This window comes from Mangrovibacterium lignilyticum, from assembly GCF_010882175.1.
In the GTDB taxonomy this organism is placed as follows: Bacteria; Bacteroidota; Bacteroidia; order Bacteroidales; family Prolixibacteraceae; genus Mangrovibacterium; species Mangrovibacterium lignilyticum.
The window spans coordinates 1,267,521-1,325,191 of the sequence record NZ_WKLH01000001.1; the positions used below are offsets into that span (position 1 = coordinate 1,267,521).

Annotated in this window: 49 protein-coding genes and 1 tRNA gene (2 of these 50 cut by a window edge); 16 read left to right on the forward strand and 34 right to left on the reverse strand. The window is 43.9% G+C overall.

Going from position 1 to position 57,671, the window contains the following annotated elements:
* Positions 1-696, reverse strand: partial view of an adenosylhomocysteinase gene (ahcY, locus tag GJV22_RS05200; RefSeq protein WP_163709678.1) — the 5' portion only. The gene continues 723 nt to the left of window position 1, outside the view; only the first 696 of its 1,419 coding nucleotides appear in the window; its start codon is at positions 694-696; its stop codon lies beyond the left edge, outside the window.
* Positions 697-803: 107 nt separating this feature from the next.
* A complete protein-coding gene (locus tag GJV22_RS05205; protein WP_163709681.1) occupies positions 804-1,733 on the reverse strand; it encodes a bifunctional riboflavin kinase/FAD synthetase in 930 nt (309 codons plus the stop codon).
* Between the two features lie 155 nt (positions 1,734-1,888).
* Here GJV22_RS05205 and GJV22_RS05210 point away from each other — a divergent pair, with 155 nt between their 5' ends.
* From GJV22_RS05210 to GJV22_RS05220, 3 genes are all read left to right on the forward strand, one after another.
* Complete coding sequence (locus tag GJV22_RS05210; RefSeq protein WP_163709684.1) at positions 1,889-3,037, forward strand: TlpA disulfide reductase family protein; 1,149 nt, start codon at positions 1,889-1,891, stop codon at positions 3,035-3,037.
* A 94-nt stretch (positions 3,038-3,131) separates the two neighbouring features.
* Positions 3,132-3,884, forward strand: a complete 753-nt coding sequence (locus GJV22_RS05215) for a UDP-2,3-diacylglucosamine diphosphatase (protein WP_238480284.1) — start codon at positions 3,132-3,134, stop codon at positions 3,882-3,884.
* A gap of 33 nt (positions 3,885-3,917) precedes the next feature.
* Complete coding sequence (locus GJV22_RS05220) at positions 3,918-4,994, forward strand: 3-oxoacyl-ACP synthase III family protein (protein WP_163709687.1); 1,077 nt, start codon at positions 3,918-3,920, stop codon at positions 4,992-4,994.
* Positions 4,995-5,111: 117 nt separating this feature from the next.
* Here the strand turns inward: GJV22_RS05220 and GJV22_RS05225 are convergent, their stop codons facing one another.
* From GJV22_RS05225 to GJV22_RS05245, 5 genes are all read right to left on the reverse strand, one after another.
* Positions 5,112-6,380: a DEAD/DEAH box helicase gene (locus GJV22_RS05225; protein WP_163709690.1), complete on the reverse strand. Its 1,269-nt coding sequence runs from the start codon at positions 6,378-6,380 to the stop codon at positions 5,112-5,114.
* A 147-nt stretch (positions 6,381-6,527) separates the two neighbouring features.
* Positions 6,528-7,190 (reverse strand): uracil-DNA glycosylase, encoded by a 663-nt coding sequence (gene ung / locus GJV22_RS05230; protein WP_163709692.1) that lies wholly within the window; start codon positions 7,188-7,190, stop codon positions 6,528-6,530.
* Between the two features lie 157 nt (positions 7,191-7,347).
* A complete protein-coding gene (gene ruvC / locus GJV22_RS05235; protein ID WP_163709696.1) occupies positions 7,348-7,902 on the reverse strand; it encodes a crossover junction endodeoxyribonuclease RuvC in 555 nt (184 codons plus the stop codon).
* A 3-nt stretch (positions 7,903-7,905) separates the two neighbouring features.
* Positions 7,906-8,835 (reverse strand): DMT family transporter, encoded by a 930-nt coding sequence (locus tag GJV22_RS05240; RefSeq protein ID WP_163709698.1) that lies wholly within the window; start codon positions 8,833-8,835, stop codon positions 7,906-7,908.
* A complete protein-coding gene (locus GJV22_RS05245; RefSeq protein WP_163709704.1) occupies positions 8,836-10,713 on the reverse strand; it encodes a tetratricopeptide repeat protein in 1,878 nt (625 codons plus the stop codon).
* A 191-nt stretch (positions 10,714-10,904) separates the two neighbouring features.
* Between GJV22_RS05245 and lipA the strand changes: the two genes are divergently transcribed.
* The 3 genes from lipA (at position 10,905) to GJV22_RS05260 (ending at position 13,465) form a co-directional block, all read left to right on the forward strand.
* Positions 10,905-11,768, forward strand: a complete 864-nt coding sequence (gene lipA / locus GJV22_RS05250) for a lipoyl synthase (RefSeq protein WP_163709707.1) — start codon at positions 10,905-10,907, stop codon at positions 11,766-11,768.
* 101 nt (positions 11,769-11,869) lie between these two features.
* Positions 11,870-12,538 carry a lipoyl(octanoyl) transferase LipB gene (lipB, locus tag GJV22_RS05255; protein ID WP_163709709.1) on the forward strand — a complete coding sequence of 223 codons (669 nt, stop codon included), beginning with the start codon at positions 11,870-11,872 and terminating at the stop codon, positions 12,536-12,538.
* A 24-nt stretch (positions 12,539-12,562) separates the two neighbouring features.
* Entirely contained in the window at positions 12,563-13,465 is a 903-nt protein-coding gene (locus GJV22_RS05260; protein ID WP_163709712.1) for a D-hexose-6-phosphate mutarotase, read from the forward strand.
* 1,167 nt (positions 13,466-14,632) lie between these two features.
* On the opposite strand, the gene GJV22_RS05265 is transcribed toward GJV22_RS05260, so the two are convergent.
* The 4 genes from GJV22_RS05265 to purT all read right to left on the reverse strand — a co-directional run bounded on the left by GJV22_RS05265 (position 14,633) and on the right by purT (position 20,739).
* The gene (locus GJV22_RS05265; protein WP_163709714.1) at positions 14,633-15,541 is read right to left on the reverse strand and encodes a glycyl-radical enzyme activating protein; all 909 of its coding nucleotides are present in this window, start codon (positions 15,539-15,541) and stop codon (positions 14,633-14,635) included.
* 9 nt (positions 15,542-15,550) lie between these two features.
* A complete protein-coding gene (hypD, locus tag GJV22_RS05270; RefSeq protein ID WP_163709717.1) occupies positions 15,551-18,004 on the reverse strand; it encodes a trans-4-hydroxy-L-proline dehydratase in 2,454 nt (817 codons plus the stop codon).
* Positions 18,005-18,382: 378 nt separating this feature from the next.
* Positions 18,383-19,480 carry a serine hydrolase domain-containing protein gene (locus tag GJV22_RS05275; protein ID WP_163709721.1) on the reverse strand — a complete coding sequence of 366 codons (1,098 nt, stop codon included), beginning with the start codon at positions 19,478-19,480 and terminating at the stop codon, positions 18,383-18,385.
* Between the two features lie 80 nt (positions 19,481-19,560).
* Positions 19,561-20,739, reverse strand: coding sequence for a formate-dependent phosphoribosylglycinamide formyltransferase (gene purT / locus GJV22_RS05280; protein WP_163709724.1), 1,179 nt, complete (start codon positions 20,737-20,739; stop codon positions 19,561-19,563).
* 256 nt (positions 20,740-20,995) lie between these two features.
* Here purT and GJV22_RS05285 point away from each other — a divergent pair, with 256 nt between their 5' ends.
* Both GJV22_RS05285 and GJV22_RS05290 read left to right on the forward strand, forming a co-directional pair.
* Positions 20,996-21,814: a metallophosphoesterase family protein gene (locus tag GJV22_RS05285; RefSeq protein WP_163709727.1), complete on the forward strand. Its 819-nt coding sequence runs from the start codon at positions 20,996-20,998 to the stop codon at positions 21,812-21,814.
* A 10-nt stretch (positions 21,815-21,824) separates the two neighbouring features.
* The gene (locus tag GJV22_RS05290; protein ID WP_163709730.1) at positions 21,825-22,466 is read left to right on the forward strand and encodes a hypothetical protein; all 642 of its coding nucleotides are present in this window, start codon (positions 21,825-21,827) and stop codon (positions 22,464-22,466) included.
* 238 nt (positions 22,467-22,704) lie between these two features.
* On the opposite strand, the gene GJV22_RS05295 is transcribed toward GJV22_RS05290, so the two are convergent.
* From GJV22_RS05295 to GJV22_RS05340, 10 genes are all read right to left on the reverse strand, one after another.
* Positions 22,705-23,187, reverse strand: a complete 483-nt coding sequence (locus GJV22_RS05295) for a GyrI-like domain-containing protein (RefSeq protein ID WP_163709733.1) — start codon at positions 23,185-23,187, stop codon at positions 22,705-22,707.
* A gap of 6 nt (positions 23,188-23,193) precedes the next feature.
* A complete protein-coding gene (locus GJV22_RS05300) occupies positions 23,194-25,719 on the reverse strand; it encodes a M1 family metallopeptidase (protein ID WP_163709736.1) in 2,526 nt (841 codons plus the stop codon).
* 210 nt (positions 25,720-25,929) lie between these two features.
* A complete protein-coding gene (locus GJV22_RS05305) occupies positions 25,930-26,559 on the reverse strand; it encodes a YqaA family protein (protein ID WP_163709739.1) in 630 nt (209 codons plus the stop codon).
* Between the two features lie 286 nt (positions 26,560-26,845).
* Positions 26,846-30,106, reverse strand: coding sequence for a S41 family peptidase (locus GJV22_RS05310; protein WP_163709741.1), 3,261 nt, complete (start codon positions 30,104-30,106; stop codon positions 26,846-26,848).
* A gap of 240 nt (positions 30,107-30,346) precedes the next feature.
* The gene (locus GJV22_RS05315) at positions 30,347-31,627 is read right to left on the reverse strand and encodes a retropepsin-like aspartic protease (RefSeq protein ID WP_163709744.1); all 1,281 of its coding nucleotides are present in this window, start codon (positions 31,625-31,627) and stop codon (positions 30,347-30,349) included.
* 151 nt (positions 31,628-31,778) lie between these two features.
* Complete coding sequence (locus GJV22_RS05320) at positions 31,779-32,483, reverse strand: hypothetical protein (protein WP_163709747.1); 705 nt, start codon at positions 32,481-32,483, stop codon at positions 31,779-31,781.
* Between the two features lie 164 nt (positions 32,484-32,647).
* On the reverse strand, positions 32,648-33,937 hold the full coding sequence (locus tag GJV22_RS05325) for a class I SAM-dependent methyltransferase (protein ID WP_163709749.1): 1,290 nt from the start codon (positions 33,935-33,937) through the stop codon (positions 32,648-32,650).
* Positions 33,938-34,019: 82 nt separating this feature from the next.
* On the reverse strand, positions 34,020-34,490 hold the full coding sequence (gene queF, locus GJV22_RS05330; protein WP_163709752.1) for a preQ(1) synthase: 471 nt from the start codon (positions 34,488-34,490) through the stop codon (positions 34,020-34,022).
* 96 nt (positions 34,491-34,586) lie between these two features.
* Positions 34,587-35,246 (reverse strand): 7-cyano-7-deazaguanine synthase QueC, encoded by a 660-nt coding sequence (gene queC, locus GJV22_RS05335; protein ID WP_163709754.1) that lies wholly within the window; start codon positions 35,244-35,246, stop codon positions 34,587-34,589.
* Positions 35,247-35,332: 86 nt separating this feature from the next.
* Complete coding sequence (locus GJV22_RS05340) at positions 35,333-36,013, reverse strand: queuosine precursor transporter (RefSeq protein WP_163709758.1); 681 nt, start codon at positions 36,011-36,013, stop codon at positions 35,333-35,335.
* Between the two features lie 304 nt (positions 36,014-36,317).
* Here GJV22_RS05340 and GJV22_RS05345 point away from each other — a divergent pair, with 304 nt between their 5' ends.
* The gene (locus tag GJV22_RS05345) at positions 36,318-37,577 is read left to right on the forward strand and encodes a DEAD/DEAH box helicase (protein ID WP_163709760.1); all 1,260 of its coding nucleotides are present in this window, start codon (positions 36,318-36,320) and stop codon (positions 37,575-37,577) included.
* A gap of 84 nt (positions 37,578-37,661) precedes the next feature.
* Here GJV22_RS05345 and GJV22_RS05350 read toward each other — a convergent pair whose 3' ends face one another.
* The 13 genes from GJV22_RS05350 to GJV22_RS05410 form a co-directional block, all read right to left on the reverse strand.
* Positions 37,662-39,314 (reverse strand): AMP-binding protein, encoded by a 1,653-nt coding sequence (locus tag GJV22_RS05350; RefSeq protein WP_163709763.1) that lies wholly within the window; start codon positions 39,312-39,314, stop codon positions 37,662-37,664.
* 27 nt (positions 39,315-39,341) lie between these two features.
* Positions 39,342-39,917: a helix-turn-helix domain-containing protein gene (locus GJV22_RS05355; RefSeq protein ID WP_163709766.1), complete on the reverse strand. Its 576-nt coding sequence runs from the start codon at positions 39,915-39,917 to the stop codon at positions 39,342-39,344.
* A 135-nt stretch (positions 39,918-40,052) separates the two neighbouring features.
* Positions 40,053-42,590: an alpha-glucan family phosphorylase gene (gene glgP / locus GJV22_RS05360; protein ID WP_163709769.1), complete on the reverse strand. Its 2,538-nt coding sequence runs from the start codon at positions 42,588-42,590 to the stop codon at positions 40,053-40,055.
* 153 nt (positions 42,591-42,743) lie between these two features.
* Positions 42,744-44,114 carry a glycoside hydrolase family 57 protein gene (locus GJV22_RS05365; RefSeq protein WP_163709771.1) on the reverse strand — a complete coding sequence of 457 codons (1,371 nt, stop codon included), beginning with the start codon at positions 44,112-44,114 and terminating at the stop codon, positions 42,744-42,746.
* Between the two features lie 15 nt (positions 44,115-44,129).
* Positions 44,130-45,422: a glycosyltransferase family 4 protein gene (locus GJV22_RS05370; protein ID WP_163709774.1), complete on the reverse strand. Its 1,293-nt coding sequence runs from the start codon at positions 45,420-45,422 to the stop codon at positions 44,130-44,132.
* A 32-nt stretch (positions 45,423-45,454) separates the two neighbouring features.
* Positions 45,455-47,401, reverse strand: coding sequence for an amylo-alpha-1,6-glucosidase (locus GJV22_RS05375; protein ID WP_163709777.1), 1,947 nt, complete (start codon positions 47,399-47,401; stop codon positions 45,455-45,457).
* Between the two features lie 110 nt (positions 47,402-47,511).
* Positions 47,512-48,513: a GSCFA domain-containing protein gene (locus GJV22_RS05380; protein WP_163709780.1), complete on the reverse strand. Its 1,002-nt coding sequence runs from the start codon at positions 48,511-48,513 to the stop codon at positions 47,512-47,514.
* A gap of 62 nt (positions 48,514-48,575) precedes the next feature.
* A complete protein-coding gene (locus GJV22_RS05385; RefSeq protein WP_238480285.1) occupies positions 48,576-50,606 on the reverse strand; it encodes an alpha amylase C-terminal domain-containing protein in 2,031 nt (676 codons plus the stop codon).
* Between the two features lie 194 nt (positions 50,607-50,800).
* A tRNA-Gly gene (locus GJV22_RS05390) sits at positions 50,801-50,872 on the reverse strand.
* 53 nt (positions 50,873-50,925) lie between these two features.
* Entirely contained in the window at positions 50,926-51,414 is a 489-nt protein-coding gene (locus tag GJV22_RS05395; protein WP_163709783.1) for a YdeI/OmpD-associated family protein, read from the reverse strand.
* Between the two features lie 3 nt (positions 51,415-51,417).
* Positions 51,418-52,359, reverse strand: a complete 942-nt coding sequence (gene queG / locus GJV22_RS05400; protein WP_163709785.1) for a tRNA epoxyqueuosine(34) reductase QueG — start codon at positions 52,357-52,359, stop codon at positions 51,418-51,420.
* 78 nt (positions 52,360-52,437) lie between these two features.
* Complete coding sequence (locus GJV22_RS05405) at positions 52,438-52,743, reverse strand: metal-sulfur cluster assembly factor (RefSeq protein ID WP_163709789.1); 306 nt, start codon at positions 52,741-52,743, stop codon at positions 52,438-52,440.
* Between the two features lie 11 nt (positions 52,744-52,754).
* Positions 52,755-53,177 carry a SufE family protein gene (locus GJV22_RS05410; RefSeq protein WP_163709792.1) on the reverse strand — a complete coding sequence of 141 codons (423 nt, stop codon included), beginning with the start codon at positions 53,175-53,177 and terminating at the stop codon, positions 52,755-52,757.
* Positions 53,178-53,381: 204 nt separating this feature from the next.
* On the opposite strand from GJV22_RS05410, the gene rbr reads away from it, so the two are divergent.
* The 7 genes from rbr to GJV22_RS05445 form a co-directional block, all read left to right on the forward strand.
* Entirely contained in the window at positions 53,382-53,957 is a 576-nt protein-coding gene (gene rbr, locus GJV22_RS05415) for a rubrerythrin (protein ID WP_163709795.1), read from the forward strand.
* Positions 53,958-54,022: 65 nt separating this feature from the next.
* A complete protein-coding gene (locus GJV22_RS05420) occupies positions 54,023-54,676 on the forward strand; it encodes a Crp/Fnr family transcriptional regulator (RefSeq protein WP_163709799.1) in 654 nt (217 codons plus the stop codon).
* Between the two features lie 88 nt (positions 54,677-54,764).
* Complete coding sequence (locus tag GJV22_RS05425) at positions 54,765-54,995, forward strand: DUF6132 family protein (RefSeq protein ID WP_163706908.1); 231 nt, start codon at positions 54,765-54,767, stop codon at positions 54,993-54,995.
* Positions 54,982-55,293: a thioredoxin gene (trxA, locus tag GJV22_RS05430; RefSeq protein ID WP_163709801.1), complete on the forward strand. Its 312-nt coding sequence runs from the start codon at positions 54,982-54,984 to the stop codon at positions 55,291-55,293. Before GJV22_RS05425 ends, trxA begins: the two co-directional genes overlap by 14 nt.
* A gap of 257 nt (positions 55,294-55,550) precedes the next feature.
* The gene (locus tag GJV22_RS05435; RefSeq protein ID WP_163709803.1) at positions 55,551-56,141 is read left to right on the forward strand and encodes an HAD family hydrolase; all 591 of its coding nucleotides are present in this window, start codon (positions 55,551-55,553) and stop codon (positions 56,139-56,141) included.
* On the forward strand, positions 56,138-57,007 hold the full coding sequence (locus GJV22_RS05440; RefSeq protein WP_163709806.1) for a UbiA prenyltransferase family protein: 870 nt from the start codon (positions 56,138-56,140) through the stop codon (positions 57,005-57,007). The genes GJV22_RS05435 and GJV22_RS05440 overlap by 4 nt, the downstream gene beginning before the upstream one ends.
* A gap of 6 nt (positions 57,008-57,013) precedes the next feature.
* Positions 57,014-57,671, forward strand: the start of a protein-coding gene (locus tag GJV22_RS05445) for a hypothetical protein (protein ID WP_163709809.1). 1,076 nt of this gene lie beyond the right edge of the window; 658 of the gene's 1,734 nt are visible here — the first part of the coding sequence; it begins with the start codon at positions 57,014-57,016; its stop codon lies off the right edge, out of view.

Genomic DNA, 57,671 nt, shown 5'->3' on the forward strand with positions numbered 1-57,671 from the left:
GTTATCGAATTTCGATTTAGTAACAGAGTCATTCACGTTGATCGCGGGAAACAACAATTTTCCTTCTTCCATCATCTGATACAGGCGATGTACTCCGGTTGTTGTTTCTTCGCTCACTCCTTTAATTTCCTTAACCGCGTTCGTCCAACGTTGTGGCGTTTCGGCAAGGATACGCTTCAATACTTTATCTAATTGAATTTCGTCTTCAGCTTCTAATTCAACATCCAGAATTGAAGGATTTTTTTCGGCTTCATAACCACGGTGAATCATAATGGTCGCATCACCTCCGTCGTCCACAATCAGGTTCGGTCCTAATCCGTTTCCAAAGTCAAGTGCTTTCTCGGTACACCACCAGTATTCAGCTAATGTTTCACCTTTCCAGGCAAACACCGGAACACCGGCAACAGCAATGGCAGCAGCAGCATGATCCTGCGTGCTGAAAATATTACAACTGGCCCATCGTACATCTGCGCCCAATTCAACCAATGTTTCAATCAACACTGCAGTTTGAATAGTCATATGCAAAGAACCCATAATACGGGAACCTTTCAAAGGCTTCTCCGTTGCATATTTATTACGGATTGACATCAATCCGGGCATTTCCTTCTCAGCAATTTCAATTTCTTTACGGCCAAAATCAGCCAACGAAATATCTGCTACTTTGTAATCCAATCGTGTTTCTGTTACTGTAGTCATTCTCAATTAATTTTGGAGTGCAAAGATAACTTTTTCCAATTAAAGAGCCAGCAATTTTTTGGTCGGTTTTCGATTATCTGACCCAAGCGCTAAAGCGCCCTTTTCAACTAGGAAAGTTTCTGAATAATAACGGATTTGTCTTCTTCCAACTGGGCACGTAATTCGTCGATAGAGGCGAATTTCTTTTCATTCCTGATTTTCTGAATAAATTCCAATTCAATCTCGTGATCGTACAGATTACCGTCGAACTGCAAAATATGGACTTCAATGCTCCGGTTATCCGCATTATTATTGACCGTTGGCCTCGTTCCAATATTCAACATTCCAATGTAACGCTCACCCGCAATGTTGACAAAAACAGCATAAACACCATATCCGGGGATTAGCTTGTTCGGGTCCGATGCTTCGATATTAGCGGTAGGGAACTGAATTTTTCGTCCTAACTTCTGTCCTTCAACAACGGTGCCATGTAACGTATAAGGATATCCCAGGTATTTATTGGCAAGTTTGACATCGCCTTCCTGCAGTGATTCCCTGATTTTGGTCGAACTAATATTGACATCGTCCATCAGCAAAACATCGAGCTTTTCAAGTTCGAAATTAAATGCCTCAGACAATCCTTGAAGCATGCTGTAACTTCCTTCCCGGTTTTTACCGAATTTATGATCGTAGCCAACAACGAGCGTCTTTATTCTCAGTTTTTCAACCAAAATGGTGTGCACAAAATCAGTGTAACTTAATTCGGAGAATATTTTGGTGAAGGGATAAATGATCAGGTGGTCAATTCCGGCCTTTTCAAACAGCCTGACTTTTTCGTTTAAAGTTGTCAGCAATCGCAGATTTTTTTCCTCAGGGAACAGAACCAACCGTGGGTGCGGATAAAAAGTGAAGATCACACTTTCCCCCTTTTTCTCCTCCGCAATTTCTCGTAAACGGTTGATAATTTTGAAATGTCCCTCGTGAACCCCGTCAAACGAGCCGATGGTTAAAATGGGATTTTCAACGTGGAAATCATTAATATCTCTGTAAATCTTCATGCTGCTTGTTCTATCAGGCTGGCCAAAATTACATTTTTTGACCTAAACATACCTATTCGGATCACAAAATCATGTTTCAAAAGATTGAATCTTCATAGCCGATTGATGTTGAATTTATTATTTTTACCGCTCGAATAAAAATAAACCAGTACCCAGTGAGAAAATTTGGTGTTCTTCTTTTAGTTATCGCAACTACAATTGTTGCCTGTAACGATTCGTCAAAGTATACTATCAAAGGCCGTATCAGTAATGCGGAAGACAACTATGTTTATTTGGATGAGTTGAAAGTTTCGTCAACCGAAACAATCGATTCAGTCTTGATTGACAAAGACGGTAAATTTAGCTTCAGAGGAAATGTGAGCTATCCGACATTCTTTTTATTACGACTGGCTCGTCAAAACTTCATTACCTTATTGGTCGATTCGGCTGAACAAGTTGAAGTAAACGGTGACGCCGCTAATTTCAGCCGGAAATATTCGGTTACAGGTTCCGAAGGATCCTTGTTTGTGCAGCAGCTCAATCAACATTTGAGCCGAACCAAGCATCAAATGGACTCAATCCGCTCTTTGCAGATTTCGTTTCGTGACGAAGCCGATTATGCGACGAAAAAAGAGCAGTGGGAACAGGAGTACAACGATGTCAAACAAAAGCAAATCGAGTACTCGCAAAAGTTCGTATCAGAACATCCATTCAATATGGCCAATGTCTTGGCGCTTTATCAGAAATTTGACGATGACACCTATGTCATTCAGGATCTGCAGTCATTGAAACTCGCCGCTTCAGCCTTAAATTCGTTCTATCCGCAATCTGAACATGTGAAAGCCCTTTACGGCAACACATTGAAATTGATGCAGGACGAACGAGCTGCAAAAATGAAGCAAATGATTCAGGAGCAAGGTGTAAACAGCCCCGAAATTGTTTTACCCAATCCTGATGGAAAAGAAATTGCCTTGAGCTCGCTACAAGGGAAATATGTGCTGTTGCACTTCTGGTCGGCCATGGATCGTGGCTCACGAATTTTGAACCCCGTTTTGGTTGAAGTTTACAAGAAATATAAATCGAAAGGATTCGAAATCTACCAGGTTTCAGTCGATGAAAACCGCTACGAGTGGTTGGATGCCATTGATAAAGACAAGTTGAGCTGGACAAATGTTGGCGACATGAAAGGAAGTATTCAGGCAGCCAATATGTACAATATTACAACTATACCTTATAACTACCTCCTCGACAAAGAAGGCAAAATCATTGCAAAAGACTTAAAAGGCCCAAATCTGGATCGTTTGTTAGGTGAAATTTTAAAATAGCCAAGCTGTTCAGAAAAATCCCTTTTGCAACAAAAGTTGATTATTTGAACGATGGAAATCATATCTTTGTCAGCATTTTACAAAAATCAGAATTTTGATCGAGCAGGGGCGTAAAATATACTTCATCTCCGATTTACATTTGGGTGCACCGGCATTGAATAACAATGCGGAACGCGAACGCCTCTTTGTAAAATGGTTGGATGAAATTAAGCAGGATGCAGCCATGCTGTTCCTGATGGGTGACATATTTGACTATTGGTTTGAATATAAACATGTGGTACCTCGGGGCTTCACTCGCGCCCTTGGGAAAATAGCGGAAATAGCCGACTCGGGTATTCCGGTGCATTTTTTTACCGGCAATCACGACATTTGGGTTTTCGATTACCTGCCCAATGAATTGGGCATTCAGGTACACTATGAAGAAATGCGGATCACCTTGGGAAATAAAAGGTTTTTCCTTGCTCACGGGGATGGGTTAGACCCCTTTGATACCGGGTACCTTTTCCTGAAAAAAATATTCACGAACCGATTTTTCCAATGGGCATTTGCCCGTGTTCATCCAAACCTTGGAATTTGGGCAGCCCACGCCTGGTCAAAAAAGAGCCGATTGGACAAAGGATTAGGTGATGGATTTAAAGGACCAGACAAAGAAGGCCTCTATGTTTTTGCCAACTCCGTCCTTGAAAAAGAAGAGATTGACTATTTTATTTTCGGACATCGACATTTGTTATTAGATTTGTCGGTTGGAAATCAAAGCCGTTACATTAATCTGGGTGACTGGATTACTCATTTTTCTTACGGCGTTTTTGATGGAGAAAAATTTGAATTAAAGAGATATAAAAAATAAGGATTTGCTCGCGCAGATCTGAAAGTTATTACGATGAAACTTTATACAAAAATTATTGGAACCGGTCGGTGTATTCCGTCAAATGTGGTCAAAAACGACCACTTCATGGATTACAAGTTTTATGATCCTGCCACCCGGAAACCCTTTGATAAAACCAACGAAGAAATTGTCACAAAATTTCAGGAAATTACCAATATTAAGGAACGCCGATGGCTAACTGATGACCAGGTAAACTCAGACCTGGCAGCAATCGCTGTTAAAGACGCCTGCACCTCAGCCGGTGTTGATCCTGAATCGCTTGACTTTATCGTCTTTGGGCACAACTTTGGTGACGTTCATCACGGACAAACCTGTGTTGACACCCTGCCGGGATTGGCAAACCGGGTGAAGAAAATTTTGGACATCAAAAACCCCGGCTGTATCTGCCACGATGTGATCTCCGGTTGTCCGGGTTGGACTCAGGGGATGATTGTTGCCGATGCTTATATCCGCAGCGAGACATTTAAACGCGGTGTGGTCATTGGTGCCGATACGCTTTCCCGAATCTCAGACCCACACGACCGTGATACCATGATCTTCTCCGACGGAGCAGGCGCAACAATTGTTGAAGCTGTCCGGAGCGAAGAACCAATCGGTATTTTAGCACACTCAAGCCGTTCCGACTGCAATCCGTACGCTAATTTGCTGACTTTTGGTCCTTCTCTGAATCCGGATTTCGAAGGGAATGATCTCTTCATTAAAATGGCTGGACATAAATTATATGTCTATGCCCTCAGTCATGTTCCCGGTGTCGTAAAAGACAGCATCGAAAAAGCTGGGTTACAACTGAGCGACATCAAGAAAGTACTCATCCACCAAGCGAACGAGAAAATGGATGAAGCAATCTTGAGAGGAGTTTTCAAACTATACCATGAGAAACAAATCCCGGAAGGTATCATGCCAATGAGCATTGATAAATTGGGGAACTCATCAACAGCAACCGTACCAACCTTGCTCGACCTCATTCTAAAAGGCGACATGGAAGGTCAGGAAATCAACAAGGGAGATTACGTTATTCTGTGTTCTGTTGGAGCCGGAATGAATATTAACTCCATTGTTTATAAATGGTAAATCTATCCAATCCGATATAGAAAGGGCTGCCGACTGGCAGCCCTTTTTTTGTTTCCCTTTCAAAAAAAAGAGCTACCAAATTATTTTGATAGCTCCTCTGTTTTTTAGATCTTATATTTAGCGTCGTCCCCTGTAATTTGGATTTCGCTTATTTCTATTTCCGCCTGCAGGCTTCGAACCGGAATCCCGGAACCTGGATGGTAATTTCGTATTTCCCGATGGTTTCTTCACAAATTCTTCCTCTTCATCGTCCGGGAAGGGATGCTCCGGAATTACCGGTATTTGCTGATTAATAAACCGCTGAATATCGCGCAGGTATGCCCGCTCTTCGACATCGCAAAACGACATCGCCGCTCCGCTTGAAACAGCTCTTCCGGTCCGTCCAATCCGGTGAACGTAAGTTTCCGGAATGTTTGGAAGGTCAAAATTAATCACCAGCGACAACTGATCAATATCAATCCCCCGGGCTGCAATATCTGTTGCCAGCAACACTTTAATCCGACCATCTTTGAAATTGCTCAAGGCCTTCTGACGGGCATTTTGCGATTTATTACCATGGATGGCAGCCGATGCGATTCCAGCCTTATCCAATGCACGAACCACCTTGTCAGCTCCGTGCTTGGTTCTGGTAAATACAATTACCGACTCGTAACTGATCGTCTGCAAAAGGTGAAGCAGTAATTTCGGCTTCCACTTTTTACTTACAAAGTACAGCGACTGCTCTACTTTTTCAGCGGTCGTTTGCTCCGGCTTAATTATTACTTTCTCGGGGTGGTTACCCAGAATTTTACCCGACAGTTCAACAATAGCCGGAGGCATAGTAGCCGAGAAGAATAACGATTGCCGATCGTGCGGCAAGCGTGCAATCAATTTCCGAATATCGTGTACAAATCCCATGTCGAGCATACGATCAGCCTCATCCAATACAAAATGAGCAATGCTTTTCACATTGATAAAACCCTGATCCATCAAGTCGAGCAACCGGCCGGGAGTGGCAATTAAAACATCGACCCCCCGACGTAAGGTCTGTACTTGCGGTTCCTGTTTAACGCCGCCAAAAATGACCGTATTCCGAATCCCGGTATATTTCCCGTAGGTATCAAAACTTTCAGCTATCTGAATAGCCAACTCGCGTGTAGGTGTAACAATCAATGCTTTAATCTTTCGAGGCCCTTTGCTTTGCGGATGGTCCAAATAAAGCTGTTGCAGGATGGGTATGGCAAATGCCGCAGTCTTTCCTGTTCCGGTTTGAGCCGAAGCCAGCAAGTCATTTCCGTTAAGCAATGTGGGTATTGATTGTTCCTGAATTGGAGTTGGGTTGTTGTAGCCCTCTTCTTCGAGTGCCTTACATATGGAATCACAGATTCCTAAATCTTTAAACGTCATCTAATAAATTAAGACCGTAAAGATAATCGAATAAATCGGATATATAAGCCTTTTACAAAACGCGACCCTAACCGCTCCATTCCAGCCATTTACAGACATCTATTCAATATTGAGGCAATTCATCGGGTCAAAAAGCAAGGCCAAAACCTACCATTTCACCGGCGAAAGTTGATGCGAAGCCAGAAATTCATTCGCCTTACTGAAGTGATTATTGCCGAAAAAACCACGACTGGCTGAAAGCGGTGACGGATGAACGGAGGTCAGCACCAAATGTTTGTCGCGATCGATAAATTCACCTTTACGGATGGCATAGCTGCCCCACAAAATAAAAACGACATGCTCTTTTTGCTTATTTATCTGATGAATAACTGCATCGGTAAAATCTTCCCACCCTTTTTTCTGGTGCGAGCCGGCCTGGGTAGCGCGAACAGTCAGGGTGGCATTTAAAAGCAGGACTCCTTGCTGAGCCCAGGCGGTCAAGTTACCGGAAGAAGGGATTGGTTTACCCACATCGCCGTTGAGTTCTTTAAAAATGTTTCGCAGGCTGGGAGGAAAAGTAACGCCATCATTCACCGAAAAACACAAACCATGCGCCTGACCGGGTCCATGGTACGGATCTTGTCCTAAAATAACGACCTTCAGCTGATCGAAAGTACACTGATCGAAAGCATTGAAAATCAATCCTGCCGGAGGAAAAATGGTTTGGGACCGATATTCATCGCGAACAAAAGCAGTCAGCTTCTCAAAATATGGCTTTTCAAATTCTTCCTGTAAAACGCTCTTCCAGCTGTCTTCTATTTTAACATCCATTGGTCATATGTTTTTAGGATGCACTAAAATAGATGAATTGTTTGGAAAGGACAAGGGATAACCAGCCGCAAGCAGAAAGCCACCAACTACAAGTACGGTCATTTGTTGTCATTAAGTTGTCATTTATGCATACGGTAACCGAAGACTGAGACTTCCCCTACTTCACCCGCCCCGGGTTTTTCTTGATAAATTCACCCCAGTTTTTATACCCGGCTTTGGCTACCGGATTTTTCATTTGCAGGTAATGACAAACAGCCACAGCAATCGCATCAGTCGCATCCAATTCAGGTGGAAGGTTTTCAATCTTCATGGTATTCTTCAAAAAATAAGCGACTTGTTCTTTCGCTGCCCGCCCCATACCGGTAATCGACTGCTTGATTTTCAACGGTGCGTATTCAAATACCGGAATGTCGCGCGAAAGTGCAATCCCCATGATAATTCCCTGGGCACGTCCCAGCTTCAGCATGGCCTGAATATCTTTCCCGTAGAATGGTGATTCAATAGCCAACTCATCAGGCATGTATTCATCAATCAATGCCTGTGTGCGTTTAAAAATGTGTTTCAACCGGAGGTAGTGATTGTCGTAGCCGGCGGTTTTCACCACACCAACCTGTAAGATCCGCGGTGTATTGTCTTTCACCTCAATCAGTCCGTAGCCCATCACAATTGTTCCCGGGTCGATGCCTAAAATGCGTTTTCCTTCTAAACTCATGAATTATTGTTTCGATTGCCTCAACCGATTCGCCCGTAACAGTTTGGGGAAACGTAAACGAACTTGCTGAATCAGAATCCCTAAAAGTATAAAACTTAAACCAATAAAGGTGGTTGCGTAGATGGTTTCGTGCAAAATGAAATGAATGAACACCAACGAAATAAAGGGAAATAAAAAGACGAAGTTTCCGGTAACCGCGTTATTTTCACTCTTGTGCAGCGCATAAATCCAGATCACAAAAGTTACGCCCAACTCAAAAAGCCCAACATACACAGCCGACCAGAAAGCGGTTCCGGAAAGCGGGAAGTTGAAAGCGTCGCGTTCAAAAAAGCTATAGCCCAGCAAAAAGATTAGACCAAAAATGAAGTTCCAGGAGAGTACAACCAAGCGATCCCGCTTATCACGGGCATTGAAAATCCAGTACAACGACCAGATAATACTGCTTCCCAAGGCCAACAAAGCTCCCAGTGTATTGGTGCGGGCAAAGCCATCCCATCCACCTTGGGACGAAATAAAGACGACACCGACAAAACTGCAACAAATGGCAACCAGGTTCTTCCAACTCAACTTTTGTCCCAGCAAGGGAACCGACAACAATGCCAATGTCACCGGCCAAACCATATTCAGCGCCTGAGTAACCTGCGCCGGATTTAACGAATAGGCCTTGAACAGAATCAGATAGTAGAAGAAGGGGTTCATAAAGCCCTGAACGGCCGATTTCAGAACTTGCCGGGATGAAGCAGAACGAAACTCAGCCCACTTGCCGGAAAGGAGCATCACGATTAAAAAAAACACCAGCGACACCACCGAAGCCACAAAAATCAACTGGAAAGGTGTAAACACTTGCAAAGCCAGCTTGAAGGCAGTTGCGACAGTTGACCACAACAGCACAGCCAATAAGGCCAACAGAATAGCCGATTTCTGATTCTTCATTTAAAGGAATGTTTTGTTGGCCGGAACATTAGCCTCCGGTTTATCATCAAAATCGCCCCGCAGCTGGCGGAACCAGATTCGCGCCTGTGCCACATGTACACTTCCGGGATGATCTTCCAACAATTTAAGGTAATAGGCTTTTGCCTTTTCCGGATCATTTAATTTGGTGCGGTATAAATCGCCTAACTCAAGCAAGGCATCATCGGCCAATAAATCGTAGGGATATTCAGTGATGATTTGCTCCAAAAACGTAGCAGCCTCCGCCCATTTTCCTTGCTGTTTCATAATGGCAGCCTTGCGGTAATAAATATCGTCCTGCAAACTGTGAAAAGGATACGCTGTTTGCAAGCTATCCAGCACTGCCCAAGCGCTATCAGTCTGATTGCGGAACAACAACAAATCAGCCCGTGCAAACAGTTGCAGCGGAACACTGGTGGTATCCAGATTCATGTTGTTACCAATGAACAGCGCCAATTCCATCGCATCATTGGCAATCAGTTTCGAAGTGCTGGCTTTCAACACATCCAACTGCGCTTTGGCCCACGACATTTCACCCATATAATAGCCCAAACGTGCTTTCTTCATTTTCACCTGGTCGCCCAACTCATTGGTTCTGTTATTCTCGATCACCTGCGAATACAACAGAATCGCTTCATAAACATCGCCCTTCAAAACGTAAACATCGCCCAGTTCGGTCCTCAACTCATCAATTTCAAAGGGTTGCAAACGGGGAACCTCCATGGTAAAATCCAACAGTTCTACTGCTTTATCCGGCCGTTTCAAATCAAAGGCCAGCAAATGTGCATAGTCGAGCATTAAAGTCTGTGTTTCGGCAAGGTAGCCCAGTTCTCCAAAGCATTGTTCAAACTGAACCGAGAGCTCATCAGGGGTCAGAGCACCCTCGGCGTTTGCCCGAAACTGCTGATAGAGCAGATCCATCCGCACCAATTTGGCTTGATAGAAATAGGGCGTTTTCTCCCCCTTTGAGATCAGGTAGTCGTATGATTTTAACGACTCCTCAAATTCATCATTCCGGGCAGCAATACGCGCCAGCTCCATGATCATCGGCGATTCGTCAATTCCCCGCTTATCCAGTGCAATCTGTTGGCGCAAGGCCTGTGTGTAATTTTTTTCCTGCAAAAACAACCAGATCAACAAGCGGTTATAAACAATCACATCCGGATCTTGCTGCATGCGTTTCAGTAACCGCCCCCGAAGTTGCTGACGAAGGGAGTTGTCAACATCCAGGCGAAAAGCACTTTGCACTGCACTTTCCATCCGGTCCAGCGTCTTTTCATCTTGTCGAATCATATCCAGATACACATCAAACATCCGGGTGTAATTCCGCTGATACAGGTAAACACGTCCCAACTCGAACAAAAAACTTTCTTCCGGAATTTTAAGAGGTGCCTGCAAATACAACTGCTCGGCATACCCATATTCACCTTTGGTCAACAAGGTGTTCGATAACCGAATATAATCTCCCCGGGAGGGGGGGACAACTTCCAAAGCCTTCTGCAGCTTTTTGTCTGCTTCATCATCCTCTCCCCGTTTTTTGAGCACAACTGCCCACTGCACATACAGGGTTGCCTGTCTATTGTCTTTTCGCAAAGCCTTTTTGATTTCCTTTTCCGCGTTCTCCAGATCACCGCTTTCAGTCAAACAGGTCAGGTACAAATCGAAGTAATAGCTGCTGCTGGTCGATTCGTAAAGTTCATCGTACAAAACAGCGGCTTTGGCATAGTCACGTCCCTGGTAATATCGGTTGGCCAACTGAGCTTTTGTTACATCAGGCATTTGCTGTGCCGGTGCAACCAGGCTCAAAGTCAGAAACCCGACTACGAAACTGAGATAAATCCAAATTTTATGCTGTTTCATATCCTGCAAAACTAATATTCTTCACCGAGTCCAATACCGAAATCCGGAAGCTTCAACCTAAAATAATCAATTCGCTCGTGCCAACGGCTACAAACAGGCTATTTTTTAGTTTGAAGGTGAAACAAGCGGTTGAATTTCATTCAGCTGAACGGGGATAATTCATTACTTTTACCCGAAAATTACCAAAAATCATGAGTGAAGACACACAGCCTCGGCCTCGTCTGCCACGTTGGATGAAGATGAACATGCCAAAAGGTGAAAGCTACTCGAAAGTAAAAAACCTGGTGGGCAAGCATGGGTTACACACCATTTGCGCCAGCGGCAACTGCCCCAACATTGGCGAATGCTGGAACCGCGGAACCGCAACCTTCATGATTTTAGGCGAGATCTGCACCCGCAACTGCAAGTTTTGCGGCGTAAAAAGCGGTAAGCCACTACCAACCGATCCAGAAGAAGCCAGTCGCGTGGCTGAATCGATTCGCCTCATGCAGCTCAAACATGCCGTGGTCACTTCGGTCGATCGCGATGATTTACCCGATTTAGGTGCTGCAGCCTGGGTGGCAACCATTCGCGAGATTAAGGCTGTCAATCCAACCACCAAGCTCGAGGTGCTGATTCCCGATTTTCAGGGACGAAGAGAATTGATCGAACAGGTGATTGCCACGGAGCCCGAAGTCATCTCGCACAACATGGAAACCGTTGAACGACTCACTCCGCAAATTCGGAGTGTTGCCAAATACCGGCAAAGCCTGGAGGTGTTACGGATCATTGCTGAAAGCGGACGCGTTGCCAAGTCGGGCATTATGCTGGGCCTGGGCGAAACCAGGGAAGAGGTCTTACAAACCATGGACGACCTGCTGCATGTGGGCTGCAAGGTGATGACCATTGGCCAGTACCTGGCACCAACGACGGCTCACCTACCCGTTGTAAACTATATTGAACCCGAACAATTTGAGCAGTACCGAACAATTGGGCTCGAAAAGGGTTTTTCTTTCGTCGAAAGCAGCCCGCTGGTGCGCTCGAGCTACCGCGCCGAAATGCACGCCGAAGCATAGCCAGTTCGCAGTATTCAGTTGCAACAAACGTCCAACGTCTGGATGACAGGCAACTTGAAGCTTGCAGCTTTTGAAATTTGAAACTTGAAATTGAAACACTTATGGCACAATTTACATACGAAGACCTGGGGTTAAAAGAATACAAAGCCTGTTGGGATTACCAGGAAAGTATCCTGGCGGATGTACAGGCAGATAAAAAAGCCAACAATGGCCCAACAGCCCTGAACCGTTTTTTACTGGTCGAACACCCGCACGTTTATACGTTGGGAAAAAGCGGCGACGAGCACAACCTGCTTGTTCACGGCGAGTTTCTGAAAAAGATTGAAGCGACTTTCATCAAGATCAACCGGGGTGGCGACATTACTTATCACGGACCGGGACAGCTGGTTGGCTACCCGATCATCGACCTGGAATACTACCACATCGGGGTACGCGAGTACATCGAGAAGATGGAAGACGCCATTATCGCGACCCTCGCCCACTACGGCATTTCGGCAGGCCGCAATCCGGGTGCTACGGGAGTGTGGCTCGACAGCGACATTCCGGCGAAAGCGCGCAAGATTTGCGCCATTGGCGTGCGCGTGAGCCGCTATGTCACCATGCACGGTTTTGCCCTCAACGTCAATACCGACATGCGTTACTTCAGCTACATTAACCCATGTGGGTTTCTGACTTACGGGGTGACTTCACTGGAGCGCGAGCTGGGCCGCAAAATGGATATGGACGAAGTAAAAGCCGTGGTCATGGAAAAATTCAATGCCATTTATTAATCAACAAACCAAAAATCAATCAACATGATAGACTCAGATGAATTAGATGATAAGTTCGGAATTGAAGGTGAAGTTGGGTTCATGGAAATGGACGGCGAGCTCGTTTTCATCAACGTTTCGAATAAATATGCGGATGCTGACATCTGCCTTTACGGTGCCCATGTGACCAGTTTCCGCCCGGTGCGTACCATGGAAATGTTGTGGATGAGCTCCGAATCGAATTACGAAGAAGGAAAAGCGATTCGTGGCGGTATTCCGGTTTGTTTCCCGTGGTTTGGCCCGCACAAAACAGACAGCAGCCTTCCCCAGCATGGCTTTGCACGCCTGATGTATTGGGATGTGCTGGCAACCAAAAGCCTTCCGAACGGAGAAACGCAGGTTGATCTGATCCTGAAGTCATCGGAAGAAACCAGGAAATACTGGCCATACGACTTTGAAGCGGTGATGCACCTGACGATTGGGACAACACTGACGGTAACCCTGGACGTAAAAAATACATCGGCCGAAAGCTTTGAGTACGGATGTGCGCTGCACAGCTACTTCTTCATCTCGGACATTGCCCACATCGGCATTGAAGGATTGAAAGGATTGAGCTACCTCAACCAGCTGACTGGTGAAACCGGCAAACAAGACGAAGACGTGTTGCAGATCAGCGAACCACTTACCCGCCATTACCAGAATACGGAAACACCGGTGGCCATTGCCGACGAGGGTTTCCGCCGCCGCATCACCATTGAAAAAGCAGGCAGTAAGGTAACAACCGTCTGGAACCCGGCCGAAGAAGCTTGCGCCGGAATGGGCGACATGCCCGATGATGGTTTTGCCAACTTTGTATGTGTTGAAGCAACTGCTTCGTTCGACTACATGATCACTGTTGCCCCCGGAGAAAGCTTCCAAACATCGCAGGTGTTTGGCGTAGAAGAATAAAAATAAGATCTCAGATATTTCTAAAGCTCCGGTCTCTCAAAGGCTGGAGCTTTTAATTTCACTGCAAGCTTCCTCCACTCCTCCGCAAAGGGCGCAAACCCTTCTGCAAGCTTCGCAGACCTAATCGCAAAAGTCGGAAACCCTCCCGCAAGAGATTAAAATGCTATCGCAAGAGCCGGAAGCTCTCTCGCAAAAGATGCATATTCTCCTGTAAGAGATAAACTCTCCTATTAAAGAGTGAGAACCTCTCCTGTAAGAGATAGATTCTCCTCTGCAAAATACGCAGACGCCATCGCAAGAGACGCGAATGCTCCTGCAAACTATGCAGACGCTTCTGCACAATCCGCGAAAACATCCGGAAGACCTGCAAAACGTAAAGCTCGTTCAAATGGATCAGCCTAAGAGACTGTCAATAGTGTCCTTTCAATTGCCACATCCTTGTCTTTCAACATCAATAAACAGGAAACCCGATAGCCCAATTGGGAAGTTTCGTAAATTGTTAAGAGTTACGAATCATGCATGAGCGAGAAATTTCAAAATAGATACAGGATACCTTCAACACGGCTGCGGCATTGGGATTACGGCAGTATTGCGGCCTATTTTGTACTCATTTGCACACAAAACAGAGAACAGATCGGGATTGAAAAAATGCAGGCATCAGTGATCGGTACCATGCCGCAACAATGTTGACTGGAAATCCCGAATCATTTCCCCTCTGTGGTGTTGGACGAATTCATTGTCATGCCAAACCATGTGCGCGGGATTATTGTCATCCAAAAAACCGATCCGGATACCATTGACGTCCGTGTAGAGGCGTAAAATTTTGCGCCTCTACCATCCCACAATCAATTTGGTCCCCAACCGCAAAATTTGACATCCATTATTCGCGGGTTCAAAATTGGCGTAACCAATTACGCCAGGAAACATCAAATCCGATTTGCCTGGCAACCGCGGTACCACGATCACATCATCCGCAACGATGAACCGTTTGAACGAATCCGACATTATATTGCAACCAATCCTGAAAATTGGCAGACGGATAAATATCTTCGGTAGTCCTTAGAGACGCGCTATTTTCCGCTTCTACATACAAAACAAAAAAAACCTTCGCCTATTCCCTATAACAGGAAGACGAAGGTTTTTGGATTTATATCAGAACGATTTCTTCTATCCTCCAACAGTGGTTTTTATCCCCTGATCTGCAAAAATTTGTTGAGCCAGTTGCATCATTTCCTCCGAAGGAGTTCGCAATTCACCGGGTTCATAGTTAGACCCCAACTTTTGGTGCTTATTCCTCGCAATATCGTGATAGGCCAACAGGTTTACCTCCTTACGTGCCCAAGGTATTGAAGCCAGAAAAGCGGCTTCGTTGCGCAACGTTTCTTCATCGGCATTCACCCCGTCAATGAAAGGGATCCGGATAATGAAGTCGCTGCCATTTTCGGCCAATACCCGAATGTTTTGCAGGATCTGCTCATTGGGAACGCCCGTGTATTTCCGATGCACATCAGAATCCCAGGCTTTCAGATCGACCAAAAACAGCTCGGTTCGTTTGGCCACTTCGAGCACCAGCTCTTTTTTGGCAAACAGCGTGGTATCGACCACCCGATGAATATCCCGCTCCCCGCAACGGTCGAGTAGGTCAATCAGCTTTTCGCGATGCATCAGCGGCTCTCCTCCCGAGAATGTCACTCCCCCTTCGGAATGATCGAAGAAGATTGTCTCGCGTTCGATGATGCGCATCAGCTCCGACGTTTGGTACTCACGCCCCGACATCTCGCTGGCTTTGGTCGGACAAACCTCCGCACATTTGCCGCACAGGGTGCAGCGTTCTACATCGGTTACAATCCCGTCGGGTGTTAGTTTCAGCGCATCGTAAGGGCAAATTTCGATACACTTCACTGCCCCGATACATTTGTTTGCCGTGTACATTTTCTGGGCGTGATCGAGCATACTTTCCGGGTTATGACACCACACACACGACAGCGGACATCCTTTGAAAAAGATGGTCACCCGAATGCCCGGCCCGTCGTTAATGGCGTATTTTTTAATGTCGAAAATCAGACCTTTTCCCATCGTTGCTGCTTAAAACGATTCATTTTCGGTCCGGTCGATCACTTCCTGCTGCAGGTCCTCGTTCATGTGGTTGAAATAATCGCTGTAACCGGCCATGCGTACCAACAGATCTTTGTAATCTTCGGGGCACGCCTGCGCAGCCAGCAAGGTCGCAGTATCCACAATGTTGAACTGAATATGATGACCTCCCAGCGAGAAATAACTACGAATGAGCTTACTCAATTTCGTGATGTCTTCATCGCGTTTCAACAAACTAGGCAGAAAACGTTGATTCAGCAAAGTACCACCCGACTTGGTCTGGTCGATTTTAGTGAGTGAACGAATCACAGCCGACGGGCCATTCACATCGCAACCATGCGAAGGTGAAGTACCATCGGAAATCGATTTAAAAGCGAGACGACCGTTTGGCGTGGCGCCCATCACTTTCCCGAAATATACATGGCAAGTGGTCGACAACATATTCAGGTGAAATGTTTCGCCCTTGGTATTTGGTTTGCCGTCGATGGCAGCAAACAGGTCGTTGTAAACCTGCACCGCAATGCTGTCGGCCTGTTCGTCATCGTTGCCGAAAAACGGCGTGTTATTCAGTATTGTTTGGCGCAGAATTTCTTCGCCTTCGAAGTTTTTCGATACCGCCTCTAGAATGGTATTCATGTCGAAGGTCTTTGCGTCAAACACATGTTTCTTCAGCGTACTCAAACTGTCAGTTACCGTTCCCAAGCCGGTACACTGAATGTAGTTGGTGTTGTAGCGTGGACCGGCATCGTAATAGTCGCGGCCTTTGACAATACAATCGTCCATCAGCACCGACAACAGCGGAGCCGGAGCGTATTTGGCAAACATCCGGTCGATGTAGTTGCTCACGCGTATTTTCTGATCAACGATAAAGTTGAGCTGTTTCAGGAAGGCCTGGTACAACTCGTCAAAAGATTTGAACCCGCGTGGATCACCGGTTTCAATCCCGGCTTTCTTACCGGTCACCGGATCAATCCCGTTATTTAATGTCACTTCCAGTACCTTCGGAACATTCAGGTAGCCGGTCAGGATGTAGGCTTCTTTTCCGAAAGCGCCCACTTCTATACAACCGCTGCATCCACCTTCGCGGGCATCTTCCAGCGATTTACCTTGCCGCAACAATTCCATGACATACACATCGGGGTTGAAAACCGACGGGTAACCATGTCCCTGACGGATAACCTTGCAGCCAGCCTTCAGAAAACGTTCGGGTGTGCGCGCACTGATGTGAATGGAACTTCCCGGCTGCAGGATGTGCAGCTCTTCGATGATTTCGAGCATAACGTACGAAAGCTCGCTCGTTCCATCCGATCCATCGCGACGAACACCACCAATATTGATGTTGGTGAAATCGTTATAAGTGCCGCTTTCACGGGCTGTGATACCTACTTTGGGCGGAGCCGGGTGGTTATTAACTTTAATCCAGAAACAGCACAACAACTCTTTGGCCTGGTCGCGCGACAATGTTCCCGCTTCCAGTTCCTGGTTGTAAAAAGGTTCTAAATGTTGGTCGAAGTGTCCGGGGTTCATGGCATCCCAACCGTTCAGCTCGGTGATGGTTCCCAGGTGCATAAACCAGTACATCTGAATCGCTTCATGGAAGGTACGCGGTGCATGAGCAGGTACCCAACGACACACCTCGGCAATCTTCAGCAACTCGGCATGACGCTTCGGGTCCTTTTCAGTCAGGGCTTGCTCCTCTGCCAAATCAGCATGTCGCTCTGCAAAAACAATTGCTGCATCGCAGGAGATCGCCATCGCTTTCAGTTCTTCCAGCTTATCCGTCGCTTCCGGATCGTTCATAAAGTCCAACCGATCGATATGCGCCTGAATATCCTTTTTAAAGTCAAGGAGTCCTTTCCGGTAAATCTTGCCGTCGAGGGCGGTGTGCCCGGGTGCGCGTTGCTCCATGAACTCGGTAAACAAACCAGCTTCATAAGCGGCACTCCACTCGCTTGGCACATAGTTGAAGATCCGCTCACGCATGGTCCGGCCTTCCCAATAAGGAATCACCTCTTTTGCGTAAGTATCGATATCCTCTTGTGAAATGGTGTATCGTTGCAGTTCACGGGTATTCAGCACATTCAAATCCTCAACGCTGTGGCAAGTCAGCTCTGGAAAAGTCGGCACGCATTTCGGTTTCGGCCCGCGCTCGCCAACAATCAGTTCACCTTCGCCCAGGTAGATGGCTTTTTGTTTGCAAATCTCCATGTAGTTCAAAGCCCGCATAACAGGAATGGAATACTTGCCGGCATTGGCTTTGTAAAAGGCGGTTTCAATCAAAGCGCGCTCAATATCGAGCGAAGGCTCGGTATCGACACTTAACGCGCGCAGTTGCTGAATGCGGTCGTTCAACAGGGTTCCCGGCCCCAGCGAAAGATGATCTTTGAAATTACTTTCGGAGCCGGCTGTTCGCTCCGGACTTTTATGTTGGATGCTTGTGTTCATTGTTGTAATGGTTGGTCTGCGGAAAGTTATAATCCTAAAAATCCTTTATTCACGCTACTCGCGAACAAAGTGTATTACGTTCTAAATTGACAAAGAGGAAGTCTCCTGTTTCTGATACGCGAAACAGGCAAACAGGATTAGGCTACCTGATCGTAGAACATCAGGCAGTTGAAAAGGCGACGATAAGAATGTGTTAATGTCAGAAGTATAAGCATACCGTCCTTTAATTTGAAGTCAAAAGTAGGAATTTTTTGAATCCGAAATATTATTGCAGGATAAATTTAAACTGATTTAACATCCTGTTTTTGTTGTAGTTATAAAAGATAAAAAAGTCTGAAAAGTAGAATTGCATTGCAAAAGGCAGCCGGACTAAGATCTTCAAAACGAAACTACATCGGCAATTTTCTCCCACATCGTAAAATGTAACTGATAGGGAACCAGTGCATCGCCGGGTGCTTCTCCCATGCGCACCACCACCATATTCTGACTGGGAACAACATCGATAAATTGTCCGTTTTTCCCCATGGCTGCGAACATATCGGCGGGGCCTGCCGGAGCAATCGAGTAATATAGCGGAATCGTTACTCCCGGGAAAATTACAGATGCTTTCCCGTTCAACCACGTTAAGTAACCGTAGGACAAATTCAGCTCCTGCGAGGTAGTCGTCATGGCTGCAAAGTAATCCTGATCGGAAAGAATAGTCGTTTCATCCCAGGTACCTTTATTCAGCAAAAGCAGCCCGAAGCGAGCAGCTGTGCGGGCCGAACTGTAGTACACATTATTCTCTCCGGTCTGAATCCAGGTGCCGCTCATTCCTGTTGCCGCTTCCACTTCCTCGTTGGTAAACTGACTATAGCTCATGCCGGCTGCATTGCTAACGACCTGCTCAATGAGCGTATAAGCAGCATTGTGATAGAACCATTGCGTGCCGGCATCAGCTCTGTATTGCAAGCAGGAAGGATCAGTGCAATCCAGGTCGTCGACCGTATAATCCAGTCCGGTTGTCATCGTCAGCTGGTGACGGATGGTGATCAAATCTTCTTTTTCTTTTGGAGCACTTGTCCACCCTTCACCCAAATAATCAGACGTTTTATCGTTGATGCTGAATAGTCCGTTTTGTTGGGCGATTCCGGTCAGAAAGGCAGTCAGTGTTTTGCCGGCCGATGCCCAATACCATTGGCTGTCTTTATCAAATGGCTCATTGCCTATCAGTGTTTCGCCCCAATATTTCTCGACCACAATTTTACCGTTCTTCAGGATAATGAAGGCCCGGGTGTTTTGTTCCTCCAGGTAGGTATACAAATCAGTCAACGCGGTTTCATCCCATCCCTGGCTTCCGGGAGCGGCAGTTTCCCAAGTACTTGAGTTAATTGGCGGAAAATACAGACCTGCCGATGAGTTTTCCATTGGATCTTCCGAATCCTTACCACAGCTAATCACCAGTAAGATTAGGACGAATGAGAATAAGCGCGTCATAGTCATTCCGTTTAGTTCGGACTAAAATACAAAAAAGAGGCATGTGGCCTCTTCTTTCATCCTATTTTAGACGTTTGTATCTAATCTCTGCACGAAGCTTTTACCTCAACCAAATCAGCCAACTCGCGGGCTTCCTGTTGCAATTCAAGGGCATCGGTTCCATTTTCAGCATTGAGCACCACAACACCCATACGACGGTAAGGGCGGGCAGATTCTTTACCAAAAATACGGAAATCGGCACGTGGATTTTGGCAAACAAGATCCCAACCGGTATATGTCGGGTTGGTAGCTTCGATCGCTGAAAGAACAACAGCGCTGGCACCGGCTTTCTCCTGACGGATTTCAGGAATCGGTAAGCCCAACACCGCCCGGCAATGCAATTCAAATTCGCTCAGGTTTTGTGTTCCGGCCAAAGTCACCATTCCGGTATCGTGCGGACGAGGCGATAATTCAGAGAATACAACTCCTTCTTTGGTAATGAAAAACTCAACACCCCAGATTCCAACTCCCCCCAGAGCTTTGGTTACTTTCGCAGCCATTTGTTGTGCATCTTCCTCGAAACCTTCAGGCAACAAAACAGGCTGCCAGCTTTCCTGATAATCTCCCCGTTCCTGGCGGTGTCCAATCGGCTTGCAAAACAACGTTTCACCATTCTTTTGAGTCACTGTCAGCAAGGTAATTTCACTGACAAACGGAACGAATGCTTCCACGATTACCTCACCGGCATCGCCACGGCCTTTTTCCGCTGCAATCTTCCAGGCTTTTTCAATATCAGCCTCCGACTTAATGGTCGATTGGCCTTTCCCGGAAGAAGACATGAGCGGTTTCACTACGCAGGGAATGCCGACTTGAGCAACGCCGGCCTTCAACTCTTCGAATGTTTTGGCATAACGATAATTTGCAGTCTGCAACCCCAACTCCTTAGCTGCCAAATCGCGAATTGCTTTGCGGTTCATCGTAAAATTGGCTGCTTTGGCTGAAGGAACCACCTGAATACCGGCTTTTTCGTAATCGTAAAAACGTTCGGTGCGAATCGCTTCAATCTCCGGAACAATTAGATCCGGCTGGTGTTTTTCCACAATCCGATCCAGTTCCGAGCCGTCAAGCATGTTAATCACTTCGAACATATCCGCCACTTGCATCGCCGGAGCATTGGCATAACTATCGACTGCAATCACGGTTTGTCCCCAACGCTGCGCTGCAATGACAAATTCCTTCCCCAATTCGCCTGAGCCCAGCAACATAATTTTCTTTTGCATACCCTTTTCTGATTTTTTTTGAAAGGCACAAAGTTAAAATTTTTTACCTCGAATGCAGTAAAATATACTCATGGAAAGACAAGCAGGTGTCGCACTTCACCCGGCCACCCTATGAAGTTTCCCTCTTTCAAAAAAGCCAATCAAATAATAGTTGACTTTTGCAACCATTATTAACTTAACATTAAACCTCACATAGTGTCGGAACTAACGTCTTTCCAACTTTAGTAGCTTTACAGCGGAAACATTAAACAAAAATATGAAAACAATTACACCTCTTCTATCGGGACGGTGGCTGTTATTGGTGTGCCTATTACTCACTACATCGTGTGAGTTATTTGAATACCATCCCTACGACACTGACGCCTTCGACCAAACCGGCGTGAATCAATCTAATATAGAAGAAATTGAAGCTCAGGATGACTTGTCCGACACCCTGCGTTTTGCATTCATGGGTGACACACAACGCTTCTATGATGAAACGGAGGATTTCGTCAATGATCTGAACAACCGAGATGATGTTGATTTTGTCATCCACGGAGGCGACATAACCGATTTTGGGCTAAGTAAAGAATACAAGTGGATTTACGACATCATGAAGAATTTAAACGTTCCATTTGTCTCTCTCATCGGTAACCATGATGTTATTGGACACGGGAAAAATGTTTATAACGAAATTTACGGCGATTTCAATTTCACCTTCATCAGTCACCGCACGCGGTTTATTTGCCTGAACACTAACGCCCTTGAATTTAACTATTCAACTCCAGTCCCGGACTTTGATTATATGCTTGGCTTTGTCAACGACAGCGCAGACATAGATCAAACGATTGTGGTAATGCATGCAGCACCGTACGACGAACAGTTCAATAACAATGCAGTCTTGATGTTCAATTACATCGTAGAGCAATACAAAAATGTTCGCTTCTGCCTTCATGCACATCAACACAAACTCAATGAATCGGACTTCTTCGACAATGGAATCATGTACTACGGATGCGATGACATGGAAAGTAGAAGCTATTTACTATTTACTGTGACTCCCGATTCATACAACTTCACTGTCGAATACTACTAAGCATTTCCTTATGAGAAAACTACGATATATCCTATGCCTCTTGTTGCTAATTTACGGCTTCGATCTACAGGCCCAAATTGCACCCATTAGCCAAAGTTACAGAGAAGAAAAGCAGGAAAAGATCCAAAGCCGTTGGGCGCGGCTGATCCCAAAGCAGAATAAACTGCAGTTTGCCGGTTCCATGGGAATGTTCTCAGGAAGTGTCGGTTGGTACTATGGGAAACGTAATCAATGGGAAACCGATTGGTATTTAGGATTTATCCCTAAAACACAAAATCAAAAAGGGCATATGACAACAACCTTAAAGCAAACCTACACCCCATGGCGGCTTACTATAAAAGATGGTTTCTTTATCGAGCCATTAACTACCGGGATTTATATTAACAAAATATTTGGAGAATATTTTTGGACCAAGCTCCCCGATCGATATCCTGAAAATTACTACTTCTGGGCAGTCGATACACGATTTAATATTTTTGCAGGCCAGGCATTCACATGGCAACTAAATGACTCACACCGAGGTAAGGAATTCTCTTTCTTTTACGAAATCAGTACCAACGACTTGTACCTTATTAGTGCAGTCGGAAATAAAACAATAACGCTAAGAGATATTATCGGACTTTCCTTCGGATTTCGATATCGAGTTTTTTGATAAAAAAAAGTGGCTTAAAGGGGAAGTCTTTAAGCCACCAGAACAAAAGAATTGAATATTTAATTAACGCTTAAAACTCAAAATTCAGGAAGCCTGATCTTGGGGAAGGCCTCTACCGTAATTCCTATACAATTTACGACATTCCCCTGAATCACTCCAAATCTTTTTTAGCATTATCTGAAAATATTTGGATCGAATTGGTGATTTGAATCCCTGTTGAAAGCGTTGTCCCCGGTAGCTATCTTTTTCGGATGGGAATCCAGATTTCTTCTTCCGAATCGGGATGATCATTGCGGTAGTTTTCACCCAATATTTCAAAGTGAAGACGGTCGTCCAGCTCGTAGTCCGAAGCAGGCAACCACTCTCCCATTATCCATTGAAAAGCGGGCGCGGCTTCACCGGGCAAACCTTTGTAACGAAAAACGGCATACAGACCACCTGCCAAAGGAAGCTTCACCATTCCTTCGGGAATTTGGCCATAATCACTCACGGCCATGGTTGCCCATGTGTCAAATGTTGTTTCAGGTTGAAATGTGTGAAAGAATCCGGGTTGATAGTACTGAACGGAAAACAGATCGGGACCGACTGCATGTTTGATCTCTTTGCGTCGGGGCATAAATGATTTCCACAACTCAGCCGTTTGGTTAGCGGCATACGACATGCGTCTGTGGCAGCCAACCAACTTCTTTTCAGCTAAGTTTTCAATCCGATATTCGAGCATGACTATTTAGTTTGAAGCCGGATGTTGTTTCAACAGATCGTCTGCCGCCTGCAACACTTTCAGACGCAGTGGCTCCGGGAAGTCGGGATTTTCAGCCAAAAAACGACGAACGATTTCAGCTGCTTCAGCACTTTTATGCCCACGCAGCAAACTACTGACCCATCCCTGAGGAAAAAATATATCGCCGGTTTGTTGAATTTCCGGCAAAAGCGCCAATCCGGGCTCAATATACTTTTCACGGCCGACAGAAAACCCGGGATGGTTGAGGTAAAACAATGCCGTTTGCACCCAAGGCTCGTGATCGCGATTGGCAACCTGAGCAAAAGACTGAAAGACACTGTCGCGGATTTCTTCATCGGGCGATACAGCCGGACGAATGAATTGAAAGCGAGCCTTCATATCCGGATTCTCCAAACGAGCTTCCTGCTCATCTAAGATAGAAGTTTCTTTTTCGGGCAAGTGCAAGGCCAGCACCAACGAAAGATTGGTCAGCTGCGTAATGGTCAACGGACTTCCGGCTAAGGTTTTTTGCTCCCAGCTCGTGTATAATACATTCAACCCCTTCGGTGTCCGAAACAACTGAATAGCTGCATTGCTCAAGGCATTGGTGCGTTCCGGGTGAATTGCCAATTGGTCTGTAATTAAGTCCTCCACCCGCTGTTGCAAACTGTCCTTTTCGCTTTCTGTCAGGTTGTACTGATAGCATCCCGACAAATAATTCAACATCCGTTCATACAGTACCTGATCTTTTTCTGTCGGTAGATTTTGAATGATCGCTATCGCAAATGCAAGAGGCTGCATCGTTCCTTCCAACATGTTTTCATGCAGGTCAATCCAAGCTGAAGCCCGAAGCAACACATCAGGAATTGCTGAAAGGTTTGCTGAAAGATAGTTTTGTGTCGCCTGATCGATTTCAATAAAACCATACGCTTTCCCATTCCCATTCAGGTAGAACCAATCGACGCCATCCTTCGGTAACACAGACTTCAGTATCGTCTCCTGCTGCGAAATACGAACCTGCTGATGAACGAGGCTATCGCCTTGCGGCCATACTACGTCAATATTTTGTTGCCAGATTCGACCATTCCCTTGCGGATCGAGCTGGTCTATTACCAGATTACCGTTTGTAATTTCGCCCTTCAATTGTGGGCGGCCGGCTTCTTCAACCCAAACATGCGACCAGTCTTTCAACGTCCCATCCTGATCGAGTAATGCGATCAACTCATCCCATCCGGCATTCCCGTAGCTGTAGTTTTTCAGGTATTTCTGCAAGCCTTTTTGCAAGGCCTCTTTGCCAATTCGGTTTTCCAGCATTCCCATCACTACCGGAGCTTTGTGATAAATAATTGAGCCATATAAGCTACCGGCATCTTTCAGGTTCGTCAATGGCTGGGTTACCGGATTCGTGCCGGTCGTCCGGTCGACTGAGTAGGCGGCATCCTGATGAGCCATCAAAAAGAGGAGATCCTGGTTGAACTCGGGGAACAAGGGAGATGTCACTTTGTCGGCAATAAAATTGGCGTACACTTCCTTCAGCCACACTTCATCGAACCAAGGCATGGTCACCAAGTCGCCAAACCACATGTGTGATGTTTCGTGGGCAATCAAATTTGCCCGGTCGAGCAACTCTTTGGGCGTCGGTTTTCCTTCCAAAAACATCCGAGAATCGCGATAAAGCGTTACACCCGGATGCTCCATTCCGCCATATTGGAAGGAAGGAACAACGACTAAATCATACTTTGCAAAGGGATAAGGAATATCCGTATAGTTTTCAATACTGTCAACCGATAGAAACAGAAGGTTGAAAATGTCATCCAGGTTATTTTCCACTTTTGCGGGACTGCTCTCGCGATGATACAAGGTATACAAGCGATTGTTGTGCTCCCGGCTGACCGTTTCAAACTGGCCGGCAACAAAAGCAAATAAATAAGTGGGCAGAGGTTCTGTTTGTGCGAAGTAATGAATTGTCTCGGAATCATGTTGTTCCACCTTTTCAACGGGTGCGTTGGCAACTGCTTTCCAATCGGAGGGTACATCCAGTTGAAGCGTGAATTTGGCTTTCAGGTTGGGTTGATCGAAACAGGGGAAAGCCGTTGAAGCCCGGTCCGGAACAAAAAGCGTATATAAAAATTCGTCGTTCCGATTCAACGATTGATCGGGCGAAGTAAAACTAATTTCTACCTTATTCTCTCCTTTCTCAAGAAAGCGACTGGCAACCACAACATGCTCTTCTTCGAAGTGTACTGGAATTTCCGTTCCATTGGCCATTACCTGATGTACTTCAGCACCCTTTCCTTTAAAATCGAACTGAAGGTTATCGCTATTTTCTGACAGTTGAAAAGTCGCCAACACCGTTCCGGTAATCGCTTCCGATCTATCGGCCGGTATCTGAAACGTTAATTGGTAATTCACCTGACTTAGATTAGCCGAACGCCAATCGGCCAATGTTTGAGAAATACCGGGTTCAACTTTTAAAGTAGTCGTTTGACAAGCCATGATAAACAAGAAAATGAAAAGCAAATAACGGTTCATGAATTTGAAATTGGGATGAGGAGCTAAAAATAGATGTCCTTGTCTGAAATCACAAACGAATCTAAGAGATCACTCCATCGATTTATAAAGCGTTAACAAATAAGCACAATCAATGACTGAAAGAAAAAATTAGCGCCCTCCTCAAATGAAGAAAGCGGCTAGTTCATTCTTATCCGTAACTACAAAATCAACATTTACGATCAGAAGAACCTAAAAGATTTGAAAAATGATGAACGCATAAATGGTAAAGCGTACGAACCGGAAAAGCGCCCAAAGCAGATAACTGCGAAAGTTATATTTTATCAGTCCGCAAGCGAGGCTAACAATCGAATGAGGCAAAGGCAACATGGCACCAATAAATACAAACAAGCCACCCCATTTTCGAAGGTTGACAATGTGCTTCTCAATCTTCGTTTCGATATGATTTTTTATCGATGGGATTAAAAATAAGCGGTTGCCAAATGAATAAGCGACAATACCTCCTAGGTACGACAAGGATGACAATACCAATAGAAACAGCCAAGGTGTCTCTGCTTTCGAAGCCCAGGCGATGAAGATCTCAGGCGGCAATAAACCCAAAATAGTCTCGGAAAGCCCAAATGTGACAAACACAACTATAGGAGAATACAATTCGACCAGGCTATTCAAAAGCGCATTAAAATCGAGTACAAAATATTCCAAGCCAACCAACAATAATACAAAAGCTGCAATGACGATGCCTCCTTTAAGTGAAGTATCACGAAGAAACTCGTAAAAGCGGGTTATCCGGTAGTAACGGTTTAATAAAATGAGTCGTTTTACTGCGACCTGATTGGTTCTTACTTTTCTGTTTGGTGCCATATGCTTGATTGATATAAAAACAAATAAACTAACACAATTATAATTTTCATCCCCGACATGAAATTGCACGTTGGAACAATTCAATTCACTAAATCCGTATTGGTCTGATGGGAAATATTCATGTTAAACTGCTCACGCATTTCAACATTGACGGTTAGGTTATGAGATAAAAACCAATGAGCAGGAAATAAGGTTTAAAATATTCCTGCCTATTTTTTCAAAAACGAAAATCCCTCGTCTATGTCATTGCAACGACGAGGGCCTTTCGTTCGAAAAAATGTCATTTTTAGTCTTCCTTCAAGAGCTCTTTTACTGCTGCCTCTAATTGTTGATCACGACCTTCGGCCATCACTCCGGGTTCGTTGGGCACGCGAATATCGGGTTCCAGTTGGTTATTTTCCAGGAAAGCGCCGTCCACTGGCTTCCACCCTCCCATTGGGATTCCAAACACAATCGTTGGATCAATCTGTTTCTCCCACCAGACAAAAGTTCCGGTTCCGGGAACAGGCATCCCCAGGTTTTTCCCAACACCCTTAATCTTATAGGCTACCGGAAATAAATGCGCATCGGAATAGTTACTCTCATTAACGATCACAATCGATGGTTTGGTCCACCGATTCCGAGGCTGCGAAAAAACATATTGCCCGTGAGGAATCACATCCAGGTAACGTTTTCCATTCAGAAAGTCAGACAATTGATCATGGAGGTTTCCACCCCCGTTGAAACGGGTATCAACAATAAGTGCCTCAGCCCCAACAAAACGACCCAAAACCTCTTCTACTACCGTCCGCATACTGGCATCGTTCATACTTCTAACATGCACGTAGCCCAATTTGCCATCAGAAAGACGAATGGTTTCGTCGCGTCTCGCTTCCACCCAACGCTTATATAGCAGCTGATATTCAGCTCCCAGGGAAACGGGTTTCACAACTTCCTGCCATTTTTCGCCCGACACAGGCCGGTAAAGATCGAGCAGTACGTTCTTTTTCTCTTTTCGGTTGAGCAAACTGTAAAAGTCAACCGCATCGGTGATGTCTTCACCGTCAATCTTCAAAATAATATCGTTGGTCTGTACTTTTGAAACATCTTTATCGAGCGGACCTCCCTTCAGTACCTCAGCGACTTTAAGCCCTACACCCGAATGAGCATAGTCGTAAAGAACACCGAGGGATGCGGTTTCATCAACTCCTGAAGACCCGGGCCGGTAACGGCCCCCTGTATGCGAGGCATTTAACTCACCCAGCATTTCACTCAGCAATTCTGCAAAATCGTAGTTATTATTGATGTAGGGCAGAAATTTCTTATACTCCCCGTAGTAATACTGCCAATCAACGCCCTGCATATCGGCCACATAAAATTTCTCACGCACCTGGCGCCAGCAATGTTCAAAGATGTATTCCCGCTCCTGATCGTGTTGAAGCAACATTTCGCCATTCGTAACTATCGGGCTATTTTTACCATCCTCCAAAGTCACCTTAACCGGCTTACCATCTGCCAATACCAGTATAAATTCACCATCTTTCGACAATTGCATAGTCGCACTTTCGGCATTCAGTTTCGTCAGCAACTTGGCACTTTTCTTTTTCAGGTCATTTTCCCACAGGTTGTACTTCTCTTCGAATCGGGTCAAATAATACAACTTATCTCCTTTCTTCGACAGCGCCATATCGCCGATGCGTGATGTGTTCAGAGTCAGCCGTTCCTTTCGGTCCGTTAGCTGATCCCAATCAAAGCGGAGGTCTTCCACCTTTTCTTCATCCTCTTCCTGATCTTTTTTGTCCTTCTTTTTTCCCTTATCCTTTTCGTTGTCTGATTTATCTCCTTCTTCTTTTTTCTTATCTTTTTCTTCCTTTAGTTTTTGTTCTTCCTCGCTTAGATTAAATTCATCATAAGCTTCCTTCGTGAAGAACAGGGCATAAACATCCCCCTCAGAAGACCGCCCATTTTCACCTTTGTCAGCCCATTTGGTCGTGTACCAAATCATGGCCTTTCCTTTCATTTCCCATCGAGGATCATAGTCTTCGTAGCCACTTAAGGTCAGGTTTTTGACGTCTCCGCTACCATCGGCTTTCACCAAACCAACTTCGCTCTGGAAGATATTCTCTTTCGGGCCGTAATTCACCAGTAACCATTTACTATCGGGCGACCATCGAAAATACTGATCCCCATCGGCATAGGAGTAATTATGATCCCCGGAAAGCACCGTTCGGGTTTGACCGGAAGCCAGGTTCAGGATTTTCAATGTTGTGCGATTTTCCAGGTAAGCAACTTCTTTACCATCCGGCGAATATGCGGGTTGAAACTCCTCCTTCTCCGTTGCCAGTAGTGTTTCTTCTTTCAAAACCGTCGATGTGAAAAAATAGGGCTCTTCATCGCGAATGATCGATTTGCTGTACAAATTCCAGCTGCTGTCGGTCTCGGCCGCATAAAGCAAGGTTTTGCCATCGGGGCTAAAGCTCACCGTTCGTTCCTGCCGGGAAGTATTGGTAATGCGTTTGGTCGTGCCATGTTCAATACTACTGACGAATATCTCGCCACGAAATACATAGGCAAACTCTTTACCGTTTGGCGACAAATCGAATTCGGTAAAACCTTTATTTACAGGAACCACCTTTCCGAGCGTTACCCGACCATCGTAAGCAAAATCAATGTTAACCTTTTGTGGTTCAGCACCGGGTTTCACGGTATAAACTTCACCATCGTATGAGAAACAAAGCGTATTATCCTTCGCTTTGGTTAAAAAACGTACCGGGTTCTTTTTAAACGATGTCACAACTTCATCAGCAGATGGATTGCTCAGCGAGCTTTTATGGATATTGAAGGAACCGGTTTTCTCCGATAAATAGTAAAACGCATCATTGTCAATCATTACCGGGTTCCGATCCTCTCCCTCGTAGTCGGTAATTTTAGTATACTCTTTTGTCGCCAAATCGTAAGTCCAAATATCGCGGGTAATGGCCGAGGTATGATGCTTGCGCCACTTATCTTCGTAGCCCTTCTGATCATGAAAAATGAGCTTTGTACCATCCGGGCTATATGTGGCATCGATAGCCGGAGACGTTAGTATTTGCGTAACCCGACCGCCACTGACCGGCACACTGTAAAGCTCAGGCATGGCGCCGGTGGGATACTGGACGTTCGTATGCAGATCCTGCCGGACAGCAGAAAACAAGATTTGCTGATCATCAGGACTAAAAGCACTTGGAATCTCCGAATTGGAATGAAACGTGAGCCTTTGCGCTTCACCACCGGTTGCCGGCATCACAAACACATCGAAATTCCCGTACCGATCCGATGCGAATGCCACATGACTTCCATCGTTACTCCAAACCGCACCAAACTCATAATGCTCGGAGAGAGTTAAAGGAACAGCCGTTCCTCCTGAAGCAGGGACCTTAAAAATATCTCCTTTGTAATTAAACAAAATTGTTTTCCCGTCGGGTGAAATTGCCGGATAGCGTAGCCATAATGGATGATCTCCCGCTAGCATAGTTTTGCTCAGAAAAAGCAATAACATGGCAAGGATTAGAATAGAATTCTTAATCATTTATGAAGCAATTAGGTTGGTATAAGTTACATTCCACGTATAATCCCTAACAAATTACGGAATTTGAATGAAATAACATCTATCAAAAACATGAGGTTTATCAGTTATTTAAGTGGCACTGATAACGAAATTAAAGAAGTTTATTTCGAAAACTGATGATTGAGGACCAAATAATAACACAAAAACACTTGACACCCGGATACCTTCATTTCTCTCGTTGCCCGCCAAAGTCATGGTTAGTCATTTAAATCGTATTGCCGAATATTTAAAGCTAATGACCATCTCGCCAAACTGCTTAATAAAGTCCTGCCCCAGATTGCCGTGAAACTGTTTCCCCAAGCCTGTTTCATTCAATTGCAACCGAACATTTTTCAGGTTTGCATCTGATCCGGAAATGCCTAGTTTCAGCTTTTTGAGATGGTAGCCTTCAAATTCACTTTCCCCGCCAGCACTCCCCGCTGAAAATTTTTCGAGGCTGTATTTCCGGTCAATCTCTTCCTGGTATTTCCGGTAGAAAGCAGGGAACAAAGCTGTATGCGTTGCCCCCGTATCAAAGTGAAAAAGCAGCCAGTCATTTCTATATTTTACACGAACGATTGGCATCAAACCATCAAGCGACAAATTAGCGTTTTCGTACACTGCTGCAGTTCGCGGGACAAACAGCTCATCTTCTTTGCTGATGTGAATTTCCTCCAAGGCTTTAATAACCGGAAAGCCAATAATCCCTTCAATCTGGTAATCCACCTGGGGAAAGGACAAGTCCTCGTCATCAAAAACAAGAAAGACGGCATTTTTCAAGCTTATTCCGCCAAACTCAATTAAAGGAGCAACCGCCAAATCACTTTTCACTTTTTGCCCCGTTGCGGCAGTTACCAAAAAGTCGGCATTTAGCAAAGTCATTCCCAATCGCACTGCGACCGATCGTTGCATAACCGAGAAGTTCGCGCCTGTGTCAAACACAAAGGAAAGAGTGTCGTTGGGGAAAGCCGTTTCAATACGAAACAGCCCCATTTTGTCCCTCGTTAATTGCCCCTTAAAATCGCCTTTTCGAAGCAATTCCTGCTTCGGGCTATCTTTTAACGCTGTCCATATTTTCATGGAATTCTGATAGTCTTCGGTTTCGGTCGAATCCAGCAAACTACTGTAGGTCGCAACGATAAAACGACTGGTTCTTTCGGCCTGACTGTACTCGCACAAATCGATGTGATTTTGCAACTTAATGGAATAGACCCTTTTCAACAAATTCGGATCTAACGGCCGCACATTAAATTTCAACAATTTTTCAATTTGGACGTTTGACCCTTCCGGATCGTTAAAGACCGTTTTTAAAATCGCTGAGAAATAATGCGAATAGATCTCCGGGACATCTTGCTTATGAACTTCGAATTCCTCTTTTAAACTGAAGTAATCCTTGTGCTCAACCAAAGACTCAAGCTTGCCGATCAGTTCCGGACCCGATTGGGCACAGACAGAAAAGGCTGCAATAAACAAGAATAAAATGAGAAGGTAAAAATGTTTCATCATCGTTCATTTTGAGGATGAAACAAATGTATGAAATCCGAACAAGGTGGGCACAAAAAAGAATGATGCACTAAAATCCAGCACATCATTCGTATTAAAAATTATTACGGCAATTTATCTATTTTCTGATCTACAAATAAGCTTACGGGATCTAGTGAATCCTTAATTCAAGCCCAAGATTGATATTGAAGCGTTGGTAAGGGTCAGAACTGGCATCGGTAAATGTGCGGAAAAAACGGGTGTAGCCCGGAGAAACAGTAAATCCTATATTCTCACTGAAATCATATTTGAAAATCGTTTGAACCGAAGCCCCGGCGATACATTTAGGGTAGTATTCGCCCAAAACAGAAAATTTGCTATCGGAATCGTCCCCATCAGTTTTCAGTGTCTTGTAACTTGCCCCTGTGGCATATTCAGTTACAAGCCCAGGAGATACAAAGACTTTAAAGCGTGAATTTAGCCCAAGCAACAGGTAGTCCATATGCAAATTCAAACCCAAATAATTCACCCGCGTGGTGGTGTATTCGAAAGTAGTATAATCAACACTCTGCCATCCATCCCAATCCTGCCCGTATGCCAACCGGTGATATTGCAGTTCAATACGCGGACGCCAACGTTTGGTGGCCATCACACTGGCATCGAAGCTAATATTGTAACGGGATTCAATCCCCTCGAAGGAAAAATCAGTTGTTGGCTCACTTCTGTACGCATTTATGTTATGATCGACTCCCGAGCCAATTCCCAGGAAAAAATCACCGATTTTATATGAAAAATCAGATTTCGTTGAACTGTCTTCCTGTGCAAATCCGATTAGCGGGAAGAGAGCGACCAATAACACTAAATAAACAATTTTCATGACTGTATTTTTTAAGTTAAGGCGAATTGCCATACTCCAGTTATCCCCAACAACTGAACTAAACCCTACCTTAAAAAGTCTTAAAAAATACTATTCTGGAGTATATACAACCAGATCAAGAGACTACGAAAACAAACCTGGTTTTGCAGGCCATACAAAAAGTGTTATTTCTTTCCAATCCGTACAAACAGGGAGTAATAAAAAGGATCGGCATTGGTCATTGACTTAACCTCAAAACCTGTATTATGCAAAACATTTAGAAACTCGTCCCATATTTCAGATTGCACAAAAGCATCTGATGCTTCGTTCCAAAGTGCATTGGCATACAAAATCTTGTCACCGAAAAAGGCGGCAATTCTTTGTCCAACTCCGGCATCTCCTTGTTTTTGTTTAAGCTCATCTTTCAAACTTTCAATGCCTGCATAATATTGGCAGATCAAAATCGACCCGGAATCGTTCAACTCTCCGGCTAGCTTTTTAAATAGTTGTTCTTTCTGCTTGTTGCTAAAATAAAAGAGCACATAATTTAGCAAGACCAGATCAACCCGCGTCCCAAGCTCAACATCAAAAACATTTTGGTTCGCAACCTCAATTGTTGCGCTATCGGCAAAGCGCTCCCTGGTTTCTTCACACACCTTGTGCTGCAATTCAATGCCCAAAATATGTGCTTCGGGCAGTTGTTGATTGACAGCATCCATGTAATTCCCATAACCGCAGCCGATATCCAATACTTCACGAACCGGATGATCTGAATTGATTTCTGATATACAATCCTGAAAACGTGTTTTGGTGAAATTCTGAAAAGCATTTCGTCCGGACTCGGTATAATAGCTGTCGTCTAGCGGTGACGAGATTTTATGTGGAAGCTGCAAGCAGAGCAGATGTTTTAAAGTCTCAGCCAATCTGATTTCATAATCCAGTTGCTGGTTCGCAATCATTTTCCACCAGCTTTTCCCGGTAGGGATATTCACTGATGAACCGGGATTTCGATACAGCCGAATCAACTGATTGACAAGCTGAACGTTTTTCAATTTCGAATGGAGAAATGAGGGGAGTTGACCAAACGCTGACTCAGCCGTTTCAATCCAATCAGACAGCTGCTGGAAATCGGCTGACGAAAGCCTCGAGTAAGGCTCCCGAAATACGAAACTATCGCCCTGCAATTCAATCAATTCATATTCGTAAAGCATGGCCAGAAAAGAACGCATCAGACGATGCTCCTGCTTCTGTGTCAATCCCTGCTGAAGGGATTCAACTAACTTATTTCGGTCAATTAGGCTGAGTGAAAGGATATCCAGAAAGTCGCAAAAAGCTTGAAAATAAGTCAGCTTGAAGTGCATCTTCCCTGCTGGAACACTTTTCACAATTGCGATTAAAGCTTTCTCCTTTAGTCCAAGTGTACGGGGCTCGCAAAAAGCCGGTGCTTTTGAATCTAGTCTGTCAAAACGGATCATTTGTTTGCTGTATTGGTCAAACAGGCAAACAATCGAAAGCCATTTTGTTTCAGAATTCTTGAAAACTTGTCAGGCCGAACGATCAACGATTCGTGATCGTCTCCGGATTTAAATCATGATTTTGCATGCGATACCAAGCCAACTCTTCAAACTTAGTACCCGGTTTTCCATAGTTTGAATATGGATCGATGCTGATTCCTCCGCGTGGCAAGAATTTCCCCCAAACCTCAATGTATTTCGGGTCCATTAATTTAATCAGGTCTTTCATGATAATGTTGATACAATCTTCATGAAAATCGCCGTGGTTACGGAAACTGAAGAGGTACAATTTCAGCGATTTGCTTTCCACCATTTTTTCGCCGGGAATGTAACTGATATAGATTGTCGCAAAATCAGGCTGCCCGGTGATCGGACACAAACTGGTAAACTCCGGAGCATTGAATTTCACCCAATAATCATTTTGCGGGTGTTTATTATCGAATGTTTCCAGCACTTCCGGACTGTAATTAAATCCGTAATTGGTTTCGCTTCCTAAATGTTTCAAATTGTCCATATCGCTATAAGTTTCAGGTTCCGTTCCCGGTAACGACCAGGTAAATTTCAAATTGCCGGGTTATAAATCGAAGAGGTAATCTTCACACTAGCCGAATCAGCCTCTTTTCCTCAAATAGCTTTCCAAGCCGTTTTTGCGCAATTTACAAGACGGACAATTCCCACATCCATCTCCAATAATCCCATTGTAGCAGGTCAGGGTCTGAGTGCGAACGAGATCAAAAACGTCCAACTGATCTGCCAATTGCCAAATCTCTTCCTTGTTCCGCCACATTAAAGGGGTATGAATTTCATACGGAAAATCCATCGACAGATTCAAAGTCTGGTTCAGCGACCGGATAAATTCGTCCCGACAATCGGGGTAACCACTGTAATCAGCTTGCCCCACACCCGTTACGAGATGATGAATATCTTTCGACTTGGCATAAACCGCAGCATAAGTCAAGAACAACATATTCCGCCCCTCAACCAATGTATTTGGTGGACGATGATCGGGTTTATCAATCTCAACATCCACTTCCGGGTTGGTAAGTGCATTACTTGTAATCTGGCTCAGCAAATCAAGCTTCAAAACACGTAGGGGAACCCCCGCATCAGCAGCAATTTTCTGTGCCACCTCCAATTCCAATCGATGTTTTTGACCGTAATCGAACGAAACGGCTTCAACCTCTTCAAACTTTTTCAAGGCCCAGAACAGACAGGTTGTTGAGTCCTGTCCACCGGAAAATACCACTAATGCTTTGTTGTTTTTACTCATTTCAAAAAAAGATTTTAGACACCGGAAAGACACCTTCAATCGTTCCGTCATCTGGTGTCTGGCTTCTAATATTTTGTTCCCTATTTCTAAATCTGTTTCAGGCTGAAAGGATTATAAGAAATATCCTCATCAAAGGTATCGACTCCTTCAATCTCTTTCACCTTTTTTACAACTAAAATTGTGAATGGCAATATGATGATTTCATAAGCCGTTTTCAGCAATGCCTGCGTCACAATCATCGTCAGGATGACCGGCATCGGGAAAACTCCGATGAAGGCTATGGTTATGAAGATCATTGAGTCGGCACCCTCGCCTGCCAGCGTTGATACGATTGCCCGCAGTGAAAATCCTTTTCCCCGGGTCATCAGCTTAAACTTGCTCATCACATAGGCATTCAGAAACGAACCGGCCATGTAAGCCATCAAGCTGGCAAAAACCAAACGGATTGAACTGCCAAGGATCGATTGAAAAGCAGCCTGATTCTCGTAGAACGGAGCGGCTGGAACTGCAATTGCTATCGCGAAAAAGAATGCCGCCAGTAGATTGACTGCAAATCCGGCCCAAATAATCAGACGAGCTTTAGCATAGCCCCACACTTCCGCAATCACATCGTTGATGATGTAGGCAATCGGGAAAATTAAAACACCTGCCGGAGCCGACCAAGGACCGATCATAATGATTTTGGACGCTAAAATGTTTGCGATTAACAGACTGGCTGCGAATAATACGCCTGTCAACAGGAATAAAACTGATACTTTATTTTTCATGACTCTTGTTTTTTACGTGGTTATCAAGAACACGTGATTCATAACGGCGGCAAAGATAATGATTTAAAGAGAACTTCAAACTGCTGTAATCGATTGACCGTTCGCAGGTTGACAATCTTCATCCGGAACTAAATTGAAACCGGAACTAAATTCAGTATCGCAGTTAGTTGCTAATCACTTAGACAACCCTGTGCTAATGCATTATCTGACAAAAATTGTTATTTTTGCATGAAGAACAGAAAGAGCAAGATCTCTCACCGGTCGACTATTCTTTTTCATGTGCTAAGAAATTTATCCCTCTTTTATGAAGTTTCACGAGTTTGATTTACACGACGATATTTTAGATGCCTTGTATGATATGGGTTTTGACGAGGCCACCCAAGTTCAGGAACACACCATTCCTTTGATTCTTGAAGGTCACGACATGATTGGCTGTGCCCAAACCGGTACTGGTAAAACAGCTGCCTTTATGCTGCCAATCATTGAAAAAGTATCGCAACTGGATCCCGGCAAAACCCGGGCGCTGATTATCGTTCCTACGCGTGAATTGGCTATCCAAATCGAACAGCAAGTACAAGGTTTTTCGTATTATGCCGGAACAACTTCATGTGCCATTTATGGCGGTGGCGATGGAAAAGAGTGGGAAGTGCAACGAAAAGCTCTGGATAAAGGAGTTGACATTATTGTTGCCACTCCCGGAAAATTGATCTCATTTATTGACAACGATATTGCCCAGCTAAAAGACGTTGAATATGTGGTTTTGGATGAGGCTGACCGGATGCTTGACATTGGGTTTCACGATGATATCATCCGTATTTTCAGCCACCTGCCTGTCAAACGCCAAACACTGATGTTCAGTGCGACCATGCCTCCAAAGATCCGTCAGCTTGCTGCAAAAGTGCTGAAAGATCCGAAGGAATTTGCGGTTGCCATCAGCAAACCGGCCGAGGGCGTTTTACAGGCGGCCTACGTTTGTCACGAAGATCAGAAATTACCACTCATTCAAAGCCTGATTGCGGGAAAAGACGATTGCCAAAGCATTATCGTGTTCTCGTCAACCAAGCGGAAAGTGAACCTGATTGTTCGTGCCTTGCAAAAGAAAGGGCTGGATGCACAGGGAATCTCGTCTGATTTGGAACAAAAAGAACGGGAAGAAGTATTGATGAAGTTCCGCGCACGCCAAACCCGCATCATTGTAGCAACCGATGTACTTAGCCGTGGGATCGATATTAAAGATATCAATCTGGTTGTTAATTTCGATGTTCCGGGTGACGCTGAAGACTACGTGCATCGAATCGGTCGTACTGCCCGTGCCAACACTACCGGAATCGCACTGACCTTTGTGAATGAAGACGACATGTACAAATTTCAGCAAATTGAAGCGCTGATTGAAAGTGAAGTTTTCAAAGCCCCGCTTCCTCCCGAACTCGGTGAAGGACCTGAGTGGAAAGTCATTCAAAAACGAAAGGGTGGAAAAAAAGGGAACTTCAAGAAAAAAGGCAACTATGGCGGAGGCAACAAACGCCCTCAAAAGAACTCCGGCCCCGGTGGAAACCGGTCGTAACCGCTCATTTCAATATCTTTCAGTATAAACTTCAAAACAGGGCAATTGAGTACACTTAACTCTTTGCCCTTTGTAAAGGGTCGATTACACCAGCTTGACACCTCGTTCTTCGAGTAGCTGAACCCCAAGGCCTTTCAATTTATATTTTTGAATCTTCCCGCTGGCTGTCATCGGGAATTGCTCGACAAAGAAAACATACTTAGGAATTTTAAACCGGGCAATTTGTCCACGGCAATATTCCTGAACTTCCTCTTCCGAAAGCGATTGGCCTTTCTTCAATTTAATGAAAGCTCCAACTTGTTCTCCGTATCTAGGACTGGGAATTCCGGCAACCTCCACGGCCTCAACCGCCGGAAGTTTGAATAAGTAGTTTTCGATCTCCCGCGGATAAATATTTTCGCCACCACGAACAATCATATCTTTTATACGACCAGTGATCCGGTAGAAACCATCGTCGCCTCTCACTCCCAAATCTCCGGAATGCAACCAACCATCCCTGTCGATTGCCTTGTTTGTAGCCTCTTCGTTTTTGTAATAGCCTTTCATGACATTGTAACCACGACAACAAACTTCACCCTGAACATTATCGGGACATTCTTCCCCGGTCTCCGGATCGAAAATGGCAACCTCAACATTCGGGTATTCAAAACCAACTGTTGTTGCCCGAGCTTCGGGTGAGTTATGTGTGCGGGTCGCTGTCATACCGGGCGATGATTCCGTCAAACCATACACGCTGATGATGTCTTTCATATTCATTTTATCCATCACCTGCTTCATGGTTTCAATCGGGCAAAGTGCCCCGGCCATGATACCGGTCCTTAAGCTGCTCAGATCGAACATATCAAACATCGGGTGATGCAATTCGGCGATAAACATTGTTGGAACGCCATACAACGCCGTGCATTTCTCTTTCTCGACAGATGCCAGTACCATTAAGGGATCAAAGTCTTCAACGATGACCATGGTTGCTCCGTGCGTGACGATGGCACACAGAGCCAACACACATCCAAAACAGTGGAAAAATGGTACGCAGACCAATAAACGATCGGCCGAGGTATACCGTAAACATTCGCCGGTTGCCTTTCCGTTATTCAGAATATTGTGGTGCGACAACATCACTCCTTTTGGAAAGCCTGTCGTTCCTGAAGTATATTGCATATTGACGACATCGTGAGGAGAAACAGTATTCTTTAGTTCTTCCAGTTCCAGATCATCCAAATGGCTTCCCAAAAGCATGAGTTCGGCGGTATTGAACATTCCCCGATGTTTCTCCTGACCGATGAATACCACATTTTTCAATTTTGGAAACTTGACGGCCTTCAATTCACCGCGGGGATGATTTTTCAAGTTCGGAACCAGCTCGAATATCATGTTCACATAATCGCTGTCGCGGTAACTGTCAATCATGCACAAGGTATGAATATCAGCATCACGCAACAGGTACTCCAGCTCGGTCAACTTATAGTTGGTATTGATGGTGACCAATACCGCTCCGATCTTTGCAGTTGCGAACATAAAGGTCAACCAATCGGGCACATTATTTCCCCATATTCCTACTTTATCATCTCTACCCACACCAATATACATGAGCCCTTTGGCCATTTGATTGACCCGGTCGTTAAACTCGCTGTAGGTAAACCTTAAATTTCGGTCAGGATAGACGATAAATTCCTTTTCGGGTGTTTCGAACGCATATTTCTCCAGGATGCCACCCAAGGTATAGTCGATTAACTGCATGCTCTTTTAGTTGAAGGTTTAGTAGATTCAGAACGGCGTATATAAAACAACCAAAACACGTGCTTTGTGAGTATTGGCAGCATGTACGTTATGCATGACAATTGAGTCAAGATAGATACTGTCGCCCGTATTCAACCGGTAGAGGTCCTTCCCGTAATTAATTTCAACCTGCCCATCCAAAACATAGATGAACTCTTCGCCCTCGTGCGTTGACAATTTATAGTCGGATTGCTCCGAAGGCTCTATTTCAACAATAAAGGGTTCCATATTCCGGCCTACCTTATCGGCTGCCAGTGAAAAGAAATTGAGGTGCTCCCGCGAGCCGTTTTCCACTGATGTAAAACGAACTCCTGTTGAGTGATCTCCGGCACGTACGACGACTGGCCCCAAATGATCATTATCGTCTAAAAATGTCCCTAGCCGCACTCCCAGTGCCCTGGCAATTTTAATCAGGGGAGACAGAGAGGGGATAATACCCTCTGCCTCAATTCTTTGAAGTTGGCTAAGTTGCAGTCCGCTACGGTCGGCCAAATCTTCTATGCTCAACTTTTGATTGGTACGTATCTGTTTAATTTTTACGCCAAGGTTGTTTTCTTCAGCCATAACTTGGTTTTCTTAAGGTGACAAGCAAAATTAATTTTATTTTGAAAGACCTCAAATCTTAGCATCTGTCTTTTAACATCAAAAAAAAGAGGCAAACGTTATGTTTGCCTCTTTGTATGGTATATCAGTAAAATATTATAACCATCTCAAAAATTTGAAATCCTGACGATGCGGTAAATTCACGTTTTTAGGATAAAGACGCAAACCATAATTATATGATCCAGGTTCCATCAGTTGGATATTCAGATGATAGGTACTTTTGCCTGTCCCCGCTGTTTCCGGTTCAAACTCCAAGGTGTCCATTAGTTCCATCTGACCATTTTCGCCCGTAGACGTGATGATCATTTCCAAACCAATATCATCGGTTGAAAGTGATTTTAAGTCCAGTACAGCACTGGCCGTATAACTTTCACCGATTTTCAGTGCATTGGTAATTCCATCAGAAAATTGGACATTAACAACCTCAATATCGTCCCAAGCTTCGGTCACGGTATCTTTCCAGGCAGCCAGTTCTTTTGCCAACTTATAATCATCAGCGATCAAACTATTGTAACGTTTCGCCTGAGGATTATAAAAGCGAACCTGATAGTCACGAATCATACGGGTTGTTGTGAAATTCGGTGCAACCTGACCGATAGTGTTTTTCACAACACTCACCCATTCTTCAGAATACCCTTTATCATTCTGATCGTAATAAGCTGGTACAATTTCATCTTCAAAGATGTTGTAGAGTGTTTCAGCATCCAACTCATCCTGCAAATCCTGAACATCGTAAGTCCGCTCCATTGGCAACATCCAGCCGGCACCTTCCTTGTAACCTTCAACCCACCATCCATCAAGCACCGAGAAGTGAATTGTCCCGTTCATAACACCTTTCTCACCACTGGTACCTGAAGCTTCCAATGGACGGGTTGGGGTATTCAACCAAATATCGACTCCTTGCAACAATGTTTTTGCCAGGTTGATATCGTAGTTTTGAACGAAAATGATTTTCCCAAGGAAGTCGGGACGTTTCGAGATTTCAACAATATATTTAATCAGGTCCTGTCCGGCCTTATCGGCAGGGTGTGCTTTACCGGCAAAGATAAACTGCACCGGACGATCCGGATCATTTACAATTTTTGAAAGTCGGCCTAAGTTTCTGAACAGCAGGTGTGCCCGTTTGTAAGTCGCAAAACGACGCGCAAAACCAATGGTCAGTGCATTCGGGTTTATTTCGCTGAGAATATCAGAAATCAATTTCGGATTTTCGTGCCGCTTAACCCAGCTATCTGCAAAACGAATTTTGATGTAATCAATCATCTTGAGCTTCAAGCTCTTCTTCAGATTCCAGATTTCTTCATCCGGCACTTTATATATCTTCTCCCATAAATCGAAGTCAAGCTGTCCTTCAACAAATGACTTTCCGAAATACTTCAGGTGTAACTCCTTCCACTCCTTCGCTGTCCAGGTCGGGTAATGCACTCCGTTGGTCACGTAACCAATGTTGAGTTCTTCCGGAAGGAATCCTTCATACATGTGTTTCAGAATGTCTTTTGACACTTCGCCGTGCAACCAACTTACTCCGTTTATTCCCTGCGACAAATTTGCCGCCAGGTAACTCATATTGAAATGATCTTCTGCCGGATTAGTCTTACCAAGCATGATGAAATCGTCCCAGCTAAGACCTAATTTCTCGGCATAGAAACTCATATAACCGCGGAACAAATCGTTGTGAAACGAATCATGTCCGGCAGGAACAGGAGTGTGTGTTGTAAACAATGTCGAAGCACGAACAACTTCTTTTGCCTGGGCATAGCTCAACCCTTTGTCAGCAATAAAGTCTTTCATACGCTCCAAACCAATCATGGCTGCATGTCCTTCGTTACAGTGGTAAAGTTCCGATTCGAAGCCTAACTTGCGTAAAGCACGAATTCCTCCTAAACCAAGCAACATTTCCTGTTTCAGACGATTTTCATTATCACCACCATAGAGATGATGGGTCACAAAACGGTCTTCATCGCGGTTCTCATCAAAATCCGCATCCAACAGATATAAGCTGATACTTCCCACGTTAGTTTCCCAAAGGCGTGCCTTCAGGTTTCTTCCAGGGTATTCTACTTCAACTTGAATCCAGTTTCCATCTTTATCAAAAACCGGATGAACCGGAGCCTTGTTGAATTCCTGAGCATCGTAATTGGCCATCTGGTCACCATGAATGGAGATCACCTGCTTAAAGTAACCATAGCGATACAATAAACCAACCGCTACAAGATTCACTTTCGAATCACTGGCTTCTTTCAAATAGTCACCAGCCAAAATACCTAGTCCACCCGAGAATATCTTTAAGCTATCATGCAGACCGTACTCCATACTGAAATACGCCACATGAGGGCCTTCCAAATTCTTACGATCATCTAAATACTGCTGTAAATGCTTACTAACAGCCTGTATTTTGGCCACATAGACATCATCGTTTTCCAGCTCCAGGAATCGCTGATAGCCCACTTTATCCAGCAGATCAATTGGATTGTGTGCTGTTTCCTCCCAGATTTCCGGGTCGATAACTTCAAATAACTCGCGAGCATCAGAATTCCATGCCCACCACAAGTTTTTGCTCAACTCTTTCAGAGGAGCTAATTTCCCGGGAATGTTTGATTCTACAAACAGTTTCTTCCAATTTGGTATTTCCACAACAAGTTCTTTTTTAAGATTTCAACGTAACATAGCATAACCAACCACTACTGTTATTCTTACAATTAGCAAAACACAGCTCTAATCAATGATTAATTATCCAAAATCTTTTTGTGAAGATTTAAACAGATTACATCAAATCAGGGTTTAACATCAATCTTTCTTGGTTGATTTAGTTGCGGCCTTTTTTGGTTTAGTAGCGTCAGGCTTCTTCGCTTTGTTTTTTTTAACGGTGCTAGCCTGCAAACTCTTTAATTCAAGTTCGTATTTTCTAAGTTTTTCTTCCTTTTCGATTAATAGCTTATTTAAAGCTGCAATCTCTTTTTCAACCTTACTTTCAGGAACAAAACTATTCAACCGAAGTTCAAAGTCACTCAACACATTCATATAATTAATGAAAGCTTCATATGGACTTTCGAACGGATTATACGTTCGTAAAGGGTCCCCATCTGAGAAGAACTTCGTATTCATATAGTAAAAATGATTACACACTTGCAGGTATTCCCAGTCTTTAATCAAAGCGGCATCATCTACATTGTGCATTCTGGGCTCCAATTTGTAAAGTTTATCAAAAGCCTCTTGCTGTAATTCATTTCCTAACCAAATGGATAAATCCCGCTCCTCATTTGACCAGGAAATCGGATATGGTACACTAACCAATGAAATCGGCTGAAATAACTCTGCGACTTCTGACGGGGTAGCGAATTTAAGATCGGAATATTTGGCAACTGCAGCCGGCAATTCTTCCAGAAATTTTAAAATTCCGGTAGCGTCAGGTTGATGTTCGCCTAAGGTGCCATAATCCATAAAAAGATTAACAACTTCATCCTTAGTATCTGCATTCAGCCAACCCACAAACTTCTCTGGAGTAAGCGGATATTCGCTCCAGGCTTGGTTTGAAAAACGGAACGACAAATCATCGCTCATCTGAAAATTGCGCATTAATAACTTTAGCCGTGGATTTGCGGCACTACAATAAACATAGTTGGGCGATTTCCAGCCCAATACATGCTTCGGTCCTTCGGTTAACATGGCTTTATAGCCCATATCGGCAACCAAGCCACCTATCTCGTCGGAGTATATTTTCTCGGTATTACTGAAAACTTTAGGATCCTGTCCAAAGTACTTTCTGATTAACGCGGCATGCTTCTCCACTTGTTTCTTGAACAAATCGTGGCTTTTTAAGGCGACCAGTGAATGAGCATAAGGTCCGGCCAAAAACTCAACTTGTCCGGTCTCGGCCAGTTCAATAAAGGAATCCAGAACCTCGGGTGCATAAAGCTCGAATTGCTCCAAAGCTATCCCGGAAATCGAAAAGCTAACTTTAAAAGCGTTCTTATTTTTTTTGATGAGATCAAGCAAAATTTTATTCGCAGGCAAATATGAGTGATCAGCCACTTTTCGCAAAATGGTTTCATTGGAATAGTCATCATAGTAGTAATGGTCATTCCCGATATCGAAGAAACGGTATCTACGAAAACGAAAGGGTTGATGCACCTGGAAGTTTAAACAAATGGCTCTCATAGTATTATTCCTTTATTACTCGTTAATCAAAGCTTTACAATATACATCGCGAACATTTTTGGCAGAGTTTTTCCACTGCAGGTTATCAACTTCCTGCTTGCCATATTTCATAAATACGTTCCACAGTGCCGGATAATTGAGCAGACCATAAATAGCATCGGCCATAGCATGTGTATCCCAATAATCTATTTTTACGGCGTAATTCAAAATTTCTGAAACTCCGGATTGATGTGAAATAATTACCGGAACATTAGACTGCATCGCCTCCAGCGGGACAATCCCAAATGGCTCCGATACAGATGGCATTACAAATACATCACTCATCCTGAACATATCAAACACATCGTCTCCTTTAAGGAAACCTGTGAAATGGAACCGATCACTGATTTTCAGTGCTGCAGCTCGTTTCACCATGGCATCCATCATATCACCACTACCGGCCATCACAAAACGAACATTATTCATTTTCTTCAACACCAGATTTGCTGCTTCAACGAAGTACTCAGGACCTTTTTGCATTGTTATTCGCCCCAGGAAAGTCACGATTTTCTCGTCGACTCCCTTCTTCAACCTGATCTTTTCTTCGGCACTAACCGGCTCTACAGCATTGTAAACTGTAGTTACTTTTTCCGGATCAATGCCATAGCGTTCTATGACAATTTTCCGGGTCAGGTTACTTACTGTGATAATCTGATCAGCAGCATCCATTCCCTTTTTTTCAATTTCGTAAACCTGCGGATTCACACTTCCACCACTCCGATCAAAATCGGTGGCATGAACATGAATCACCAAGGGTTTACCACTGATTTCTTTAGCCGCGATTCCGGCTGGATAAGCCAACCAATCGTGTGCATGTATCAGATCAAACTCGCTATCCCGTGCGATTACCTCTGCCACCAGCGAATACTTATAGATTTCGTGTAGCAGGTTATTATCATACTTTCCTGAAAATTCCAACTTCCCCTCTTCGTCAGTTTCAACAAAACGTGTTGACTCTGTATACTTCTTACTGCTTAATTTCCAAAATTCTTCGGGATCGACATATGGAACCATACCCGACTCAACTTCATAATAATCAATCTTTTTCTGAAGACTTTCAAAATGAACTTTCTTCCGCGTAATCGCCACATTATTTGCTCCAATCAATTCCATGCTCGACTGTTCTTCGTCACCGTATGCCTTGGGAACAACAAAAGTAACTTCCACGTCTTTAAACGCAGCCAATCCTTTGGTCAGCCCATAACAAGCTGTACCTAAACCTCCTGAAATATGCGGAGGAAACTCCCACCCAAACATTAATACTTTCATACGCCTATGGAACTATTGAAATTAAACAAACATTATTCATCAAAATCGACCAACATCCGAACGACCCGTGCAATCGCAGCAACGCTCCATGCCTGAGAAATGGCCCCTTTAGCTACATGCGGAGGGTTGCCTGTATACATTTCAGCAATGGATCCAATACAATGCTCAGACATACTGTTTTCATAATCTTCTAAAATGCGTTTTGCGACATGCAAACCTCCTCGCCTATGAATACGCAGATAAGCTTCCACGAAAAACTGAATCAACCATGGCCAAACAGCTCCCTGGTGAATAACCTTTTCGCGTTGCGCAATACTGCCGTCAATAGCACCCTCATAGCGAGGATCTTCAGGGCTAAGTGTTCTCAATCCCCTTGGGGTTAACAACTGTTTTTTGACAACACTCAACACAGATTTCTGTTTTTCACGATCCAACGGTGTATAATCCATCGCTGCCGCAATTACCATATTTGGACGTATCGTCCAATCTTTATTAGTTAAACTGACGGAATCGGCCAGAAAATGTTCCGATTCACACCAGAATTGATCGATAAATGATTTTGCAATGATTGCGGGAAGTTCGTCCCACTCCTTGATGAATGCGTCATCCTGATTGGCCTTTGCCAACTCAAGCGACAGGCAAACAGCATTATACCAAAGAGCATTTACTTCCACAGGCATACTGTTTCGCTTCACAACTGGCTCCCCATCAACAACAGAATCCATCCAGGTCAGTGGCATATTGAGTTGTTCAGAACCTACAAGGCCATTGTCGTACATATGAATTCCATGGTCTGTTCCTTCCCGATATGCGCTGAGTATTTCTTTCATTGCCGGGCCATACTTGATCCAGATAAACTTGGCACATTTGACATCAGTGTACAAGTGCTGAACTGCCCAGAAAAACCACAATGGTGTGTCCAGTGCCGCATAACCGCTTTCTGGTTTCCCGAAAAGTTTCGGGAACAAGCCATTTTTCAGCCCGGTTAGTTGTGATTCCAAAATCTGCTCAAACGTTTCCCGGTCGTCGTGTTTCAATGTAAGACCTGGAAGTGCGACAAAAGTTTGTCGCGTAATACCGCCATACCAGGGAAAACCGGCAATAACATCTGTATGCTTTCCGCTTCGCATTATGAATTGCCGGGCGGAATTATTTATGCTGTTTAAAAATGAATTGCGTGGAATCCTGCTGTTGTACTCCTTCGTAAACTTAGCTTTTAGAGCCCCTGCTTTGGCCTCAACAGTTGAAGCGGAGAAAATGACACTTTCTCCTTTTTTAATCGGAATTTCAAAATAGCCAGGAACGTACAAATCTTCCTGGTAGTCAAACCCACGCTCTTTTTCCTTTTGATATTCAATATTGTTGTACCAATGCGGTACCGGAACAAATTCAGCCTCCTTAGAAAACTGCATATGTAAAAAGGGATAACCTTCGTACAACTTTATCTTAATTCCATTGGCAACGGGTGTGTATTTTGTATTGGCATACAAATTTGCTTTACTCAACTCATGGATGCTTCTGAAGGCTAAAAAAGGCTTGAAACGCAAGGTTGTTGGAGAGTTTGCTTCAACAAGTGTGTAGCGTACAAGAGCTTGCTCTTCATTCTCCACTAACAGTCGTTCTTTAGTCAACACCACTCCACCTACTCGCCAGGTTGTTTTTGGGATAACCTCAGCGTCGAAATCGCGGATATATTTATGTCCCTTAGGTTCGAATTTATCTCCTTCATACTTATGAATACCAAGATTAAATTCGGCACCATGCTGAATAACGGTTTCGTCCAGGGAACTTAGTAGCAGATGCTTATCTGTTGATAGTTCCGACACCGGACAGATCAACAAACCATGATATTTACGGGTATTACAGCCCGCAATTGTGGTACTAATATACGATCCTGCACGGTTTGCCCGCAGTACTTCTCTGGTTAGTGAATACTCCAGATTGACCAAATTACTTTTATCAAATTTCAAATAGCTCATAACTTTTCAGACTTTAGCCTAAAAATTTAATTATTGTGACAATTATCAGAAATTAACTGGGATGATTTGCTACAAACATACTGAAAGATTTTTAAAGAAAAATATCAGCATTATTTACATCCGTTCAATTCCTTTTGAAAATATTCTTTTTCATTTTGAAGGTTAAGATAAGGGAAATTAATTGTTAATTCCTTTATCTTCTTCATATTCTGTGTTAAAAAAATTGAATACTCCGGAGCATCTTTCCGGAATGGTTTATGATTGATCGCCTTCCTAATTTTTGAAATTTTAGCCATCAATTCAATACTCTTTTTATCGATTAAACTTTGCTGAAATTTTAACCAAATATGATCGACTGCAACAGGCGATAAATGCACTAAATCCGCAGCATAGAAACGATAATCACGCAACTCATCCATTACAATTTCATAGGATGGAAAATAGCTACAACACTCCTTTCCATAGCTCTTTACAAGCTGATCAACGGCCAACAACAAAGTCGATTTACTCAATTGATTCCCGCTTGCACCATCTTTCAAATGACGAATAGGGCTGACGGTAAATACAAATTTCAACTTTGAGTTAAATTTCAGCAGTACTGTTAACAAATCCCTAAATCGTTCAACAATCTCTTCCAATGTTAAGCGATACCGGATAAAATCGGAAGCAGGAGATTTATGACAATTGGCAACCACCTTACCGGTCTCTTTCAGATCGAAAACCCAAGCCGTTCCAAATGTAATTATGACATAATCTGCGTCCAGCAAAAACTGGTGCCCACATTCAACCTGTTTGTTAATTTTAGTTAAAGTTTCTTCAGCCGAACTACCTGAATACCTGCTATGAAAATCATAACTTCCCCATTGTCCACTTTGTTCAAACAAATCGGCTTCCGTATAAGCCCGTTTTTCAACCAATGCCTGCAGACTATTCGCAACAGACATGGGATTATAGACAATTCCAAACGGATTAATGAGTGTCTGAAAGTTCAATTCAGCCATCTTTCCACCAATATTCTCCGTAAAACAGGATCCCAGAAACAGAATTTTGTTGGAATAGTCCAACTTCCATTTATAGTCGGCAAGCTCTACTTCTGTAAAATATTGATTCATATGTTATCACTTCCAAATTTAAAATTCAATCTTCGTGCCTTCACCTTCAAATCTCGTTCTTCTTACCTGATTCTTTTAAATTCTTCTTTCTTTAACACCATCGCAGTTCGGGCCGGCAAATACAAATTCAAATAATGCTGACTGTCAATCCCCGCAAACGGACGAGTATAATATGTCATTCCATGGTCAATTCGCCCTTGACCACCAAATCGCTCTTCATCGGTATCGAAGAGTACCTTGAATTTCGAGGCTTCCAATGGAATACCATAACCCGTATATGAATTTGTAGGATTGAAATTGAAAATGATCAGAAAATCACCTCGTTGAAAAGCGAGTATCTGGTCTTCCTTATTGTCAAATCGCCAACGAACTACCGGAATAGACAACAAGCCGCTCTTTCGAATCCACTGCATCATTTCCCGATCAAAATCGGCCAGCCAATGAAAACGCAGATTTGGGTCATCGGCAAGATTCCATAACCGACGGGCATGCTTAAAGGACCAATCATTACCCTCTCGCGGGAAATCAATCCACTCAGGGTGCCCAAATTCATTGCCCATGAAATTGAGGTAGGAACCTCCGGCGCTTGAAGCTGTTGCTAAGCGAATCATTTTATGAAGCGCAATACCCCTATCAACCGTCAAATTGGGTTGATCTTTACGCATACTGAAATACATTTCCTTATCAATCAATCGAAAGATGATGGTTTTATCTCCCACCAAAGCCTGGTCGTGCGACTCGGCATAACTCACGACTTTCTCATCCAATCGTTTCGAGGTTAATTCGTAAAAGATTTGGCCAACATCCCAATTCTCATCAGGAACTTCTTTGATCAGTTTGATCCAAAAATCAGGAACCCCCATTGCCATGCGGTAATCGAAGCCGAAACCACCATAATCCTGTGGACTGGCCAATCCCGGCATGCCACTCATCTCTTCTGCAATCGACAAAGCATGAGGGTTGATCTCGTGAATCAATTTATTAGCCAAGTAGAAATAACTCGTCGCTTCAACATCGACGTTGGCATTATAATAATCGGCATAGCCCGTAAAAGCTTTGCCCAATCCATGATCGAAATATAACATGCTGGTCACGCCATCGAAACGATAACCATCGAACTTAAACTCTTCAAGCCAATACCGAATATTGGAAAGTAAAAAATGTAGTACTTCATTTTTACCGTAATTGAAGCAGTAAGAATCCCAAGCCGGATGCTCCCCTTTAAGGCCATTGTGAAAAAACTGGTAACGGGTCCCATCGTATTTTCCAAGCCCTTCATTTTCGTTCTTGACAGCATGAGAATGGACCAAATCGATGATCACTGCTATTCCCATACCATGTGCCGCATCAATCAAGGCTTTGAGTTCACCGGGCGTTCCGAAACGCGACGACGGTGCAAAAAAACTGGAAACGTGATATCCGAAACTTCCGTAATAAGGATGTTCCGGGATAGCCATTAATTGAACCGTATTGTAACCAGCCTCTTTAATTCGAGGCAAAACATGCATGCGAAATTCGTTATATGTATGAACACGCTCTTCTGCGCCAGCCATTCCAATATGACTTTCGTAAATCAGAGGAGCTTCCTCACCCCGATTAAAATCGGTATTTATCCATTCATAAGGCTCATCGGGACCCCAGACCTGTGCACTAAATATCTTTGTTTCGTCATCTTGCACGGCCCGATTCACCCAAGCGGGGATACGGGTTCCACTACCGCCTTCCCAGTGAATAGAGAATGCATACAGATCGCCGTGCTTCAACTGGTCCTGTGCGAGCTGCAATTCCCAATTTCCATTGCCCACAGGCAAAAAACGATAAGTTTCGTCTTGTTTCCAATTATTGCAATCTCCGATCAGGTAAATGGCAGTTGCATTTGGTGCCCAATCGCGAAGTATCCAGCCTTCATCAGTTCGGTGAAGACCATAATATAAATAACCGCTTGCAAAATCACGCAGGCTTCCGCCATTTGTCAATTCCTGCTCTTTACTAATAGCAGCTTCAAAGCGTGATAATATCTCCGATGCATGATTTTTTAACCAAGGGTCGTGTTCGATTAGTTTCAAGGTATCCATAGCTGCTTGCTTTTCCATAAAGATAGGGAATTACTCTTTGCTCCGCCCTCAAAAACCGCCATTTTTCAAAGATTTTACAACAGTTTTATATTCATGCTTCTTGTGATTTTGACACCTTGGAGCTGAATACTGACAGCACTTTCCGGAACCGAGACTTTTATAGAAAAAAGAAAATCAGCCAATTATCGACAGACAAAAGACTGATTTTCCTGAGCGGGAAACGGGGATCGAACCCGCGGCCCTCAGCTTGGGAAGCTGATGCTCTACCACTGAGCTACTCCCGCAAATTTTGATCAAATGTAAAGTATTTTTTAATTCATTATTCCACCGGAGCCAATTATTCTAATTTTTGCCCGGGGTAAAACCCAACCCGGACACGCTGAATAAAATTCTCGATTCGTTTCACCCGAGTTTCGGGTCTTTTAGCTTGGTTGATGTAGTTCACGATGCCTTCCTTATAAGAAAAGGATAAAGCCTCAAACTTCTCCTTCAGCTCCTGATCTTCATCCAGCAGCCATTGGAAATCCTCGGGTACTTCCAGCACCTTCGGCGACAGATCCTGCTCAACGACCATGCGGACTTCATCACCCTCTTTTTTACCAACCTTCTTCAATATTTCTTTGCGGATATAAATTGCATGCTCGCTGTTCCCAATCGGAACCAAACTGCCTGTTTTATGCACACCGTCAATCCAGCAATTGATACGTACCGGCCCGCCAGTTCCGAATTCCTTGCGTACATCAAATGGAAATCCCGCAAAGGTACCCGGAATGCCTCGTTCCATCGGGAACAAAATGGTACTGTATTCAAAGCGTTTTATCGCCATAGCTTATTCTGACTGTTTTTCTGATTGAATAAATTTCAAATTCCGCATCAATCCACTGTACTTGGTCCGTTTTACAGCTGATTTCCGGAAAAGCTCCGCGAAAAGAGACTCGTCCATATTCGTCCACTCATTCCGGCTCAGGCCCATCAGTTTCGGGTGCGGATCAAAAGCTTCCTCATCGTGCGGTTCCGATTTCAAATTCCAGGGGCAAACATCCTGGCAGATGTCGCAACCAAACACCCGATCATCAAATTTCCCAGACAGGGCTTCATCAATCTCACCGCGCTGTTCGATGGTCTGGTACGAAATGCACCGCCGGGCATCCACCACATAAGGCTTTATAATGGCTTGTGTCGGGCAAGCATCAATGCAGCGCGTGCAATTTCCACAGTGATTACTTACAATTCTTTCGTCGGGTTCCAGCTCCAAATCAATCAGTAATTCTCCAATAAAGAAGAAACTCCCGTGTTCAACGGAGATCAGGTTCGTATTTTTACCAATCCAGCCCAATCCGGCTCGTACCGCCCAAGCTTTGTCGAGCACCGGCGCCGAGTCTACAAAAGCCCGTGCGTTGCAAGGTGCAATCTCATCCTGAATAAACCTGAGCAGATCTTTCAGCTTATCTTTCAAAACAAAATGGTAATCTGTACCATAGGCATATTTCGACAGGACAGGTGCTTCCGGATCTTTTTGCGTCTCTTTGGGATAATAATTCAGCAAAACTGAAATCACCGACTTTGTTCCTTCGTGCAACAGCCGGGGATCCAACCGTTTTTCGCGGTTTCGGCTCATGTATTCCATTTCTCCCTGCATCCCTTCAGCAAGCCATTTTTCGAGCCGGGCTTGTTCTTCTGCCAAATAATCAGCTTTTGAAATTCCACAGGCCAAAAACCCGATATCCAGCGCCTTTTCCTTAATACGTTCTCGTTGTTCTCGCTTGTCCATCAGGCAACAAGGTATAAAAAAACCCGGATTGTCCGGGTTTATAATTGAAAGCTTTTCACGAAGTACTCAATCAATATCTTAAAAGAATCCCAATTCCAAACGGGCTTCTTCACTCATCATCGATTTGTCCCATGGCGGCTCAAACGTTAACTCAACATGAGCATCTTCTATTCCTTCAACAGCCAACGCTGCCTGGCGGGTATCTTCAACCAGCATATCGGCAACCGGGCATCCCGGAGCTGTTAAAGTCATGATGATATTGGCTTTATTGGTTTCATCAACGTCGACATTGTAAACCAAACCCAAATCATATATATTGACCGGAATCTCCGGATCATAAACATCTTTCATTTTCTCAATAATCAGATCAATTCTGTTATCCATATTATATCCTCCTATTCTGAAATCTTCTTATAAGCAACAGCGTACAACTTGATTTGTTTGATCATGGCAACTAAGCCATTTGATCGCGTTGGCGACAAATGTTGCTTAAGACCAATGTCATCAACAAAATGAAATTCACTACCCAAAATCTCATCGGGCGTATGTCCGGAAACCACCCTCAACAATAGGGCCACCAAACCTTTTACGATCACGGCATCGCTTTCGCCCTGGAAAAATATTTTTCCGTCTTTTATCTCCGGCACCAGCCACACCCGACTTTGGCAACCTTTAATTACATATTGGTCGTTTTTCAATTTTGAATCCAATTCCGGCAAATCATTACCCAGTTCAATCAGGTAACTGTATTTATCCATCCAGTCTTCGTATATCGAAAACTCTTCGTTAATCTCTTCCTGGATTTGATCAATCGTCATAACTCGTTCTTTTAGGGTACCAAATGTCGTAAAATTTTCAGGCATCTAAAATAATCCGACCGTTTCAACGTAATAATTAAGAAAAAGAAAAGAAAAATGAATTCATTGAATAATTCTAAATTAAACTGAACCATAATTCCATGGGGTTAAATTTCGTATTTTTGATGAAAGAAGAACCAAAAATTAACTATAAAAAAGATCTCAATGAATTCATTAAAAGGGTCTCAAACAGAGAAAAACCTATTAAAAGCATTTGCCGGCGAATCACAAGCGAAGAACCGATACGAATTTTTCGCCAAACAAGCACGTGCTGAAGGACTGGAACAAATTGCTGCACTTTTTGAAGAAACCGCCATTAACGAACAGGCTCATGCCAAGCGTTTTTTTGGCTTTTTAGAAGGAGGCATGGTTGAAATTACAGCAGCTTATCCGGCAGGCCAGGTAGGAACTACATTGGAAAACCTGCAGGCTGCAGCTGATGGTGAAAACGAAGAATGGACTGAACTATATCCGGAGTTTGCCAGAATTGCCGAAGAAGAAGGATTCAAGCAAGTTGCAACGGTGTTTAAAACGATCGCTAAAATTGAAAAGCATCACGAAGAGCGCTACCGCAAATTGTACAACAATCTGGAAGAAGGCAAAGTATTTGAACGCGAAGGCAAAGTAACCTGGAAGTGTCGGGTATGCGGATTCCTGCATGAATCGGCCCGTCCGCCAAAAAAATGTCCAGCTTGCGAACATGAACAAGCTTATTTTGAGTTAGAAGCCACAAACTTTTAATATATTTGATACCGGGAATTCATTTTCCCGGTATTTTTTGCGATAAACAGGTTAACTATATATTCATGAAAAGCATTTTACCAAGCCTCGAAAAACGATTTCCGTTTTTCGAGAAAGAGTTAATCGCTGAAATGCACCAAAACAGCATTGTACAGGAATTCAACCCGGGAGATGAAATCTTACGTGAAGGTCAATATATCAAATCATTTCCCATTGTATTGGAAGGTAACATTCGAATTGTGCGGAATGACAGCGAAGGAAGAGAGCTGTTACTTTACTTTCTGAATCCGGGGGAAGCCTGCAGTATGGCGCTAACTTGTTGCGTGGGCGAACAACAAAGCAATATAAATGCTTATGCTGAACAGCAAAGCACCATAATCCGCATTCCGTCCGATTTACTGGATCATTGGATGATCAAGTATCCGTCGTGGAAAACCTACATTATGTACTCGTACAGAAAGCGCTTTGATGAACTTTTGGAAACAATCGACGCTATTGCATTTTTGGGACTGGACGAACAGCTCAGTCGTTATTTCTATGCCCGCTTTAAGGCAACCGGAGAAACTGTTTTCCAGGGAACACACCAGGAGATTGCCAATCATCTGAATACCTCGCGGGAAGTTGTTTCCCGATTATTAAAACAAATGGAGCAGAAGAAACTCATTAGTTTGAGTCGAGGAGCGATTGATTATTCTCAAATTATAAGCCTGACGGCATAATTCACTTTTAGCATTTTTTTTGCCATATGTGACACAAGTCACATTCAATCTGAATCCCGGACTATTACTTTGTCGAAAATTTTCGGCAATGAAACTGAAGGCATTTTTACTCAAACACAAATGGCAAGCCCTGGGAATCGGAGTCGGTATTATTGCCGGCTACCTCTACTGGTATTACATTGGCTGTACTTCGGGAACATGTCCCATTCAATCGAACTGGCATACAAGCTCCTTATACGGAGGGCTGCTGGGCTATTTCATCAGCGATCTGAAAAAGAAACCTCAAGCCAAAAAGGAAGATCAGGATGGAACAGTTTAAGACAATCATCAACAGCAACACGCCGGTTCTGGTCGATTTTTTTGCCACCTGGTGCGGCCCCTGTAAAATGATGGCTCCTATCCTTGAACAGGTAAAAAGCCAACTGGGCGAAAATATTCGTATCCTGAAAATTGATGTGGATAAAAATCCGGCTCTTGCCCAACAATTTCAAATCCGCAGCGTCCCCACCCTTAAAATTTTTCAAAACGGACAAGTAAAATGGACCGGCAACGGTGTTGTGCAAGCCGATCAGCTAGCCGCTGTCATTCAATCCGTAACGAGACTGCAGGCAACTTAAAGACATCAAACAGTCCATCATAAAAAAAAAACGATGATGACTTAAAAATATAGCGCTTCTATACCCGAGATGGAGTCTATTTACTAAAAGCAAGCAAAAGGGAGAGAAAAGCGAACAGGAACTCGTACGAGTTCCTGTTTTTGTTTTTGTTTGATATCTATTGACGAAGCCTTGTCCAAAAAGAGCGTCGCACCAATTTTTTTTTTTACTCTCTCCAAATAATACGTTATATTCAACATCAAAAATAGATAGTCAATATGCCCCTTGCCTTATTCGATTTTGACGGAACACTAACACAAAGCGATTCTCTCATTCAATTTATTCGATTTACGAAGGGGAATTTTCGCTTTTTAACAGGAATGTTCTTCAACTTCCCAACGCTGCTGGCGCTTAAAGCCGGTGTGATTTCAAACCAGAAAGCCAAAGAAATTATCTTCACTTATTTTTTCAAAGGAACCAAAAACAAAGATCTCCTACGCCTAGGCGAACAATTCTCCAAGAAAATAATCCCGGGGTTGATTCGATCAGAAGCGAAACAGACGTTAAGTAGATTCCAATCGGAACAAATACGGATAGTGATCGTTAGCGCTTCATTTTACTTTTGGCTAAAAGATTGGTGCTTAGATAATAATTTCGATTTAATCGCAACTGAGCACGAGACCATTGACGGGCTAGTTACCGGGAAAATCAAAGGTCGAAACTGCCACGGCATAGAGAAAGCAAGGAGAATTCGGAACTCTTACAACTTAAGTGAACACCGACCTGTTTACGCCTACGGTGATAGCCAGGCAGACAGAGCAATGCTCAATTTGGCTGACTACAAATGGATGAAATGGAAACCACAATGAATCAACCCTTTATTCAAGTCCTAAAAATCCCACATTACCTGAAGAATCTGTTTGTATTTCTTCCGCTTTTCTTTTCAACCCAACTCCTGCATGTAGACCTGATTTTAAACGCAAGCCTGGCATTTATTTGCTTCTGCTTGATGGCAAGCTCTGTTTATATTTTCAACGACATAGGGGACCTTCAGGAAGACCAGTTACATCCAGAGAAAAAGTGTCGACCGATAGCTGCAGGCAAAATGAGCATCCGAAAAGCCCGGCTACTTGAAATAAGTTTAGCAAGCATTTGCTTAATTCTAAGTCTCACCATTTCGCTAAAGCTCACCCTCCTATTGCTTAGTTACAAAGTCCTGAATATTTGCTACACACTCTTTCTGAAAAAAATTGCAATTGCTGACGTGCTGACAATAAGCCTCGGGTTCGTCCTGCGGATCCTTGCTGGCTCGCTCTCTACTGGCATCGTCTTATCTTCATGGATCGTGATCATGACGTGTCTCCTGGCCTTGCTGATTGCCCTCGGAAAAAGAAGGGTCGATGTCCTCTACTACAGGAGACACAACATAAAGCTCCGAAAGGTGGTTAGCGGCTACGGAATCCGGACGATAAACATATTAATGATAATAATTTCAATTATCATCATTCTCGTGTACATCATGTATACTATCGCGCCAGAAAGCATTCAACGAATTGGCTCCCAATTTCTGTTTGAAACTACCTTTTGGGTTGCTGCCGGGATTTCTCGCTACCTGCAACTCATATTCATCAAACATTCATCCGATCCGCCCGTTCAGATGCTTTTGAAAGACCACCCTTTAAAATTGATTCTCTTGGGATGGATACTAAATTTTTGTTATTTCATTTATCTCTGAAACCCCATGAAATACTTCAAAAATATCACCGAATGGCAGATCCTATTCCTTATCCTAACCTGGCAAATATTACTCACTTTCCAGGGTCTGGATCTGGCCGACACCGGTTTTCACCTGTCAGCTTTTCATTTTATTTTTAACGATCCCTATTCGGTACAATATTCGATGATGTTTTGGCTGTCCGACGTCTGCGGCGCTTTATGGATGAAGCTTTTCCCTGCCGGAGGGCTTTATTGGATGAGAATTGGCTGGGTATTCGTATCAAGCTCAACATTCTTGGTTTTTTATCATTTACTACGCCTTGTCGCCGACCGGAAACCAGCTTTGATCAGCTTATCGATCACAACGGTGTTTATTCTTCGCGGAGGTCCTGAATGTTTGAACTACGATCTGTTCACTGCTTTGGGATATAGCCTCAGCTTGCTTTTTATGGTAAGGGGGCTGTTAACACCCAAAGCCTACCTACTTTACCTTTCAGGTCTCCTGCTAGGTATAAGCTTCTTTTTTAAACTATCCAACATCAGTTCCCTGGGTTTTCTTTTGCTCATCCCTTTTTTCGGCATCATCTCACACACCGAACGAGCGACAATTTTAAAAAATATCGGGATTACAATTGCCGGGATCATTACCGGAGCAACACTTATTTTATTGTTAATTAAAGAAT

Excerpts from the sequence above, each read along its gene's own strand:
- GJV22_RS05205 (WP_163709681.1), bottom strand. The coding sequence starts at position 1,733 with ATGAAGATTTACAGAGATATTAATGATTTCCACGTTGAAAATCCCATT.
- GJV22_RS05220 (WP_163709687.1), top strand. The coding sequence starts at position 3,918 with ATGAAACTTTATACAAAAATTATTGGAACCGGTCGGTGTATTCCGTCA.
- GJV22_RS05225 (WP_163709690.1), bottom strand. The coding sequence starts at position 6,380 with ATGACGTTTAAAGATTTAGGAATCTGTGATTCCATATGTAAGGCACTC.
- ung (WP_163709692.1), bottom strand. The coding sequence starts at position 7,190 with ATGGATGTTAAAATAGAAGACAGCTGGAAGAGCGTTTTACAGGAAGAA.
- ruvC (WP_163709696.1), bottom strand. The coding sequence starts at position 7,902 with ATGAGTTTAGAAGGAAAACGCATTTTAGGCATCGACCCGGGAACAATT.
- GJV22_RS05240 (WP_163709698.1), bottom strand. The coding sequence starts at position 8,835 with ATGAAGAATCAGAAATCGGCTATTCTGTTGGCCTTATTGGCTGTGCTG.
- GJV22_RS05245 (WP_163709704.1), bottom strand. The coding sequence starts at position 10,713 with ATGAAACAGCATAAAATTTGGATTTATCTCAGTTTCGTAGTCGGGTTT.
- lipA (WP_163709707.1), top strand. The coding sequence starts at position 10,905 with ATGAGTGAAGACACACAGCCTCGGCCTCGTCTGCCACGTTGGATGAAG.
- lipB (WP_163709709.1), top strand. The coding sequence starts at position 11,870 with ATGGCACAATTTACATACGAAGACCTGGGGTTAAAAGAATACAAAGCC.
- GJV22_RS05260 (WP_163709712.1), top strand. The coding sequence starts at position 12,563 with ATGATAGACTCAGATGAATTAGATGATAAGTTCGGAATTGAAGGTGAA.
- GJV22_RS05265 (WP_163709714.1), bottom strand. The coding sequence starts at position 15,541 with ATGGGAAAAGGTCTGATTTTCGACATTAAAAAATACGCCATTAACGAC.
- hypD (WP_163709717.1), bottom strand. The coding sequence starts at position 18,004 with ATGAACACAAGCATCCAACATAAAAGTCCGGAGCGAACAGCCGGCTCC.
- GJV22_RS05275 (WP_163709721.1), bottom strand. The coding sequence starts at position 19,480 with ATGACGCGCTTATTCTCATTCGTCCTAATCTTACTGGTGATTAGCTGT.
- purT (WP_163709724.1), bottom strand. The coding sequence starts at position 20,739 with ATGCAAAAGAAAATTATGTTGCTGGGCTCAGGCGAATTGGGGAAGGAA.
- GJV22_RS05285 (WP_163709727.1), top strand. The coding sequence starts at position 20,996 with ATGAAAACAATTACACCTCTTCTATCGGGACGGTGGCTGTTATTGGTG.
- GJV22_RS05290 (WP_163709730.1), top strand. The coding sequence starts at position 21,825 with ATGAGAAAACTACGATATATCCTATGCCTCTTGTTGCTAATTTACGGC.
- GJV22_RS05295 (WP_163709733.1), bottom strand. The coding sequence starts at position 23,187 with ATGCTCGAATATCGGATTGAAAACTTAGCTGAAAAGAAGTTGGTTGGC.
- GJV22_RS05300 (WP_163709736.1), bottom strand. The coding sequence starts at position 25,719 with ATGAACCGTTATTTGCTTTTCATTTTCTTGTTTATCATGGCTTGTCAA.
- GJV22_RS05305 (WP_163709739.1), bottom strand. The coding sequence starts at position 26,559 with ATGGCACCAAACAGAAAAGTAAGAACCAATCAGGTCGCAGTAAAACGA.
- GJV22_RS05310 (WP_163709741.1), bottom strand. The coding sequence starts at position 30,106 with ATGATTAAGAATTCTATTCTAATCCTTGCCATGTTATTGCTTTTTCTG.
- GJV22_RS05315 (WP_163709744.1), bottom strand. The coding sequence starts at position 31,627 with ATGAAACATTTTTACCTTCTCATTTTATTCTTGTTTATTGCAGCCTTT.
- GJV22_RS05320 (WP_163709747.1), bottom strand. The coding sequence starts at position 32,483 with ATGAAAATTGTTTATTTAGTGTTATTGGTCGCTCTCTTCCCGCTAATC.
- GJV22_RS05325 (WP_163709749.1), bottom strand. The coding sequence starts at position 33,937 with ATGATCCGTTTTGACAGACTAGATTCAAAAGCACCGGCTTTTTGCGAG.
- queF (WP_163709752.1), bottom strand. The coding sequence starts at position 34,490 with ATGGACAATTTGAAACATTTAGGAAGCGAAACCAATTACGGATTTAAT.
- queC (WP_163709754.1), bottom strand. The coding sequence starts at position 35,246 with ATGAGTAAAAACAACAAAGCATTAGTGGTATTTTCCGGTGGACAGGAC.
- GJV22_RS05340 (WP_163709758.1), bottom strand. The coding sequence starts at position 36,013 with ATGAAAAATAAAGTATCAGTTTTATTCCTGTTGACAGGCGTATTATTC.
- GJV22_RS05345 (WP_163709760.1), top strand. The coding sequence starts at position 36,318 with ATGAAGTTTCACGAGTTTGATTTACACGACGATATTTTAGATGCCTTG.
- GJV22_RS05350 (WP_163709763.1), bottom strand. The coding sequence starts at position 39,314 with ATGCAGTTAATCGACTATACCTTGGGTGGCATCCTGGAGAAATATGCG.
- GJV22_RS05355 (WP_163709766.1), bottom strand. The coding sequence starts at position 39,917 with ATGGCTGAAGAAAACAACCTTGGCGTAAAAATTAAACAGATACGTACC.
- GJV22_RS05365 (WP_163709771.1), bottom strand. The coding sequence starts at position 44,114 with ATGAGAGCCATTTGTTTAAACTTCCAGGTGCATCAACCCTTTCGTTTT.
- GJV22_RS05370 (WP_163709774.1), bottom strand. The coding sequence starts at position 45,422 with ATGAAAGTATTAATGTTTGGGTGGGAGTTTCCTCCGCATATTTCAGGA.
- GJV22_RS05375 (WP_163709777.1), bottom strand. The coding sequence starts at position 47,401 with ATGAGCTATTTGAAATTTGATAAAAGTAATTTGGTCAATCTGGAGTAT.
- GJV22_RS05380 (WP_163709780.1), bottom strand. The coding sequence starts at position 48,513 with ATGAATCAATATTTTACAGAAGTAGAGCTTGCCGACTATAAATGGAAG.
- GJV22_RS05385 (WP_238480285.1), bottom strand. The coding sequence starts at position 50,606 with ATGGAAAAGCAAGCAGCTATGGATACCTTGAAACTAATCGAACACGAC.
- GJV22_RS05395 (WP_163709783.1), bottom strand. The coding sequence starts at position 51,414 with ATGGCGATAAAACGCTTTGAATACAGTACCATTTTGTTCCCGATGGAA.
- queG (WP_163709785.1), bottom strand. The coding sequence starts at position 52,359 with ATGGACAAGCGAGAACAACGAGAACGTATTAAGGAAAAGGCGCTGGAT.
- GJV22_RS05405 (WP_163709789.1), bottom strand. The coding sequence starts at position 52,743 with ATGGATAACAGAATTGATCTGATTATTGAGAAAATGAAAGATGTTTAT.
- GJV22_RS05410 (WP_163709792.1), bottom strand. The coding sequence starts at position 53,177 with ATGACGATTGATCAAATCCAGGAAGAGATTAACGAAGAGTTTTCGATA.
- rbr (WP_163709795.1), top strand. The coding sequence starts at position 53,382 with ATGAATTCATTAAAAGGGTCTCAAACAGAGAAAAACCTATTAAAAGCA.
- GJV22_RS05420 (WP_163709799.1), top strand. The coding sequence starts at position 54,023 with ATGAAAAGCATTTTACCAAGCCTCGAAAAACGATTTCCGTTTTTCGAG.
- GJV22_RS05425 (WP_163706908.1), top strand. The coding sequence starts at position 54,765 with ATGAAACTGAAGGCATTTTTACTCAAACACAAATGGCAAGCCCTGGGA.
- trxA (WP_163709801.1), top strand. The coding sequence starts at position 54,982 with ATGGAACAGTTTAAGACAATCATCAACAGCAACACGCCGGTTCTGGTC.
- GJV22_RS05435 (WP_163709803.1), top strand. The coding sequence starts at position 55,551 with ATGCCCCTTGCCTTATTCGATTTTGACGGAACACTAACACAAAGCGAT.
- GJV22_RS05440 (WP_163709806.1), top strand. The coding sequence starts at position 56,138 with ATGAATCAACCCTTTATTCAAGTCCTAAAAATCCCACATTACCTGAAG.